Annotated in this window: 61 protein-coding genes and 7 tRNA genes (1 of these 68 cut by a window edge); 58 read left to right on the forward strand and 10 right to left on the reverse strand. The window is 47.4% G+C overall.

What is annotated here, in order from left to right; all coding sequences use genetic code 11:
* Positions 1 to 354, forward strand: partial view of an alpha/beta hydrolase family protein gene (locus HNQ47_RS07070; RefSeq protein ID WP_183328699.1) — the 3' portion only. 420 nt of this gene lie to the left of the window's left edge; the window shows 354 of its 774 coding nt (coding positions 421–774); the start codon falls outside the window, past its left edge; the stop codon is at positions 352 to 354.
* Positions 355 to 368: 14 nt separating this feature from the next.
* A complete protein-coding gene (nhaC, locus tag HNQ47_RS07075) occupies positions 369 to 1,778 on the forward strand; it encodes a Na+/H+ antiporter NhaC (RefSeq protein ID WP_183328700.1) in 1,410 nt (469 codons plus the stop codon).
* A 26-nt stretch (positions 1,779 to 1,804) separates the two neighbouring features.
* Here nhaC and HNQ47_RS07080 read toward each other — a convergent pair whose 3' ends face one another.
* The 3 genes from HNQ47_RS07080 to HNQ47_RS07090 are packed head-to-tail and all read right to left on the reverse strand — an operon-like array spanning position 1,805 to position 4,342.
* On the reverse strand, positions 1,805 to 2,689 hold the full coding sequence (locus HNQ47_RS07080; RefSeq protein ID WP_183328701.1) for a hypothetical protein: 885 nt from the start codon (positions 2,687 to 2,689) through the stop codon (positions 1,805 to 1,807).
* Positions 2,686 to 3,453: a purine nucleoside phosphorylase YfiH/LACC1 family protein gene (locus HNQ47_RS07085; RefSeq protein WP_246346109.1), complete on the reverse strand. Its 768-nt coding sequence runs from the start codon at positions 3,451 to 3,453 to the stop codon at positions 2,686 to 2,688. Before HNQ47_RS07085 ends, HNQ47_RS07080 begins: the two co-directional genes overlap by 4 nt.
* Positions 3,422 to 4,342, reverse strand: coding sequence for an alpha/beta fold hydrolase (locus HNQ47_RS07090; protein WP_183328703.1), 921 nt, complete (start codon positions 4,340 to 4,342; stop codon positions 3,422 to 3,424). Before HNQ47_RS07090 ends, HNQ47_RS07085 begins: the two co-directional genes overlap by 32 nt.
* A gap of 124 nt (positions 4,343 to 4,466) precedes the next feature.
* Here HNQ47_RS07090 and HNQ47_RS07095 point away from each other — a divergent pair, with 124 nt between their 5' ends.
* The 7 genes from HNQ47_RS07095 (at position 4,467) to metA (ending at position 11,285) form a co-directional block, all read left to right on the forward strand.
* Entirely contained in the window at positions 4,467 to 4,727 is a 261-nt protein-coding gene (locus HNQ47_RS07095; protein ID WP_183328704.1) for an autorepressor SdpR family transcription factor, read from the forward strand.
* Between the two features lie 10 nt (positions 4,728 to 4,737).
* The gene (locus tag HNQ47_RS07100; RefSeq protein WP_183328705.1) at positions 4,738 to 5,394 is read left to right on the forward strand and encodes an SdpI family protein; all 657 of its coding nucleotides are present in this window, start codon (positions 4,738 to 4,740) and stop codon (positions 5,392 to 5,394) included.
* Between the two features lie 143 nt (positions 5,395 to 5,537).
* Complete coding sequence (gene hrcA / locus HNQ47_RS07105; RefSeq protein ID WP_183328706.1) at positions 5,538 to 6,578, forward strand: heat-inducible transcriptional repressor HrcA; 1,041 nt, start codon at positions 5,538 to 5,540, stop codon at positions 6,576 to 6,578.
* Positions 6,556 to 7,194: a nucleotide exchange factor GrpE gene (gene grpE, locus HNQ47_RS07110; protein WP_246346111.1), complete on the forward strand. Its 639-nt coding sequence runs from the start codon at positions 6,556 to 6,558 to the stop codon at positions 7,192 to 7,194. Before hrcA ends, grpE begins: the two co-directional genes overlap by 23 nt.
* Before the next feature lie 18 nt (positions 7,195 to 7,212).
* On the forward strand, positions 7,213 to 9,027 hold the full coding sequence (gene dnaK / locus HNQ47_RS07115; protein WP_183328708.1) for a molecular chaperone DnaK: 1,815 nt from the start codon (positions 7,213 to 7,215) through the stop codon (positions 9,025 to 9,027).
* 64 nt (positions 9,028 to 9,091) lie between these two features.
* Positions 9,092 to 10,204: a molecular chaperone DnaJ gene (gene dnaJ, locus HNQ47_RS07120; protein WP_183328709.1), complete on the forward strand. Its 1,113-nt coding sequence runs from the start codon at positions 9,092 to 9,094 to the stop codon at positions 10,202 to 10,204.
* A 103-nt stretch (positions 10,205 to 10,307) separates the two neighbouring features.
* On the forward strand, positions 10,308 to 11,285 hold the full coding sequence (gene metA / locus HNQ47_RS07125; RefSeq protein ID WP_183328710.1) for a homoserine O-acetyltransferase MetA: 978 nt from the start codon (positions 10,308 to 10,310) through the stop codon (positions 11,283 to 11,285).
* A 7-nt stretch (positions 11,286 to 11,292) separates the two neighbouring features.
* Here metA and HNQ47_RS07130 read toward each other — a convergent pair whose 3' ends face one another.
* Positions 11,293 to 11,679, reverse strand: coding sequence for a PaaI family thioesterase (locus HNQ47_RS07130; protein ID WP_183328711.1), 387 nt, complete (start codon positions 11,677 to 11,679; stop codon positions 11,293 to 11,295).
* Positions 11,680 to 11,760: 81 nt separating this feature from the next.
* Between HNQ47_RS07130 and HNQ47_RS07135 the strand changes: the two genes are divergently transcribed.
* The 9 genes from HNQ47_RS07135 to HNQ47_RS07175 all read left to right on the forward strand — a co-directional run bounded on the left by HNQ47_RS07135 (position 11,761) and on the right by HNQ47_RS07175 (position 17,739).
* Positions 11,761 to 12,309, forward strand: a complete 549-nt coding sequence (locus tag HNQ47_RS07135) for a hypothetical protein (protein ID WP_183328712.1) — start codon at positions 11,761 to 11,763, stop codon at positions 12,307 to 12,309.
* Between the two features lie 103 nt (positions 12,310 to 12,412).
* Positions 12,413 to 12,958 carry a hypothetical protein gene (locus HNQ47_RS07140; protein ID WP_183328713.1) on the forward strand — a complete coding sequence of 182 codons (546 nt, stop codon included), beginning with the start codon at positions 12,413 to 12,415 and terminating at the stop codon, positions 12,956 to 12,958.
* A gap of 9 nt (positions 12,959 to 12,967) precedes the next feature.
* A complete protein-coding gene (locus tag HNQ47_RS07145) occupies positions 12,968 to 13,444 on the forward strand; it encodes a hypothetical protein (RefSeq protein ID WP_183328714.1) in 477 nt (158 codons plus the stop codon).
* A gap of 118 nt (positions 13,445 to 13,562) precedes the next feature.
* Positions 13,563 to 13,994 carry a PTS sugar transporter subunit IIA gene (locus tag HNQ47_RS07150; protein ID WP_183328715.1) on the forward strand — a complete coding sequence of 144 codons (432 nt, stop codon included), beginning with the start codon at positions 13,563 to 13,565 and terminating at the stop codon, positions 13,992 to 13,994.
* Positions 13,995 to 14,055: 61 nt separating this feature from the next.
* Positions 14,056 to 14,547 carry a PTS sugar transporter subunit IIB gene (locus HNQ47_RS07155; protein WP_183328716.1) on the forward strand — a complete coding sequence of 164 codons (492 nt, stop codon included), beginning with the start codon at positions 14,056 to 14,058 and terminating at the stop codon, positions 14,545 to 14,547.
* Between the two features lie 51 nt (positions 14,548 to 14,598).
* A complete protein-coding gene (locus HNQ47_RS07160) occupies positions 14,599 to 15,441 on the forward strand; it encodes a PTS sugar transporter subunit IIC (RefSeq protein ID WP_183328717.1) in 843 nt (280 codons plus the stop codon).
* A 2-nt stretch (positions 15,442 to 15,443) separates the two neighbouring features.
* On the forward strand, positions 15,444 to 16,274 hold the full coding sequence (locus tag HNQ47_RS07165) for a PTS system mannose/fructose/sorbose family transporter subunit IID (protein WP_183328718.1): 831 nt from the start codon (positions 15,444 to 15,446) through the stop codon (positions 16,272 to 16,274).
* A gap of 102 nt (positions 16,275 to 16,376) precedes the next feature.
* Entirely contained in the window at positions 16,377 to 16,706 is a 330-nt protein-coding gene (locus HNQ47_RS07170) for a hypothetical protein (protein ID WP_183328719.1), read from the forward strand.
* A 796-nt stretch (positions 16,707 to 17,502) separates the two neighbouring features.
* Positions 17,503 to 17,739, forward strand: a complete 237-nt coding sequence (locus tag HNQ47_RS07175; RefSeq protein WP_183328720.1) for a hypothetical protein — start codon at positions 17,503 to 17,505, stop codon at positions 17,737 to 17,739.
* A 54-nt stretch (positions 17,740 to 17,793) separates the two neighbouring features.
* On the opposite strand, the gene HNQ47_RS07180 is transcribed toward HNQ47_RS07175, so the two are convergent.
* Positions 17,794 to 18,273, reverse strand: coding sequence for a hypothetical protein (locus HNQ47_RS07180; protein WP_183328721.1), 480 nt, complete (start codon positions 18,271 to 18,273; stop codon positions 17,794 to 17,796).
* A 328-nt stretch (positions 18,274 to 18,601) separates the two neighbouring features.
* Between HNQ47_RS07180 and HNQ47_RS07185 the strand changes: the two genes are divergently transcribed.
* From HNQ47_RS07185 to HNQ47_RS07280, 20 genes are all read left to right on the forward strand, one after another.
* Entirely contained in the window at positions 18,602 to 19,690 is a 1,089-nt protein-coding gene (locus tag HNQ47_RS07185; protein WP_246346113.1) for a glycosyltransferase family 4 protein, read from the forward strand.
* A gap of 12 nt (positions 19,691 to 19,702) precedes the next feature.
* Positions 19,703 to 20,749 (forward strand): lysylphosphatidylglycerol synthase transmembrane domain-containing protein, encoded by a 1,047-nt coding sequence (locus HNQ47_RS07190; protein ID WP_183328722.1) that lies wholly within the window; start codon positions 19,703 to 19,705, stop codon positions 20,747 to 20,749.
* Entirely contained in the window at positions 20,746 to 22,725 is a 1,980-nt protein-coding gene (locus HNQ47_RS07195) for a RecX family transcriptional regulator (protein ID WP_183328723.1), read from the forward strand. Before HNQ47_RS07190 ends, HNQ47_RS07195 begins: the two co-directional genes overlap by 4 nt.
* The gene (locus HNQ47_RS07200) at positions 22,718 to 23,653 is read left to right on the forward strand and encodes a 3'-5' exoribonuclease YhaM family protein (protein WP_183328724.1); all 936 of its coding nucleotides are present in this window, start codon (positions 22,718 to 22,720) and stop codon (positions 23,651 to 23,653) included. The genes HNQ47_RS07195 and HNQ47_RS07200 overlap by 8 nt, the downstream gene beginning before the upstream one ends.
* Complete coding sequence (rimO, locus tag HNQ47_RS07205; protein ID WP_183328725.1) at positions 23,650 to 24,951, forward strand: 30S ribosomal protein S12 methylthiotransferase RimO; 1,302 nt, start codon at positions 23,650 to 23,652, stop codon at positions 24,949 to 24,951. Before HNQ47_RS07200 ends, rimO begins: the two co-directional genes overlap by 4 nt.
* Positions 24,936 to 25,400 (forward strand): DNA-deoxyinosine glycosylase, encoded by a 465-nt coding sequence (locus HNQ47_RS07210; RefSeq protein WP_183328726.1) that lies wholly within the window; start codon positions 24,936 to 24,938, stop codon positions 25,398 to 25,400. The genes rimO and HNQ47_RS07210 overlap by 16 nt, the downstream gene beginning before the upstream one ends.
* Positions 25,397 to 25,885 carry a dCTP deaminase/dUTPase family protein gene (locus tag HNQ47_RS07215; protein WP_183328727.1) on the forward strand — a complete coding sequence of 163 codons (489 nt, stop codon included), beginning with the start codon at positions 25,397 to 25,399 and terminating at the stop codon, positions 25,883 to 25,885. Before HNQ47_RS07210 ends, HNQ47_RS07215 begins: the two co-directional genes overlap by 4 nt.
* Before the next feature lie 163 nt (positions 25,886 to 26,048).
* Positions 26,049 to 27,188 carry a trans-sulfuration enzyme family protein gene (locus HNQ47_RS07220; RefSeq protein WP_183328728.1) on the forward strand — a complete coding sequence of 380 codons (1,140 nt, stop codon included), beginning with the start codon at positions 26,049 to 26,051 and terminating at the stop codon, positions 27,186 to 27,188.
* The gene (locus tag HNQ47_RS07225) at positions 27,185 to 27,988 is read left to right on the forward strand and encodes a transporter substrate-binding domain-containing protein (RefSeq protein ID WP_183328729.1); all 804 of its coding nucleotides are present in this window, start codon (positions 27,185 to 27,187) and stop codon (positions 27,986 to 27,988) included. The genes HNQ47_RS07220 and HNQ47_RS07225 overlap by 4 nt, the downstream gene beginning before the upstream one ends.
* On the forward strand, positions 27,989 to 28,660 hold the full coding sequence (locus HNQ47_RS07230) for an amino acid ABC transporter permease (protein WP_183328730.1): 672 nt from the start codon (positions 27,989 to 27,991) through the stop codon (positions 28,658 to 28,660).
* Entirely contained in the window at positions 28,657 to 29,394 is a 738-nt protein-coding gene (locus tag HNQ47_RS07235) for an amino acid ABC transporter ATP-binding protein (RefSeq protein ID WP_183328731.1), read from the forward strand. The genes HNQ47_RS07230 and HNQ47_RS07235 overlap by 4 nt, the downstream gene beginning before the upstream one ends.
* A 150-nt stretch (positions 29,395 to 29,544) precedes the next feature.
* A tRNA-Arg gene (locus HNQ47_RS07240) sits at positions 29,545 to 29,621 on the forward strand.
* Positions 29,622 to 29,642: 21 nt separating this feature from the next.
* A tRNA-Pro gene (locus HNQ47_RS07245) sits at positions 29,643 to 29,719 on the forward strand.
* 5 nt (positions 29,720 to 29,724) lie between these two features.
* A tRNA-Met gene (locus HNQ47_RS07250) sits at positions 29,725 to 29,801 on the forward strand.
* 9 nt (positions 29,802 to 29,810) lie between these two features.
* Positions 29,811 to 29,887: transfer RNA gene (locus tag HNQ47_RS07255), tRNA-Ile, on the forward strand.
* Between the two features lie 22 nt (positions 29,888 to 29,909).
* Positions 29,910 to 30,000: transfer RNA gene (locus tag HNQ47_RS07260), tRNA-Ser, on the forward strand.
* Positions 30,001 to 30,022: 22 nt separating this feature from the next.
* Positions 30,023 to 30,099: transfer RNA gene (locus HNQ47_RS07265), tRNA-Met, on the forward strand.
* Between the two features lie 3 nt (positions 30,100 to 30,102).
* Positions 30,103 to 30,178: transfer RNA gene (locus HNQ47_RS07270), tRNA-Phe, on the forward strand.
* Between the two features lie 50 nt (positions 30,179 to 30,228).
* A complete protein-coding gene (locus tag HNQ47_RS07275) occupies positions 30,229 to 31,635 on the forward strand; it encodes a glycoside hydrolase family 1 protein (protein WP_183328732.1) in 1,407 nt (468 codons plus the stop codon).
* A 49-nt stretch (positions 31,636 to 31,684) separates the two neighbouring features.
* Positions 31,685 to 32,371 carry an alpha/beta hydrolase gene (locus tag HNQ47_RS07280; protein ID WP_183328733.1) on the forward strand — a complete coding sequence of 229 codons (687 nt, stop codon included), beginning with the start codon at positions 31,685 to 31,687 and terminating at the stop codon, positions 32,369 to 32,371.
* Between the two features lie 9 nt (positions 32,372 to 32,380).
* Here the strand turns inward: HNQ47_RS07280 and HNQ47_RS07285 are convergent, their stop codons facing one another.
* Positions 32,381 to 32,860 carry a hypothetical protein gene (locus tag HNQ47_RS07285; protein ID WP_183328734.1) on the reverse strand — a complete coding sequence of 160 codons (480 nt, stop codon included), beginning with the start codon at positions 32,858 to 32,860 and terminating at the stop codon, positions 32,381 to 32,383.
* An 83-nt stretch (positions 32,861 to 32,943) separates the two neighbouring features.
* On the opposite strand from HNQ47_RS07285, the gene HNQ47_RS07290 reads away from it, so the two are divergent.
* The 4 genes from HNQ47_RS07290 to HNQ47_RS07305 all read left to right on the forward strand — a co-directional run bounded on the left by HNQ47_RS07290 (position 32,944) and on the right by HNQ47_RS07305 (position 36,316).
* A complete protein-coding gene (locus HNQ47_RS07290) occupies positions 32,944 to 33,828 on the forward strand; it encodes a YihY/virulence factor BrkB family protein (RefSeq protein WP_183328735.1) in 885 nt (294 codons plus the stop codon).
* Positions 33,812 to 34,699, forward strand: a complete 888-nt coding sequence (locus HNQ47_RS07295; RefSeq protein WP_183328736.1) for a fructosamine kinase family protein — start codon at positions 33,812 to 33,814, stop codon at positions 34,697 to 34,699. Before HNQ47_RS07290 ends, HNQ47_RS07295 begins: the two co-directional genes overlap by 17 nt.
* A 77-nt stretch (positions 34,700 to 34,776) precedes the next feature.
* Positions 34,777 to 35,457 carry a DUF975 family protein gene (locus tag HNQ47_RS07300; protein WP_183328737.1) on the forward strand — a complete coding sequence of 227 codons (681 nt, stop codon included), beginning with the start codon at positions 34,777 to 34,779 and terminating at the stop codon, positions 35,455 to 35,457.
* A complete protein-coding gene (locus HNQ47_RS07305) occupies positions 35,426 to 36,316 on the forward strand; it encodes a DNA/RNA non-specific endonuclease (protein ID WP_183328738.1) in 891 nt (296 codons plus the stop codon). Before HNQ47_RS07300 ends, HNQ47_RS07305 begins: the two co-directional genes overlap by 32 nt.
* A gap of 77 nt (positions 36,317 to 36,393) precedes the next feature.
* On the opposite strand, the gene HNQ47_RS07310 is transcribed toward HNQ47_RS07305, so the two are convergent.
* The gene (locus HNQ47_RS07310; protein WP_183328739.1) at positions 36,394 to 38,082 is read right to left on the reverse strand and encodes an ammonium transporter; all 1,689 of its coding nucleotides are present in this window, start codon (positions 38,080 to 38,082) and stop codon (positions 36,394 to 36,396) included.
* A 161-nt stretch (positions 38,083 to 38,243) separates the two neighbouring features.
* Entirely contained in the window at positions 38,244 to 38,855 is a 612-nt protein-coding gene (locus tag HNQ47_RS07315) for a hypothetical protein (protein ID WP_183328740.1), read from the reverse strand.
* 181 nt (positions 38,856 to 39,036) lie between these two features.
* On the opposite strand from HNQ47_RS07315, the gene HNQ47_RS07320 reads away from it, so the two are divergent.
* Genes HNQ47_RS07320 through HNQ47_RS07340 form a run of 5 tightly spaced genes read left to right on the forward strand, consistent with a single transcriptional unit; the run spans position 39,037 to position 43,227 of the window.
* Positions 39,037 to 40,065 carry an aconitase family protein gene (locus tag HNQ47_RS07320; protein ID WP_183328741.1) on the forward strand — a complete coding sequence of 343 codons (1,029 nt, stop codon included), beginning with the start codon at positions 39,037 to 39,039 and terminating at the stop codon, positions 40,063 to 40,065.
* Positions 40,062 to 40,448 (forward strand): 3-isopropylmalate dehydratase small subunit, encoded by a 387-nt coding sequence (locus HNQ47_RS07325; RefSeq protein ID WP_183328742.1) that lies wholly within the window; start codon positions 40,062 to 40,064, stop codon positions 40,446 to 40,448. The genes HNQ47_RS07320 and HNQ47_RS07325 overlap by 4 nt, the downstream gene beginning before the upstream one ends.
* A complete protein-coding gene (locus tag HNQ47_RS07330; RefSeq protein ID WP_183328743.1) occupies positions 40,441 to 41,493 on the forward strand; it encodes an aconitase family protein in 1,053 nt (350 codons plus the stop codon). Before HNQ47_RS07325 ends, HNQ47_RS07330 begins: the two co-directional genes overlap by 8 nt.
* Positions 41,486 to 42,058, forward strand: coding sequence for a GNAT family N-acetyltransferase (locus tag HNQ47_RS07335; protein WP_183328744.1), 573 nt, complete (start codon positions 41,486 to 41,488; stop codon positions 42,056 to 42,058). Before HNQ47_RS07330 ends, HNQ47_RS07335 begins: the two co-directional genes overlap by 8 nt.
* A complete protein-coding gene (locus HNQ47_RS07340) occupies positions 42,055 to 43,227 on the forward strand; it encodes a phosphopentomutase (RefSeq protein WP_183328745.1) in 1,173 nt (390 codons plus the stop codon). The genes HNQ47_RS07335 and HNQ47_RS07340 overlap by 4 nt, the downstream gene beginning before the upstream one ends.
* 34 nt (positions 43,228 to 43,261) lie before the next feature.
* On the opposite strand, the gene HNQ47_RS07345 is transcribed toward HNQ47_RS07340, so the two are convergent.
* Positions 43,262 to 44,446 carry an acetyl-CoA C-acetyltransferase gene (locus HNQ47_RS07345; RefSeq protein ID WP_183328746.1) on the reverse strand — a complete coding sequence of 395 codons (1,185 nt, stop codon included), beginning with the start codon at positions 44,444 to 44,446 and terminating at the stop codon, positions 43,262 to 43,264.
* A 125-nt stretch (positions 44,447 to 44,571) separates the two neighbouring features.
* Between HNQ47_RS07345 and HNQ47_RS07350 the strand changes: the two genes are divergently transcribed.
* A complete protein-coding gene (locus tag HNQ47_RS07350; RefSeq protein ID WP_183328747.1) occupies positions 44,572 to 46,191 on the forward strand; it encodes a putative manganese-dependent inorganic diphosphatase in 1,620 nt (539 codons plus the stop codon).
* A 15-nt stretch (positions 46,192 to 46,206) separates the two neighbouring features.
* On the opposite strand, the gene HNQ47_RS07355 is transcribed toward HNQ47_RS07350, so the two are convergent.
* Entirely contained in the window at positions 46,207 to 46,548 is a 342-nt protein-coding gene (locus HNQ47_RS07355; protein ID WP_183328748.1) for an SseB family protein, read from the reverse strand.
* A gap of 62 nt (positions 46,549 to 46,610) precedes the next feature.
* Between HNQ47_RS07355 and nudC the strand changes: the two genes are divergently transcribed.
* From nudC to HNQ47_RS07405, 10 genes are all read left to right on the forward strand, one after another.
* Entirely contained in the window at positions 46,611 to 47,417 is an 807-nt protein-coding gene (gene nudC, locus HNQ47_RS07360; protein ID WP_183328749.1) for an NAD(+) diphosphatase, read from the forward strand.
* Between the two features lie 12 nt (positions 47,418 to 47,429).
* Entirely contained in the window at positions 47,430 to 48,248 is an 819-nt protein-coding gene (locus HNQ47_RS07365; protein WP_183328750.1) for a hypothetical protein, read from the forward strand.
* Positions 48,249 to 48,327: 79 nt separating this feature from the next.
* Positions 48,328 to 48,792, forward strand: a complete 465-nt coding sequence (locus HNQ47_RS07370) for a helix-turn-helix transcriptional regulator (RefSeq protein WP_183328751.1) — start codon at positions 48,328 to 48,330, stop codon at positions 48,790 to 48,792.
* A 38-nt stretch (positions 48,793 to 48,830) separates the two neighbouring features.
* The gene (locus tag HNQ47_RS07375; protein WP_183328752.1) at positions 48,831 to 49,301 is read left to right on the forward strand and encodes a helix-turn-helix domain-containing protein; all 471 of its coding nucleotides are present in this window, start codon (positions 48,831 to 48,833) and stop codon (positions 49,299 to 49,301) included.
* Between the two features lie 91 nt (positions 49,302 to 49,392).
* Positions 49,393 to 50,211, forward strand: coding sequence for a transketolase (locus tag HNQ47_RS07380; RefSeq protein WP_183328753.1), 819 nt, complete (start codon positions 49,393 to 49,395; stop codon positions 50,209 to 50,211).
* Complete coding sequence (locus HNQ47_RS07385) at positions 50,211 to 51,131, forward strand: transketolase family protein (RefSeq protein WP_183328754.1); 921 nt, start codon at positions 50,211 to 50,213, stop codon at positions 51,129 to 51,131. The genes HNQ47_RS07380 and HNQ47_RS07385 overlap by 1 nt, the downstream gene beginning before the upstream one ends.
* A 73-nt stretch (positions 51,132 to 51,204) precedes the next feature.
* Positions 51,205 to 51,789: a histidine phosphatase family protein gene (locus HNQ47_RS07390; protein ID WP_183328755.1), complete on the forward strand. Its 585-nt coding sequence runs from the start codon at positions 51,205 to 51,207 to the stop codon at positions 51,787 to 51,789.
* A complete protein-coding gene (locus tag HNQ47_RS07395) occupies positions 51,789 to 52,367 on the forward strand; it encodes a histidine phosphatase family protein (RefSeq protein ID WP_183328756.1) in 579 nt (192 codons plus the stop codon). Before HNQ47_RS07390 ends, HNQ47_RS07395 begins: the two co-directional genes overlap by 1 nt.
* A gap of 27 nt (positions 52,368 to 52,394) precedes the next feature.
* A complete protein-coding gene (locus HNQ47_RS07400; protein ID WP_183328757.1) occupies positions 52,395 to 53,129 on the forward strand; it encodes an LD-carboxypeptidase in 735 nt (244 codons plus the stop codon).
* Complete coding sequence (locus HNQ47_RS07405) at positions 53,116 to 55,101, forward strand: ATP-dependent DNA helicase RecG (protein ID WP_183328758.1); 1,986 nt, start codon at positions 53,116 to 53,118, stop codon at positions 55,099 to 55,101. The genes HNQ47_RS07400 and HNQ47_RS07405 overlap by 14 nt, the downstream gene beginning before the upstream one ends.
* The last annotated feature ends 3 nt before the right edge of the window (positions 55,102 to 55,104 follow it).

Raw genomic sequence — 55,104 nt, forward strand, 5'->3', positions numbered from 1 at the left:
CTGATCACTAATCTGCAGGAACATCAGACCTTATGCGGATTGGATGTATCGGATATTGAAACGAAGGGCTATGCCGATGTGGAAGGTCTGCGTTTCAGTGTTGATTTCTATCATGATGCGCTGCAGCTGGATCCATATGGCGATGCAGCCAAGTTTGATAAACATGTGAATTTGGTGCATGGCGATCAGGATGCCACGGCTTCATGCGAAAATTCAAAAAAGCTGAAGGAAATCTATGGAACGCGGGCAAATTTGCTTATTGTCAAAGGAGCGGGCCATCGCTTTTTATCGATGCCGTTCCGGGAAGCGCGCGAGCGCAGTGCGCTGGAATTTTTAAAATCTGAATTGTGTTAGGGAGAGAAAAGATTATGGAGAACACAAAATCAAGAAAACAGCCGTCAACGGTTTTTGCGGTTGTTTCCTTTATCGCAATCGTAGCCGTGCTGATCATCATGATCAACTTAGGCGTGAATACGACACTGTCCGTTTTTGCCGGTGTGATCATGGCCGTGATCGTCACTGCTTTATTGGGAATTCCTTGGAAAGAAACCGAAAAGAATATTATTTCGGTCGCAGCTGACTGTATGCCGACGTTTTTGATCGTCATCATGGTCGGTATGTTGGTGGGCATCTGGATGGCCAGCGGTACAGTGCCGTCCTTGATGTATTACGGCATGCAGATCATCTCACCGAAGATCCTGGTACCGCTGGCTTTCGTCCTGTGCGGACTGACTTCAGAATTTACCGGTACGTCGTTTGGATCGGTGGCAACGATGGGTCTGGCGATGGTCGGCATCGCTTCGACGACCTCGATCCCAATTCCGCTGGTGGTCGGCGCTATCGTATCCGGAGCCTGGTTAGGGGATAAAATGTCACCATTGTCGGATACTACGAACCTGGCCAGCGGCGTTTCAAAAGTCGGCTTATATGACCACATTCATTCGATGATGTATACGACGCTGCCGGCCGGTATCGTAGCGCTGATCCTGTTTACGATTGCCGGACTGCATTACGGCGGCAACATGGATACAGCGCAGCAGCAGCTGATCATGAATACATTGGCGGATAATTTCCACATCAGTTTGATTTTGATCCTGCCGTGCATCCTGGTCATTTTGATTTCCGTATTCCGTCTGCCTTCTTTACTGGGCATGGGACTGGCTGTTGTCATCAGTACCATTTTCGGATTGGTCTTCCAGGGAGTCGGCTTCGTGCAGCTGATGGATTATGCGTTCAACGGATTCTCGATCAAGACCGGAGTGGCGATCGTCGATCCGATGCTCAACCGCGGCGGTGTGCTGTCGATGAGCGAACTGCTTGTGACCTTTATGATCGCCAGTGTCATGGGTGCGATCATCACGACCAGCGGCATTCTGGATGTACTGGCAAAGAATGTCCTGCTGAAGTTCATCAAAAACAAGTCCATCCTTGTGTTGGTCACATTGATCTACTGCTACATCGTCAATTTCCTGACGGCCGGCGGACAGACGGTTGCCATCATTGTTACGGAACAGACATTTGAGACCACTTATAAAGATATGAATATTTCGCGGCGGGTCCTGTCACGAACCTTGGAAGATGCCGGTACGTTGTCCGCGCCAATCGTTCCTTGGGGAGTTGCGACCATCTATGTCATGGGCGTGTTGGGCTGCTCCAATGCGTATATTCCATATGCGTGGTTCATCTTCATCGTACCGATCTTCTCGATGGTCTGCGCGATCACCGGCATCGGTATGTGGGACGCAGACGAAAAGCCGCTGCGTACGAAAAAGGCATAAAAATAAGCAGCCGTATGGCTGCTTTTTTATTGTGCGTCTTTTGGCGGCCAGCCCCAATAGGCCCATGAAGGCAAATAATCTGCCAGATCTTCGAATAAATCACCAAATATCATAAAACGGTAATCCGATAAATGCGCTCCGATTTCATCCAATTCATTCAGGATATGATCGGCAATTTCTTCCCGCGTCTCCAATCCGGTACGAAGCATATGTACGGTGCGGCGTGTCAGCTTTTCCGATTCTGAACGGCCGATGGACTGTTGATAGGCATCGGCTTCCTGCGGGGAATAAAAATCGGTATAGAGCTGCAGTTCTTTTTGTTCATCGGCGTTTAGATATAAAAAGTTGTTCAGGCGCCGGCCGCCGATTTGTTTGATTTGTTCCGGATCGATGCCGTTTGCCTGCAGGATTTCCGGGCTCGTGCGCAGCCGGTCCAGAAAGGTGTGGAATTCCAGTTCAGCCGGAATGCGGTGCAAAACCGAGCACTGCAGAAATTCTGTCGGTACATAAATGGAATAAGGACGACGCTGATCCGGCAGGGCAGATATATCCAGCGAATACCCATTGATGCCGATCAGTTCATGGTGCACGATGATCTGTGCTTCAGGACCTGTCGGCGCTTCCCGATAAAGTTCACTGGCCTGATAAATACGATATGGCATGTCTGCCATCCGGCGTGCTAAGCCGGCATAGGCACAAAGCTTGGCTTTAGATATCACAGGGAATCCCGGCTCATTGTGGTTGCGCAGGACTTTGTAGACTTCCCATAACTCATCCATATCGATCATGCCGTAGGTGTTGGCAGCGGCAGCCAGAAAAGCTGGGAAAAATTGCTTTTCGGTCTCACTGAAACCGGCTTTTTCGATGCGTCTGGCAATGGTCTGCGGCTGCAGCGGAGCAGGATAAGTCATAGTGCCTCCTTGATGTACGCAAAGGTAAAATGTTCACCGCCGCCGATGCCGTCCCGGCGATAACTGAAACACGTTTCATCGGTCTTGGTATCGAGCGAGCTTGGATGGATATCCGTGATGCCGTATTTTTTCAGCATCTTGATATTGATCCCCTGATTGTCGATATAAGCCTTGCCTTTTCCGGTGTATCGGATACAGCCTTCGGTATCGAGATGCTTCATCTGTTCCGGCACTTCCAATCCGACCTCAAGCGAATCATACTGCAGACTTGGGCTGAAATAGGCGGCGGTGTGCTGCGGGTGCAGCAGATGCAGTGCGGTCAGCTCTTTCAGACAGGCATCGGTGATGGCTTGTGCGGTGCCGCGCCAGCCGGAATGGATCACCGCAATACACGGGGTGGTCTCATCGATCAGGATCAATCCGATACAATCAGCGGTAAACACGCCGATCAGGATACCGGGTTCTGTCGTGTACAGGGCATCTGTATTCATGATGCTTGTATTGACATCGACGGTGCCCCGGCCGCGGTCATCTGCGGTCACACGGGCAATATTAGCAGTATGTTTCTGCCACGGCAAGGCCCAGCGGGCCATCGGAATGCCAAGCTCCTCGGCCAGGGCGCGCCGGTTGGCCAGAACAGCCTGCGGGTCCTTGCAGATGTGCAGGGCCGTGTTGTTGGATTCCGGGCGAAGCGGATCACGCATCGTGGTACCGGCCAGGATCCGGTCGTTTTTATACGTTACAATGTTTCTGCATCCATTCATATAAATCATTATACACTTGTATACGATTGGTTTCATTCAGCACTTCATGACGGTCGTTTTCATATAGGCGTAACTGTACGTCGCTGATGCCGGCGTCGATGAATTTATCGTAGACCGCTTTGACGCCGACACCGTTTTTGCCCACCGAATCATCGGCGCCGGAGATAAACAGGATCGGCAGACTTTTGCGGATGGAATAGATATGTTTATCCGCATATTCCAGACCTTCTGCCATATTGTAAAAGGCGTTGACCGTAAACATAAAGTTGTTCAGCGGATTGGCATTGTATGCATCGACGATGGCTTCATCTTTGGTCAGCCAGTCATTGCGGGTGCGGGCCGGTTCAAATTGTTTATTGTTGGAGCCCAGTGCGATCTTGGTCAGTGCCGGACTGCGGTACATCCAGCCGTATTTCTTGGCCAGCAGCGCACTGGCTGTCTTTAAAAATTCCAAAGCTGCCCGCGGCTGATCGGCGGTGCCCATGATGATCGCACCTTCCAGAGAGTCGCTGTACATGGAGATGAACTGACGCGCCAGAAAGGATCCCATACTGTGGCCTAAGAATATATAAGGCAGGCCGGGATATTTTTCGCGGGTCGAATATTGCAGCTTGCGCAGATCCTGGATCACGCAGTCATTGCCGTTTTCGGCAAAATAGCCCAGGTGTTCGTTGTCGATGACGGATCGGCCGTGGCCTAAATGATCGTTGCCGACGACCAGGATCCCGCGCTCAGCCAGCCAGCGGGCAAAATTATCATATCGGTCGATGAATTCGACCATGCCGTGGGCAATCTGTACGATGGCGCGCGGCTTTTCCGGGATCCACTCGACGGCATGGATTTGAGTGATGCCGTCCGCGGATAAATAGGTAAATTCTTGTTTTTTCATAAGGTCCTCTTTTCTGCTTCCATCATAGCATTATCCAGGAGATGAAACAAAGGCTATGATAGGTTGACAGACGATCCTATTTAGAATACTCTCTAATTAGAAAGATATCTAAATAGGAGGCGTCATGTCCTTTCAAAAAACGTTTAAAGCATTGTCGGATCCGGTGCGCCGGCAGATCCTGGATCTGCTGAAGAACGGACGGATGTCCGCGGGTGAAATTGCCGGTTCTTTTCAAATGACAGGAGCAACGATCTCTTATCATTTAAAGATCTTAAAACAAGCGGATCTGGTCACAGAAACACGGGAAAAGAATTTTATTTATTATGAACTGAATGCCAGCGTGCTGGAGGAAACGATTTTATGGCTGAAAGATCTGACGGCCTAGGGAGAACAAGATGAATAATTGGATCAAAGAAAACAAATGTATGGTCATTTTAAGTTATGTGGTGATCCTGGTCTGCATCGGTGTCGGGTTGATTTTATGGCCGCAGCTGCCGGAACAGATCCCTACGCATTTTGATGCATCCGGAACGCCGAATGGCTGGAGCGGACGCTTTATGGCAGTGATCGGTCTGCCGCTGATCCTGCTGGCGGTCCAGGCGCTGATGCTGTTTGTGACCAAGAAAGATCCGAAAAGCGAAAACCAACCCGCAAAAATGAACCGGATCCTGGTCATGATCATCCCGATCTTATGTGTGATCATTCAAAGCATCATGCTCAGTTATGGGTTAGGTCATACAGTCAAGGTGAATGTATTATTGACCCGGGCGATGGGGGTCCTGTTTCTGCTGATCGGCAATTATCTGCCGAAGGTCCGCAGCAACTATACAGTGGGGATCCGGCTGCCGTGGACACTGGCGGATGAAGGAAACTGGCATGCCACACATCGGGTCGGCGGATTTGCATTTGCGGCAGCCGGCATCCTGATGCTTCTGGCTTCGTTTCTGAAGCATGCAGATCGGATGAGCATTGTGATGCTTGCGGCCGTTCTGATCGCCGTTCTGGTGCCGTCCATTTATAGTTACTGGTATTCAACAAAACATCTATCTTAAAAAGAATCACTCGTGCAGTCAGCGGCTGCACGATTTTTTTCCTTGATATCACTAAAATATCTAGCACTTTATGCTTGACGGTGCTAATTATTATGGTATACTGTTAGCAGACATGGAATAAGAGTGCTAGAAAGGAGCCGAAAATGGAACTAACACAGCGACAAAAAGCAATCTTCCAAGCTATTGTTGAAGAATTTATCCGTTGTGCAGAACCGATCGGCTCGAAGACGTTGATGAAGCTCCTTGATTTCAACGTATCCAGTGCGACGATTCGCAATGAAATGGCGACGTTGGAAAAATATGGACTGATCGAAAAGACGCATACATCTAGCGGACGGGTTCCTAGTCGAAAGGGTTATCGGTATTATGCCGAACACATGATGATATCCGAACTGGATGAGTCGACGAAAGCTGCTTTGGGCACGATCTTCAATGAACGGCATATGTCGTTGGATGAAGCAGTGCGCAAGACCAGCGAGATCTTGAGCGATTTGACCAATTTGACCTCGATCGTACTGGGGCCGGATGAATCGACACAGACGCTGCAGAATGTTCAGTTGATTCCGATTAGCTCACAGAGTGCCGTGGCAATTATTGTCACGAACACGGGACATATTGAAAACAAAGTTTTTCAATTCGGAACCGATGTATCGTCAAAGGATCTGAAAACGTGCTGCGAGCTGATGAATAAAGAACTGACTGGCACACCGATCAATAAAGTCGTCGACCGAATGGAGGAAATCAAACCATTGATGTCCGCCAATTTGGTGCGTTCGGAAGTGCTGTTTGAATCATTCGTGACCGCGTTCATGCGGTTTGCGGAAGAAAAGGTCGCGGTTTCCGGCCGCAGCAACATGTTGGCACAACCCGATTTCAACAGTATTGAAAAATTGCGTCAGTTGATGAAAGTCCTTGAGGACGGCAAACTTTTCCAAGAGTGGACCGACCAAGAGGGAAATGTGGCGATCCAGATCGGCAGCCGCAACGAACTGATACAGATCGGAGACGTATCCGTGATCACCACGCGTGTTCATTATAAACAGGAAGAGGGACAGCTGATGGTCGTCGGGCCAAATCGGATGCAGTACTCAAGAGTCATCGCCTTGATGGACTATATGTCCGATGTCCTGGAGGACGTATTCGATGATAAAGGAGGTCAGGATGATGAGCGAAGAAACGAATAAAACAACGGAGACGGCTGGAACAGAAAAGCCGGCAGCTGAAGAAACGGCAAAGCAGGCATCTGAACCGAAGGAACCGATGCAGGAAGATAAATCAGCAAAGAAAGAAAAGAAAAAAGACAAAAAAGAGAAAAAAGAAAAGAAAGCCAAAAAAACAAAGGATGACAGTGCTGAAGTCATCCAGAAATTGCAGGAAGCGCTCAAACAAGCGCAGGATGATCGGGCCAGAGCCTATGCAGATGCGGAAAACATGAAAAAGCGTCTGCAGAAGGAAGCGGACAACGCAAAGAAGTACCGATTCCAGGATGCGGCGCTGAACCTGCTGCCCATTGTCGATTCCATGGGCATGGCATTGAATGTCCAGACCGACAATGAAGAAATTAAAAACTATGTGAAAGGCTTCGAGATGATCTACCGTCAGCTCCAGCAAGTTCTGGAGAATGAAGGGGTCAAGGAAATTGAAGCCGAGGGCAAAGCTTTTGACCACAATACGATGCAGGCGCTGATGCAGGAAAAGCAAGAAGGCGTTGAATCAGGTATGGTGATCGAAGTAATGCAGAAAGGATATATGTTGAAAGATCGTATTTTACGACCGGCCTTAGTCAAGGTCAGTGAATAATTAAGGGAGGAATACATTATGGCTAAAATTATCGGTATTGATTTAGGTACTACGAACAGCTGTGTTGCCGTTATGGAAGGTAAGGAAGCAAAGGTCATTCCAAACCCGGAAGGCAACCGTACAACACCAAGTGTTGTTGCATTTAAGAATGGCGAGCGCATCGTTGGTGATGCCGCAAAACGTCAGGCTGTAACGAATAAAAACACGATCAGTTCCATCAAACGGAAGATGGGATCTAATGAAAAAGTAACCGCAGAAGGCAAAGAGTACACGCCGCAGGAAATTTCCGCAATGATCCTGCAGTACATTAAGTCGTATGCAGAAGATTATTTAGGCGAAAAAGTGGAGCATGCCGTTATTACAGTACCGGCTTATTTCAATGACTCTCAGCGTCAGGCAACCAAAGATGCCGGCAAGATCGCCGGATTGGAAGTTGAGCGTATCATCAACGAGCCGACCGCAGCTGCACTGGCATATGGTATTGATAAAACAGATAAAGAACAGAAAGTATTGATCTATGACCTGGGCGGCGGAACATTTGATGTTTCCATCCTGGATCTGGCCGACGGTACATTCGAAGTATTGTCCACCAACGGTGATACGCACTTAGGCGGCGATGATTTCGATAACGTTTTGGTTGAATGGATGATCGATGAGTTCAAGAAAGAAAATGGTATCGATCTGTCGAAGGATCCGATGGCCATGCAGCGTTTGAAAGAGGCTGCCGAAAAAGCGAAGAAAGATCTGAGCGGTGTCATGCAGACACAAATCTCGCTGCCGTTCATTTCTGCCGGTCCGTCCGGCCCGCTGCACCTGGATATGACATTGACTCGTGCAAAATTCGATGAGATGACCCGTCATCTGGTAGAACGTACGATGGAACCGATCCACAACGCTTTGAATGATGCAAAACTGAGTGCATCGGATATCGATCAGGTTCTGTTGGTCGGCGGTTCGACCCGTATCCCGGCGGTACAGGAAGCCGTACAGAAAGAATTAGGCAAACAGCCGAACCATTCCGTTAACCCGGATGAAGCCGTAGCGATCGGTGCTGCGATCCAGGGCGGTGTCATTTCCGGTGATGTCAAAGATGTATTGTTACTGGATGTTACACCATTGTCTTTAGGTATCGAGACCATGGGCGGTGTCATGACGGTATTGATCCCGCGTAACACGACGATCCCGACCAGCAAGTCGCAGATCTTCTCGACCGCTGCTGATAACCAGCCGGCTGTTGATATCCGTGTCCTGCAGGGTGAGCGCCCGATGGCAAACGACAACAAGGAACTGGGCAACTTCCAGCTGACCGGTATTGCACCGGCACGCCGCGGTGTTCCGCAGATCGAAGTTACCTTTGATATCGATGCTAACGGTATCGTAAACGTCAGCGCCAAGGATAAAGGCACCGGCAAAGAGCAGGCGATCACCATTCAGAGCTCCAGCGGTTTGAGCGATGAGGAAATCGATCGTATGGTCCGTGAAGCCGAAGACAATAAAGAGGCCGATGAAAAGCGGAAAGAAGAAATCGATGTCCGCAACCGTGCTGAGGGTTTGATCGCACAAATCGATGCTACGCTGGAAGACAACAAGGATAAGATCGATCCAAAACAGGCGGAAGAAACTAAGAAAGTTCGTGATGAGCTGCAGAAGGCATTGGATGAAAACAACATGGATGAAGTACGCAGAAAGCTGGATGCTTTGGAGAAAGCGGCACAGGCTGCCGGCGCTTCCATGTATCAGAATGCGAACAACAACACGCAGTCAAATACGAACAGTTCAAATACCAATAACAACGATGATGTTGTGGATGGTGAATATACTGAAAAGAAGTAATCATTGTAAGAAGTTCCGGGCACGGAACTTCTTGTGTCTGTTTTTCCAGAAAGGATGATGTCTCATGGCGGACCAAAAACGAGATTATTATGAAGTGCTGGGAGTATCACGAGACGCTTCGGAAGATGAGATCAAGAAGGCTTACCGTAAGCTGGCGATGAAATATCATCCCGATGTGAACAAGGACCCCGGTGCAGAGGATAAATTTAAAGAGATCAATGAAGCGTATGAAGTTTTAAAAGATCCGGAAAAACGGCGTCAGTATGACCAGTTCGGCCATGCCGGTGTGGACGGCCAGTTCGGTCAGGGCGGTGCCGGATTTACGGATTTCGGCGATTTGAATGATTTGTTCGGCTCCTTCTTCGGCGGCGGTTTCGGCGGCTTCGGCGGTTCTCAGCGGGCGCAGTCCAGAAGACCGCGTCAGGGAAACGACCGGATCATGCAGATGCGCATCGATTTCATGGATGCGGTCTTCGGCAAAACAGAGACCATCAGCCTGGATGTCGATGAGCAGTGTGATCATTGTCACGGTTCCGGTGCTGAATCACCCAGCGATGTGCAGACGTGTCCGACCTGCCATGGCAGCGGTTACGTGATGAGCCAGCAGCGTACGGCATTCGGCGTGATCCAGCAGCAGACGGTTTGTCCGGACTGCCACGGTACGGGCAAAAAGATCACCCGGGCGTGCCATGTCTGCCACGGCAAAGGTTACGAGCATAAACATGTAAAACTGGATATCAAGATCCCGCAGGGAATCCAGTCCGGTCAGCAGATCCGTATTGCCGGTAAGGGCGAGCGCGGCATCAACGGCGGACCGAATGGCGACTTATACATCGAAATTACGGTACGGCCGCATTCCGTATTCAGCCGTCAGGGCGATGATATCTACATCAAGGTGCCGATCAGCGCCATCGATGCGACCATCGGTACATCCATTCAGGTGCCGACCGTATATGGGGATGTAGAGCTGAAAATTCCGGAAGGCACGCAGCCGAATACGAAGTTCCGTTTAAAGGGCAAAGGTGTTAAATCAAGACGCGGTCAGGGCGATGAGTACGTGGAAGTCAATGTGGAAATTCCGCGCAAGGTCAGCCGGAAGGATCGCGAGATGTACGAAAAACTGCGCAGCAGTCAGAACGACTCGCCGTTTGAACGGTTTAAAAAAGCGTTTAAATAAAGCAAAAACCTGTGAGAGTTCACAGGTTTTTCCATGCGTTTTCGTCATTTTGTCCGTTTACTCATAATCGTAAACGTGTATAATTCACGTAAGAGGTGATGATATGCCGATTAATATCCCGAATGAATTACCGGCAAAAGATATATTAGAAAGTGAAAAGATCTTCGCAATCGAGGATGCCAGTGCCGAACGGCAGCACATCCGTCCGCTGCGGATCGTGATCCTGAATCTGATGCCGAAAAAAATCGAGACAGAAACACAGATCCTGCGGCTGATCAGTAAATCTCCGCTGCAGGTCGATATCGATTTCATGAAGACAGAGTCACATGAATCGAAGAATACAAGCAAGGATCATTTGGTCAAATTTTATACAAATTTTGCGGAATTAGCCGACAATTACTATGATGGAATGATCATCACCGGGGCACCGGTGGAATTGATGGAATTCGAAGAAGTGGACTATTGGGATGAATTATGTAAGATCATGGAATGGTCCAAGACCCATGTGATGTCGACGATGCATATCTGCTGGGGCGCACAGGCCGGTCTGTATTATCATTACGGCATTCAGAAAGAGACGCTGCCGGAAAAATTATTTGGTATCTTTCCGCAGGAACTGGTCGATGAATACGATTTTCTGACCAATGGCTTTGATGAAATACACTATACGCCGCATTCCCGGCACACAAAGATCGATGAAAAAGCGCTGGCGGCAGAAAAACGCTTGGTGGTCCTCAGCCGTTCGGAAAAGACCGGCAGCAATATTATCGTCACCAAGGGATATCGTCAGATATTTGTGATGGGCCATTTTGAATATGGTGTGGATACGCTGGCACAGGAATATTTCCGTGATGTGAAGGCCGGCAAACCGATCCATATTCCTGAAAATTATTTCCCGGATGACGATCCGAAGCAGAGGCCGATCTTAAAATGGCGTTCACATGCAAATTTATTGTACCGTAACTGGCTGAACTATGTTTATCAGGTCACGCCGTTTGAGATCGAAAAAATCAAAGATATGGAATTGTACCATGGCAATAAAGACCAACATGGCTATGCCAGGGCATTTAAAAAAGACTAGTTTAAAACTAGTCTTTTTTTACGACCGTATGCATGGTGAAGGTGGCAATGCATAAGATCTTGCCGTCTTCATCCGTTACTTCGGTTCGGTAGACACCAATGGTCCTGCCGCTTGTCATCTCGTGTGCTTCGCAAATGAGATTGCCGTGGATGCCGGGGCGCAGAAAATTGATGTCTCCGCTCATGGTGACGACAGATTTTCCGGTTGCCTGGGCACAGGCACCGGCTACAGTGTCCGCCAGAGCAAACAGTGCACCGCCGTGCACAAAGCCGTGCGCATTCAGAATTTCTGGCTGTATATCAAGTCTTCCTTTTGCATAGCCCCGGCGCACTTCCGTGACGCGGATCACGCTTTTGTTAAGCATATCCAAACGATAATAGTCTTTTGTATCCATAGGGGCATTATATCATAAATCTGTGCAATTTCATTTTGAGATTGTGGTATAATATTGGGCATTAAGAAAAGAGGATTTATCATGAGTGAAAACCCGGTTGTGCAGATGATTTTTGTCGTTATCATTGTTTTAGTATTCGGCTATTATACAGTGCGTTCGCTTCAGCAGTATCATCAGTTTCGGATCGCGTCCAAGGAATTTCTGGCATCGCATACAGATACTGAACCATATAGAAGTTCGAAAGCTTGGTTCGTTTGGATCGCGCTCGGCTGTGCGTTAAGTTTGTTTTTTGCGATATTAGGAACGATGGATCAGTCAATGGATTTAAGTTCGACCATTTCATTCTATGCATTGGCAGTTGCATTTGTCGGACTGTATGCCGAAGGATATACGCGACGGAATGTATGGTACACGGACGATGGTTTCTTTTTTATTGATACGTATTATCGATTCCGATCGATTCGTGGCTTTGAGGAAAAAGGTAAATTTGCCAAAAGCATGGAAATCACTTTGACGAATCAAGAATATTTGGATCTGCCGATGGGTCTAGGTACGGATATTCGAAATCGATATGAGCAGTGGAAAGTGAATAAAAAGAAAAACAAACGTCATGGCAGCCGTAAAAAATAATGTGTAAATTATGTGAATTTTGCGGAAAATCAGTTCCCATTTTATAATAAATACGTTATAATACCTCGGTAGGACAGGAGTTAATATGAGTATTTTCGGAGGAATGAATAATCAAGCGATTTTTCTTCTGGTCGCAATTATTTGTATCGGCTTTACCGGTTATACGTTTGTGAAAAGTATTCAAACATTCAGAAGATTTTTAACGCAGTCAAAGGAACTGCAAAGCAAAGAATATACAGTTGTAAATAATTCGACCGCATCGGTTTTAATTTCTATCGCGGCGGCTGTTGTGTGCGTGGTTTTAGGTTATATGACTTATGCGGGACAGATGCCGGTAGCGGCAGATCAGCTGCCGTATTATCTATTGGCATATTTAGTACTGGCAATTGTCTTTTTTGGCCAATCATTTGAAATTTATGCGCATCGCAATATTTTATTTGCGAATGACCGATTTTGGTATAATGAGAAATTTTATCGTTACCGGATGATTTCCGGTTATGAAGTGAAACGGAATCCGACCCGTGCCGTGAAGGTGAAGTTTGCGAATAATGAAGAAATCACCTTATCACGTAAAATGGCGCTGGAAGTCGAACATCGCGAGCAGGCTTGGAAGGCGGCCAAAAAAGCGCGGAAAGCAAAGAGAAAGTAGGAATCCACGATGGCGGATGCAAGAGAACGGAACAAAGAAGTATTAAAAAAGACATCGGAAGTCAATGAAGAACTTTCGGAACTGGAAGAAATCAAAAAAGATCAGGCAGATCTTGATCAGGCAATCTTGAATGAGCAGGAAAAAAAGAAGAAAAAAAGCGGGGAAGCAACCGCGACACGTTTGATCGTCGATGTGTTTAAGGACCATCATGCGAATAATGCCAAACGTGCCATCCCGATCGCGGCATTCAAGGATCTGAAGTTATCCAATACCACAATTTCATATACAATGGCTAACTTGATTTCTCAGGAAGTGGTCATTCAGACAAATGATCAGCGCTATTGGTTCAATGAAGAAAAATGGAATGAATTAAGCAAAGGGGTGCTTCGCGGATACATGATGATCATCGTTGTTCCGCTGGTCGTTGCACTGATTTGTATCCTTTTGATCAGCCTTCACAACGGTACTTTCAGCATTTTCCGATAAATTGATATTTAAGTGATTCAATTGTGTGAAATATGTGTGAGACAGCTTGAAAACGTTTTCTTTATTCGCTATAATGAAACTGTTCAAGTACGTATAGTACAAATACGGAGGGCATAATATGAAATACGTTGTATTAGTAAGCCATGGTGAATTTGCACCAGGGCTGCATTCAGCTGTCAAAATGATGACCGGAGACCGTGAAGATGTTTTATCGACTAGCCTGAAAGATGGTATGGGTGCCGATCAGTTTGCAGAAAACTTTAAAGAGTTGGTAAAAGACATTAAGACAGATGACCAGATCATTTTATTAGCAGATATTCTGAGCGGTTCGCCGTTTACGAATGCGCTGAATGTACTGTCAGAAAAAGGCATGCTGCCGAACACATTGGTCATTGCCGGTATGAATATGCCGTTGGCTTTGACAGCTGTATTGATGAAAGATAATTTTGATAATTTGGATGAGTTCGCAGAGGCTCTGCTGAACGAAGGCCGCTCGGGTGTTACACGCTTTGATGTAAGCGAAGATGACGACGAGGACGAAGACTTATAAGATTTGGCTGTAATGTTGTCATACATTTAAGCATAGGACTAATTAAGAGGAGGAAGACAAAATGATTAGTTTCGTACGTGTTGATGACCGAATCATTCACGGACAAGTTGTTACAAGATGGTCGAAAGAGTTCCCTTGTGACGGAATCATTGCTGTTAACGATAAAGCAGCAACTACGCCGGTTTTGGCAAAATCTTTCAAAGCAAGTACAGATAAGAAAGTATTTATTTGGACGATGGAGCACTTCCTGGAAAAACAGGATTCTGTTCGTAAATCGGCTCGTAACTATTTCTTGATCACGAAGAACCCGATTGATATGAAGAAGATCCTGGTTGATAATAAGTTCGTTCCGGATAATGTTAAGACTGTTATCATCGGACCGTGCAACGATCGTCCGGGTGCAACGAAATTAGGAAACAACCAGAGTATTACACAGGAAGAAGCAGATGCGATCGAAGCGATTTCTCAGGCAGGTTATACGGTAGAATTCGCATTGGTTCGTGAAACGTCCATCGGTACTTGGGACAAATTCAGATCTAAATTCGGATACTAAGAGGCAGAGGTATTCGATTAGATAAATAAAAATTAAAGGAGAGAAGAATTTATGACTTGGTTACAAGCAATTATTATTGGTATTTTAAGTTGTTTGGCCGCTTCTGTTCCTGCAATGGGTGGTACGACGTTCGGTAACTATACGTTGAACCGTCCATTAATTGCCGGCTTTGTATTGGGATTGGTATTTGGTGACATCCAAGGATGTATCCTGTTATCGATCCCGATGCAGACGATGTGGATTGCCATAGTTACTCCGGGCGGAACTGTCCCGGCTGACTTACGTGCCGTTTCTTACATCGGTTTGCCATTGGCATATGTAGGTGCACGAGCTGCTGGTATGGACTTTGCAGGTAAAGATGCACAAGGTTTGGCTGCTAGTATTTCTGCCATGACTGGTGTCATCGGTGTTACGTTATTCTACGGAACTTCCATGATGAACCTGATTTGGCAGCACTGGGGCTGGGCACAAATCGAAAAGGGTAATATCGAATGTGTCGGTTTAGTTGATGCTGTTCTGCCTTGGATCACTAACTTGATCATTTCCTTCTTACCAGTAATGTTATTATGTAAATTTGGTGCTGACGCCGTTGAAGACTTGTTCAAGAAGATGAATACGGATGTTTGGTACATTAAAGCAATCTTGACTGTCGGTTCTGTATTGCCGGCTGTAGGTATCTCGATCCTGTTGAAGGCCGTTGTCACAAAGACTTCTGACCTGATCTACTTCTTGGCAGGATTCTCGATGGCTGCATCCATGGGCTTGACGCTGTTGGCTGCTACGACTGTCGGCGGTGTATTCGCTCTGTTGGACTACAAGATGGCTATGAACAAATTGGAACTGCAGAATGCCGGAGGCGCTGCTGGATTTGATGATGATGAGGAGGATATCTAATTATGGCTGAAGAAAAGAAACTCTCCCAGAAAACATTAAATACAACATTCTGGCGTTGGTGGTATGGTAACTTAACTTGCTTCTCTCACGAGCACATGCAGACATTTGGTTACATGTGGGCAATGTTGGCAGTTATCAAAGAATTGTACCCTGATGATCATAAGAAACAGGAAAAGATCATGGAAACGTATCATCCGTTCTTCAATACCGAGCCGGAAATCGGTGGTATCGTAGTCGGAATTACCTGTGGTCTGGAAGAAGCACGTGCAAACGGTGCTGAAGGTATCGATGATGAAATGATCAATGGTATCCGTGCCGGTCTGATGGGACCTTTGGCAGGTATCGGTGATTCCCTGATCGTCGGAACTTACATTCCTATTCTGTTAGGTATCGCTATCGGTTTAGCTGAAGGCGGCTCTCCGATCGGCCCTATCTTCTATATCTTAGTTTGGAATATTACTGAAATCTTATTCGAGAAATGGGTCTTCAAGAAAGGCTACGAACTCGGTGGTACTGCTGTCGATGTATTGGTCGGTGACCAAGCAACCGCATTCCGTGACGCTGTCATGGTATTAGGTCAGGTTATCGTCGGTGCAATGGCTGCATCCTGGGTAAGTATTTCTTCCCCGATCGTTATCGCTCAGGACTCTACTGGTGCTGATGTAACGTTAATTTCTCGTTTGGATGGTGCATTCCCAGGCTTGTTAACTTGCGCATTCGTAATCTTTGCTTGGTGGCTGCAGGCTCATAAGAACATGTCGGCCGTTAAGGTATTGTTACTGTACGTAGTTATCGGTTTCGTAGGATCCGTTATCGGATTGTTGGGAAGCTAGTAAGACGATTAAGCGAAGGTTTATCCTTCGCTTTTTTTATTGTATTTATGCATAAAAGCCGATATAATAATTGCAATGTTTTTATGCTGAGGAGGAAGAAGAATGGCATTATCCAGAAAGGAACGTGAACAGCTGGCACTGGCCATTGAACAGGAAAATGTGATGCTGAAACGCGTAAAACGAGTGATCCGGACAGAAATCATTCTGTTTGCGTTATTTGTCGTTTTCTTTGTGTGGGGATGGTATGACAGAAATGATAAAATGCTGCCGCATGTCAGTGACGGTGCTTTGGATGTGATCAAATGGATCGGAACCATCGGCGGGGCCGTGATGGGAATCATTCTGATTTTATCGTTTATTTCTTATTCAAACGGCCGGAAGAGCCTTTTGGCAAAGATAAACTTGTATGACGAAGGAAAAGGCAAGAAATAAAAACGTTTTCACAAACTTTCACATTTTTTGCACGTATCTATCAGATTATTTCTTAGTAGATTGTAAGTGAGCTGAAGATGTGGCTCACTTCATAATCAAATTCCCTTTCTTAAAACTTTCTTGAAGACGTCGTAGGTATAAATGCTGTACTTACGGCGTTTTCATTTGCCTGCGGAAGCCTGAATTTTTGTGAAAGCCACAAAAAGGCCCCACAACTTAAGGCACTTGAATACAATTGACTGCACCAAAAGGACCTAAGGTTTGAGTTGGATATTAAGTTTAATAGATAAATCAAAATGTAGGGTATAAGGATCTAAAATGTTTTGCTTCATTTAGTATATTTCTCTTTGTGTAAAGAAAATCTTAGAATATAATATGCATGTAAAAGGTTAATCTTTTTTTAAATCATTGTAATTATTCATCATAGAAAATATGGAACCAACGTACGTCATTTCAGGATCCGCATCATTCTATCTGCTATGACGGACTAACATTTTGTGACGGTTTTATGTTTTTATTTCCTGCTAACTATATTGCAAGGCATTTATACCAAAAGGTAATCCATTTTCACATACGAAAGCTTCCGAAAAATATTAAAAAAGCTAGAGACATGAAAAAATCTTTTATGCTTGAAAGAGGTATTATCAAAAGATTTGAAATTGCTGCAAAAAAGAAAATGTAAGTAAACATCTGTTATAAGGGAATTTATTGAGGAACACTCGAACTATACGATTCATGAGTGGAAATCTTCTATATCATTCAAATCTAAACAATAAATTGGAACAATGGAGAAAGTATGACAAAAAAAGAAGAAAAAGAAAAAGTAAAACAGTTTGCCAAACAACATGGATATGATTTTGCATCATTCCTAAGTGAATGGAATGGATACCGATGCTATGAACCGGAATTTGAGGGAGATGGCATGAATTTTGTTGGATTGCCGCTGATCATACTGGTTTCTGCAGATGGGAACATAAGAATGTCGACAGCGGATGAGGCAATGCAGTTTCTGCGTGAGGCAGACATAGATTAATTTTGCTTGATGATACTCATAAACAGACCCCGATGCGGCTGCACCGGGGCTTTTTTAGTCGTCTACTTCGTAGTCATCGTCTTCGTCGTCTTCTTTCTCAACTTGATGCATTTTCTTCGTTGTTGTAACGCCGGAGACGGAAAGTTTAAATTTGAGCTGACCATTTTTGTAGGTGAATTTCTTTGTTGATTGTTGGGAGGCAAGCAGGGCATTTTCCATTTGATCTGTATCGCCTTTGCTGGTCCAAGAATATGTCGTGACATGTTTCTTTGGTGCCTTATACGTGCCGATCCAGTACAAAGCTTCCGTCTCTTCTTGGTCGGCTGTTTCTTCCTGTTCAAAATAAACCGTGATCGTGCCGTCCTCGATTTCGGCTTCCATATATGAACCATCGTCATCCATTTCAGTCTGCCATGTACCAGTCAAGTCTGTTGGCTTTTTGACTGACGCTGAATGAGTCGAGCTGTTGGTCCCGCAGGCCGCCAAGCCAATGACAAGTGCAAAGCTCATCACAAATTTCAAGAATTTCTTCATCGATCGTCCCTCCATTTCCAACGCTTTTTATTGATAACGAATCAATAAAATCAGCGGTATCAACACATTAACATGTTATTTTTCCCTGAACAACCATATTGCTTTCATCACATACAGGTTACATGTCATGGGAACAATTTAAAAAATATTTATTTTATTTTTATTGAATGGAAATATATGTATGATATAAAACAGTAAAAGCTCAAAAGTAAAGCACTCCCATAAAAGAAACATAATAATAGTTTATAATAGCTATATTCGTTGAAACCGTTCGTTTCTAGACGATATATCAAGATATTGATATAATATTTCAGAAAGAAGAGATAGTATGAAAGATAAAAAACTGCGGATCATCATGTATTCCAGTGCAGATAAAGTGGCCGGTCAGGGAGTCGGCAGCGCATACGAAGAACAAGTGCGTCTGATCAAGGAAGGCGCTTCCGATCTATTTGATGTGGAGATCAATAACTGGACCAAGAAACCGGATATCCAGCATTTCCATACCGTTGATCCTACTTTCTATGCGAAGATGCAGGATAAAAAAGCCTGCAATATTGCCTATTGCCATTTTCTGCCTGACACACTGGAAGGCAGCATCAATATTCCGAATTATGCGATGAAAGTCTTTAGCTCTTATGTCGTCAGTTTCTATAAAAGTGCAGACCGTCTGGTCGTCGTAAATCCGAGCTTTATCGATGATTTGGTGGATTTCGGCATTCCGCGGGAACGGATCTACTATATCCCGAACTATGTATCCAAAGACGAGTTCTATAAGAAAAGCCGGCAGGCACGAAAACAGCTGCGCGAACATTTTGGCTTCAAAGAAAATGATTTTATTGTCTTTGATGCCGGCCAGGTACAGACCCGTAAAGGTGTCCTGGATTTTGTGGAAGTTGCCGAACAGCTGCCGGACATTCAATTTGTCTGGGCAGGCGGCTTCTCGTTCGGTAAGATCACCGATGGGTATGAGGAATTGAAAAGAGTACAGGAAAATCCGCCGAAGAATGTCCATTTTTTAGGCATCGTGCCGCGGGAACAGATGAATGATCTCTATAATATTGCCGATGTGCTCTTTATGCCAAGCTACAATGAATTATTCCCGATGACGATCCTGGAAGCCGTGAACTTACACGTGCCGCTGGTTCTGCGTGATTTGGATCTTTACAAGGATATTCTGTTCGATCATTATCTCAAAGGAGATAACAATACAGAATTCAAAGAAAAAATTGAGTCCCTGTATAAGGATAAAGAACTGTATGCACAATATCAGAATGAATCCAAAGCCATCAGTGACTTCTATTCGAAAGAACATGTACTTTCGATGTGGCGTGAATTTTATTTGAGTGCCTACAAAGAAAAGCAAGATGCTTTGCTTGCCAAAAAGAAAAATAAAAAGAAAAAGAAGAAAAACAAATAAAAAGGACCATCTATGAAAAAACAGAAATATCTCCTGAACGTCCTGTTGATCTTAGCACTGACCTTGGTCGTGCTGTGGTACACGTTGAAGGACAACTACAAAGAAGTGATAGGAGCCATCAGACAAATGAATCCAGCCAGTCTGCTTCTAGTTTTACTTTGGGGAGCTCTTTTTACTGTGGTTTGGGGAATGGCGTATGTAATCTTAGGCAGGAAATATGTGCCGGGGTATAAGATCCGCAGCGGCATTGCGGTCGCATTTATCGGCGCCTTTTTCTCGGGAATTACGCCCAGCAGCACTGGCGGACAGTTCGGTCAAGTATATGTGATGAAAAAACAAGGCATCGCGATCAAAGACAGTGTCAGCCTGCTTTGGGCCGATTTTATCGTTTATCAGACGACGATGATGGTTTATGTAACGATCCTGTTTCTGCTGAAATACGCGTATTACAGTGCGCAGTCAGCCTGGTTCAATATCATCCTGCTCGGTTATCTGATCAATCTGCTGGTTATATTGGCACTTTATACCGTGGCGCTGTTTCCGAAAGCTTATATCAAATTTACCAATTGGCTGGCAAAATTTTTAAGCCGGTTCAAATTCATCAAAGATCCGGAAAAAACCGTGCAGTCCTGGACCCTGCAGATGACGCAGTTCACCAGTGAGGTGAAGCAGTTATCCAAAGATAAGAAACGCATCGCATTCTGCACGCTGGTCAACATTGTCCGTTTGACCCTGCTGTATACCTTGCCGTATGTGATCGCGGTCAGTCTGCATATTCCGATACGCACGGATCAAATCGTTGATGTCATGGCACTGTCCAGCTTTGTGCTGATCGCCAACAGTTTTATTCCGATCCCCGGCGCCAGCGGCGGAACGGAAATTGTTTTTTCGCTGCTGTTCGGCGGTTTGATGGGAAAATTGACAGGTGCAGTCATGGTCCTGTGGCGTTTTTCCACGTTCCATGTCGTACTGCTGATCGGTGCGATCATCTTTGCGTTTGTCAAAAATAAATATGACCGCAAGAAAGATCTGCCGCAAATGGAGGAGGAATCATCATGAGGATCGGTATGTTTTCCGATGCTTATTTACCGGATATCAATGGTGTCGTTTCCAGCATCGCTACGCTGAAAGCAGCACTCGAAAAACTAGGCCATACGGTTTTTGTCATTTCCAACCATAAAGGGGTGGCAGCCGAATACGATGAAGAAAATCATATTCTGCGTCTGCCGGGCATCGAGTGGAAAAAAATGTACGGTTATAAGATGTCCAGCCCCATTCAGATCGCGGGCGAGGAATACGTGCGGAAAATGGACTTAGATGTCATTCACGTACACACGGAAGTCGGGATCGGCGTTTTTGCGCGTCAGACAGCCAAAAAACTGCATATCCCTGTCGTGTATACGTACCATACACTGTATGAAGACTACATGCACTATGTGAATCCGCGTCATATACCGACGATCGATAAATATGGCAAGAAGGCCATCCGCTTTTTTTCCAGACAAGCAGGCAACGGCCCGCAGGCCGTCATTGCTCCAAGCAATAAAACCAAAAAAGCATTGGAGCGCTATGGCGTGATCACACCCATATATATCGTTCCGACTGGTATTGATTTAAGCGAATTTAAACGGGAAAACCTGGATGCGGATCGTATCCGTGCCACACGTGCTGCCTGCGGCATGCGCGAAGAAGACCATGTGGTCGTCTTTGTCGGCCGGATCGCGAAGGAAAAATGCATTGAAATGCCGATCGAATCGTTAAAATATACGCAGGATCGATCCATCAAATTGGTCATTGTCGGCGGCGGTACGGACATGAAATTTTATCAGGATTTGGTGAAATCTTATGGACTAGAAGATCGTATACACTTTACCGGCCGCATAGATAAGCAGGATATTGCCTACTATTATTCTGCCTTTGATGCATTTGTCTCTGCTTCATTGAGCGAGACCCAGGGCATGACTTATCTGGAAGCACTGGCCAGCGAAGTGCCGGTCTTCGGCCGCCGTGACGAAGTGCTCGACGGACTGGTAGAAGAAGATGTGACCGGCTATTATTTTGATGACGCTCATGAATTGGCGGAAAAATTTGACCGGTTCTTTGCGAAAAGCGAGGCTGAACGCGAAGCGATGCGCCCGGCATGTCTGGAAAAAACCAAACCGTACGATACAGAACTGTTTGCCAATAAGGTCCTGGCTGTTTATAAACAAGCCATCGATGACTATAACATGGCTTATATTGTAGATAAAATGCATTTTCTTGATGATTTTGTCCAACTGACCGTACGTCGCAAACGAAGCAATGCTGAACCAATGAACATCCTGGTGCCGGAGGAAGATGTCTATGCGATGAAGATCTCCGTCAACACGATGCTCGACAGCTATTACATTGAAAACTATCTGGCGATGCAGGAATTCTACAAAGCGTTCCGCATCGAAAAGCGTCGTGTCGCAGCCCAGGATTACACGTGCTATGAAATCAAACGTCACTGTATGATGTATCTGAATCTAGAAGAAGATCTGGCTGATGCCATCGTGGCGACGTTGAGCGAGCGAAATCTGCTGGATGACCGCAGGTATGCCGAAAACAAAGCAGAAGTCTGGCAGGCTTACGGCATGAGCAAGAAAAAGATCCGGATGCGCCTGCGGAAAAAAGGTGTGCCGGAAGAATACATCGATCTGGCTGTTGATACGCTGCCGGATGATATTGAGGAAGAAAATGCCAGAAATATGGCCAAATCATTGGTCCGTACGATCCATGCGCAGTCGCAGCGAAACGGCCGGCAGAGCCTGATCCGAAAGCTGGTCAATAAAGGATATACGTATGATATAGCTAAAAAAGCCGGCGAAAGCGTAACATTGGACCTGGATGAAAAGGAAGCGCTGCAGGAAGCGATCGAAAAAGCAAAACGCCTGTATGCCAGCTATGAGGACGAGTCAAAACGCCTTCAGAAAATTCGTTTATATTGTATGAGAAAGGGATTTACTTCTTCGCAGATCGAAGAAGAATTGGAGAGTGAAGCTACGAATGATTAAAGATATTCATGAGGAAGGAAAAATCAAAATAAACGCATTGATCACGAAATGCGATGTGGGAAAGACAGCCAAAGGCAACCCGTATTTATCCATGACTCTGCAGGATGCCAGCGGCATTCTGGATACGAAGTATTGGAATCTGACCGAAGAGCAGATCAAGACTTTGCATGTCGGTATGGTCGTGGAAGCCGTTGGTGATGTGATTTTCTACCGCAATGCCTTTCAGCTGCGTGTTCATAAAATGCATGAACTGCCGGATGAAAAGATCACGGACTATGTCCGCCGGGCTCCGGAAAGCGATGTCCAGCTGCATCAGGATGTTGCAGATCTGCTGAATCAGATGAATGATGAAACGTTGTACATGATTACTTCAACGATATTGGAACGTTATGAGGAAACGTTCTATACCTATCCGGCCGCAACCAAGAATCATCATAACTATGTCGGCGGCCTGGCTTTTCATTCCGTGACCATGGCAAAGGAAGCCCTGGAGATCTGCGGCCATTATCCATGGCTGAACCAGGATCTGCTGATTGCCGGATGCCTGCTGCACGATGTGGGCAAGACCATCGAATTGTCGGATCCTGTCCTGCCGGAATATACGATTAAAGGCAACTTGATCGGCCACATCAGTCTGGTCTACAACATCATTCACGATACAGCGAAAGAACTGCACGTAGATGAACAGGAAAACGTCATGCTTCTGGAGCATATGATCCTGTCTCATCATGGCAAGCATGAATTCGGTTCGCCGGTGCTGCCGATGATCCCGGAAGCGGAAGTGCTGACCTTATTGGACAATTTAGATTCACGTATGTTCATGATGAAACAGAGCCTGGATGCGACCAAGCCGGGAGAGATCGGACCGCGGGTCTTTGCGCTGGAAAACCGTATGATCTATCATGCCGGCAAGGAGGAAGACCAATGAAAGTAGGCTTTGTTTCTTTGGGATGCTGCAAAAACCTCGTCGATTCGGAACAGATCCTGGCGATGTTAAAAAGCGAAGGCCATGAGATCGTCGGCGATCCGAAACAAGCCGAAGCGATCCTGATCAATACCTGCGGCTTTATTGTGCCGGCAAAAGAAGAATCGCTGAAGACGATCTTTGAAATGGCGCAGTATAAGAAAAAGAACTTGAAACGTCTGATCGTCTGCGGTTGTCTGGCCCAGCGTTACCAGCACGAGCTGGAAAAGGAAATTCCGGAAATCGATGCGGTGATCCCGATCCGCGATTACGACCATTTAGCACAGCGGCTGAAACCGCTGCTGGGGGAAGGCGACCAATCGCTGATGGCAAAAAGCGAACGTGTACTTTCGGGCAATCCTTGGCAGGCCTACATCAAAATCAGCGACGGTTGTTCGAATCACTGTGCGTATTGTGCCATTCCATTGATCCGCGGGGAGCAGAAAAGCCGTCCGATCGAAGATATTCTGAAAGAAGCGGAATTTCTGCAGTCGATCGGTGTCAAAGAACTGACATTGATCGCGCAGGATACGACGAAATATGGTTTAGACAACTATGGCGATTATAAATTGGGCGAACTGATCCGCCGGATCGATGCGCTTGATTTCCACTGGATCCGCATCCTATACATGTATCCGGATGAAATCGTAGATGATGTCCTGGAGGCAATGAAAAACAGCCGCCACGTCCTGCCGTATTTTGACATCCCCATGCAGCATGCCAATGACCGTCTGCTGAAAGCGATGAACCGGCGCGGCACCAAAGCCGATGCGCTTGCCCGCATCAAACAGATCCGTTCGATGTTCCCGGACGCAACGCTGCGTACAACGATGATCGTCGGATTCCCTGGTGAAAGCGAAGCCGACTTTGAAGAACTGATGGACTTCGTGAAAGAAGTCCGCTGGGATCGTTTCGGCGCGTTCATATTCTCGAAAGAAGAAGATACACCGGCCTATGACATGATGCCGGAAGTGCCGGCAGAGATTGCTCAGGAACGCCTGGATCGGCTGATGGCGCTGCAGAAAGAAATCTCGCATGAAAAAAATCAGGAAAAGATCGGCCGTCTGATCGAAGTACTTGTGGAAGAAAAAGATGCGCTGCACAATACGTATCATGGCCGCAGCCGCGCAGATGCGCCGGACGGTGTAGACGGACAGGTCATTTTCACAAGTGATCATGATATTGAACCAGGCACATTTGTCATGGTTGAAGTGACCGAAGCACGGGATTACGATTTGGTGGGAATATGCAGAGAATCGTAGGACTGGATCCGATCGTGCATGATCAGGACCGCATCTTGATCCTGGGATCGATGCCCAGTGAAGAAAGTCTGCGGCAGCAGGAATATTATGCCAATCCGACGAACCGTTTCTGGAAAGTGCTGGGAACGATTTATCAGATGCCGATCGAAGATTATGATCAGAAAAAGCAGATCCTGACCGCTGCGAAGATCTCCCTTTGGGATATTTGTCATTCCTGCACCCGCTATAAAAGCGCGGATGCGACGATCAAAAATGTAGAACCGAATGAAATTCCCGTACTGGCAGGAGATAAAAAGATCATCTGCAACGGGAAAACGAGTTATAATACGTTAAAAAAATATTTTCCGGAACTGGCAGAACGCGCGGCTGTCTGTCCTTCGACATCGGCTGCCAATGCCCGCTTCCGGCTGAATGATTTAATTGAAATCTATCGAAAGGAGCTGCGATGAAGACACTTTATTGGGCAAAAATAAAACCAGATGCCATTGTGCCGCAAAAACGCCGCGAAGACGCCGGCTATGATTTGTATCCATGTTTTGAAGAACCATATATGGAAATCAAACCGCATGAAACGAAAATGGTTCCGTTAGGCGTAGCCAGTGCGTTTGATGCGGATTACGTGATGATCTTGAAAGAACGCGGATCCACGGGAACCAAAGGCATGGCGCAGCGTGCCGGTGTCATCGATTCCGGATATCGCGGTGAATACATTGCGCCGGTGACAAATGTGAATGATGTACCGTTACGCATCGTAAAGAAAGAATATATGCCGCAGATGCCGGAAGGCATGATCCTCTATCCGTATGAAAAAGCCATCTGCCAGGGAGTGCTGTTGAAAATGCCGCATCCCGAATGCAAAGAAATCTCCTATGAAGAACTGCAGCAGATGACCTCCAAACGAATGAAAGGCAAGCTGGGCAGTTCGGGAAAATAAATGTAAAGCGACTTCTCCTAGAGAAGTCGTTTTTTTATGATCAATCGGCTGTTTGGGAAAATCTTATAAGGGGTCTTTAATTTATCTATAACGAAGAGATTGACTTTTATCTGTATTATAGTGTATAAATCCTATATAAATAGTATGAATTAGGAGGGATTGTATGAAATACGCAACATTAGCAATACACGGCGGAGTACGGGCACAGCAGGATGTCAAAGGGGTCAATGTCCCCATTGAATTATCTACGACATTTGCCCAGCCGTCTTTATCACAGCCGCAAAAATTTGAATACGCCCGCGGCAACAACCCGACCCGGGCGTATGTGGAGTCCTTGATGGCAGAGCTGGAGCATGCAAAATACGGTGTGGCTGTCTCCAGCGGCATGGCCGCTACAACATTGGCATTCGGTATCCTAGAACAGGGCGATACTGTCTTACTGAACTCGAATGTGTACGGCGGTACGTATCGATATGTTTCGAACTTATTCAAGAGGCATGGCATTGCTTATCATATGGTGCGCGATTTTAACTCTTTGCGCAAAGAAGATCTAAAAGATGTACGGGCGCTCTTTATCGAAACGCCGAGCAATCCATTGCTTGAAGTATATGACATTGCACATTTGGCCGAATTGGCCCATCAGACAGATACCTTGTTGATCGTGGACAATACGTTCATGACTTCCTATTTTCAGCGTCCGCTGGAACTGGGTGCCGATGTGGTCGTTTATTCGGCAACCAAGTATTATGGCGGCCACTCGGATGTGATCGCCGGCTTTGTCTTGACCAACAATGACGCATTGAATGAGCAATTTCGCTTTTTACAGAATACCTACGGCGGGATCTTATCCCCGTTTGATTCGTATTTGATCGCACGGGGAATCAAAACGATGCCGCTGCGGCTGGAAGCATCCCAAAACAATGCGTTGGCGCTGGCAAAAATGTTAGAAAAAAGCGATGCCGTCGATGCGATCCATTATCCTGGCCTGGCAAGCCATCCCCAACATGAACTGCAGACAAAACAAGCCTCTGGATATGGCGCCGTCTTTTCGATCCTTTTATCCGAAAAATATGATTTGGATTCATTCTTGGACCATCTGCAGATTTTTGATCTTGCGGTCAGCCTGGGCGGTGTGGAATCGCTGGTCTGCCGGCCGGCAACGATGACGCATGAATCATATGATCCGGCCCTGCAGAAAGAGATCGGTATTGATCAGCGTTTGATTCGTTTTGCGGTCGGCGTGGAGGATATAGAAGATTTAAAGGCAGATATTACACAAGCCTTGGAGGAGAGCAGAAAATGAAAAATTTACGGAGATTGATCGCTGTCATCACTGCGGTAGTGCTCGTTCTGCCGCTGGCAGCCAGCGGCGTACAAGCCAAAACCACAAACCAATGGACAGCGATAAAAAAAGAAGGAAAACTCGTTGTGGGAACAGAAAGCGCCTATTCGCCGTTTGCTTATTATGATGATGACAACAAATTAACGGGATTTGATGTCGAAGTCGCAAAAGCCATCGGCGATGAGCTCGGCCTGGATGTCGAATTTGTCACCAGCGATTGGGATGGTTTGATCGCCGGCTTGGATGCAAATAAATATGATGTGGTCATGGACCAGATTTCCATCACCAGCGCGCGCAAGAAGAAATATGCGTTCAGTACGCCCTACACCTATTCGTATGGTGCACTGATCGTTTCGGAGGATAATGATGATATTGATTCTTTCGATGACTTGGACGGTTTGACGACCGCACAGACAACGACATCCAACTGGGGAAAAATGGCAAAAAAGAATGGTGCTACAATCAAAGAAGTATCCGGCTTCAGCGAAGCCATTCAGCTGGTCGAACAAGGCCGGGCGGATGCAACCATCAACGATAACGTCACCTATTTGGATTATAAAAACCAGCAGCCAGATGCGAAGGTAAAAGTGGCCGCATTGAGCACAGATGTCAGCCGCAGTGCTGTGATGATCCGTAAATCTGGTTCATCAACTTTGCGTAAAAAAATCAATGCAGCCCTCAAAAATTTACAAGAAGACGGAACATTATCGGAAATTTCCAATAAGTATTTTGGCTCAGATGTCACCCAGGCGGACAGCTAAATGAATACAGAAGTTTTGCAGCTTTGGAAAGAATCATTCTGGACCATCCTGCAGCCAGGCCTGCAGTATACAATTCCTTTAACGTTGGTGTCTTTTGGCCTGGGGCTGCTGATCGCCATTCTTTCCGCCTTATGCCAGGTCGGCAATGTGAAAGTCTTCAAGCAGATCTTTCAGCTTTATGTATGGATCTTCCGCGGTACGCCGCTGTTGGTGCAGCTGTTTATCGTGTTTTACGGACTGCCGAACATCGGCATTATGTTGGAGGCGATTCCTTCCGCGATCCTGACATTTTCCTTAAATGTCGGTGCCTATGCTTCCGAGACGATCCGAGGTTCTATTTTAGCGGTTGATACGGGGCAGAAGGAAGCGGCCTATGCCTGCGGCTTCACATATGCGCAGACAATGTACCATATTGTTTTGCCGCAGGCGATCAAAAATAGTATCCCGGCTTTGTTTAATACTTTTATTGGTCTGGTAAAAGACACATCATTAGCAGCGAATATTACCGTCGCTGAGATGTTCCAAGTTACCCAGAATATCGTGGCGCGGACCTATGAGCCTTTGTGGTTATATATCGAGGTGGCATTTATCTATTTGATTTTCTGTACAGTATTAACACGAGTACAAAAATACATCGAGGCACGTTGGAACTTGAAAGAAGGTGCAGTATGATCCAGCTGAAGCAAATTACGAAATCTTTTGGGTCACATAGGATCTTAAAAGGCATCGATCTGCAGGTGGAAGACGGCCAGACGCTGGCGATCATCGGTCCTTCCGGCTCGGGCAAAAGCACTTTGCTGCGCTGCCTGAATCTCTTGGAAAAACCAGACGGCGGTATCGTGCAGATCGGCGCCCATCGTTATGACTCTTCCCATATTACCAAAGAAGAAATGTTGGAATTTCGGCGGGCAACGGCCATGGTATTTCAGGGATTCAATCTTTTTGCGAATCAATCTGTGATCAATAACATCATTTTACCTCTGCGTGTGCGTAAAAAATGCGATAAAGAAAAAGGCCGTGAAATTGCCTTACGTCTGTTAAAACAAGTAGGGCTTGCCGATAAGGCAGATGCTTATCCCAGCCAATTATCCGGCGGTCAGCAGCAGCGGGTCGCCATTGCCCGCGCTCTGGCCCTGCAGCCGGAAGTGATCTTGTTTGATGAACCGACCAGTGCACTGGATCCGGAATTGGTCAATGGAGTCCTTGATGTGATCCGTTCGATCCGGTCAGAAACGATGATAAAAATTATCGTCACGCATGAGATGTCCTTTGCCCGGGATGCTGCGGATGCCGTTATCTTTTTAGAAGACGGACAAATCATCGAACAGGGAAGTGCGCATGAGGTATTTGATCATCCCAAGCAGGAACGCACAAAAAAATTTTTACAGAATTTTCAGCGCGCATAGCGCTTTTTTTATGTTTAATCGATCGAAAATAATTCTCAAATCATATCGAAAAGCGAAAAATTGGTTTTGAAAAAAGTGCAGAAATATTACTTAAAATGTTTGCATTTGTTTTGTGACTGTGCTATATTTAAAAAGCACTGAATGTGAAATGCGCCCATAGCTCAATTGGATAGAGCGTTTGACTACGGATCAAAAGGTTGCGGGTTCGACTCCTACTGGGCGCGCCATTTATTTTTTTTGAAAATAAGCGGGACGTAGCACAGCTTGGTAGTGCACCTGATTTGGGATCAGGGGGTCACAGGTTCAAATCCTGCCGTCCCGACCATCTACGGCTGGATAGCTTAGTTGGCTAGAGCATCCGGTTCATACCCGGAAGGTCGTGAGTTCGAGTCTCACTCCAGCCACCAACTGGTTTTGGACCCTTAGCTCAGTTGGTCAGAGCATCCGGCTCATAACCGGCGGGTCGTAGGTTCGAGTCCTACAGGGTCCACCAATATATATAAACTTCCTTACTTGGAGAAGTACCCAAGTGGTTGAAGGGTCCGGTCTTGAAAACCGGTAGGTCGTTCGCGCGGCGCCTGGGTTCGAATCCCAGCTTCTCCGCCATTTATAAAATTTATATTCACATCGCGGGATAGAGCAGTCTGGTAGCTCGTCGGGCTCATAACCCGGAGGTCGTTGGTTCAAATCCTTCTCCCGCAACCAAGTGGTCTCATAGCTCAGTTGGTAGAGCAAGGGACTGAAAATCCCTGTGTCGTTGGTTCAATTCCGACTGAGACCACCACCTGACGTTAACCTTTGTATTCACAAAGGTTTTTTTTGTATAATGAAATTATGTTAAAGAAATTCTATTTAGGCGGGGCATCCGCCGCAAATCAATGTGAAGGCGCCTATCGCATCGAAGGCGGCGGGGATTCCGTTGCCGATCATGTCACAGACGGAACGAAAGATCGTCCGCGTCTGTTTACACGCGCACTGGCGCCGGGCCTGCATTATCCTTCCCATCATGGGATCGATTTTTATCATCATTTCCGTTCGGATATCGACTTGCTTGCAGACGCCGGCATCAATATGTTCCGCTTCAGCATCACCTGGGCACGGATCTTTCCGGACGGCAGGACGCTCAATCAAGCGGGTCTGGACCATTACACGGCGATCATCGATGAATTGCTCCGACATCAGATCGAACCGCTGGTGACGATCAGCCATTGTGACGTGCCGTATGTCCTGGCCGAAAAGGGCGGCTGGGCCAACCGGGAGATGATCGATCGTTATTTAAATTACTGTTCTGTTTTGATGCATGAATGGAAAGGCAAAGTACATTATTGGCTGCCTTTCAGTGAGATCAACATTCTTGAAAACGGCACCGGCGACATCCTTTCCGGCGGTCTGCTGCCAAAGAAAGATCAGCCGGCATTTGCGCCCTCCGCGTCTTTATCCCGTCGTTTCCAGGCGTTGCATCACCAGTTTCTGGCCTCGGCGCAGGCGGTCATGCTTGCCCATACCATCGATCCGGAGAATCGGGTCGGATGCATGGTGGCGGCCTCAGTCATGTATCCGCTGACTTGTGCGCCGGCAGATGTGATGAAAACGCAGCAGATGATGATGCGTTCGAACTATTTCTGCGGTGATGTGCTTTGCCGCGGCGCGTATCCATCTTTTGCCAAGCGCATGTTTCAAGAACAAGACATCACCATTCAAACGGATCCATACGATGATGTGATCCTGCAGAACGGCACAGCGGACTTTTTCAGCTGCTCTTATTATATGAGTTCTTGTGTGACTACTGAACAAGGGCATGCCAAAGCCATCGGCAATATGGCCCAAGGCGTTGCCAATCCGTATATTCAAGCCTCGGACTGGGGCTGGCAAAGCGATCCGATCGGTCTGCGCTATTATTTGAATGAAATCTATCAGCACTACCAAATTCCGATCTTGGTTGCCGAGTGCGGTGTCGGTCTGCCTGATAAAGTCGAGAATGGTACGATCCATGATGCGGGCCGCATGCGCGCTATGGACGAACATCTGGCAGCTGTGCGTGAAGCCGCTGCGGACGGGGTCGATGTGTTTGGATTTCTTTTCTGGGGCTTGATCGATTTGATCTCTTTGAGCACCGGACAGATGAGCAAGCGCTACGGCATTATTTATGTCGATGAAGCGGATGACGGTTCGGGTTCGTTCCGGCGGATCAAAAAAGATTCGTTTGATCATTTCCGGGAAATCACGGAGAGTCTGCGTTGACTTTCGGTCGGGATTCGGTATGATGGAATGAAAGGATGGGGTGATCGCAATGGCAGAAAAAAATAAATTGATGATCAACGGACAGTCGGTGACCATTTATCCATGTGCACAAGCAGACCGGCCTGTCATTTATTTAAATGAATTTCAGGGGGACGGACAAGGAGTGTATGAGCGTCTGAAGAAAGACGGCGATCTGCCTTGTTCATTGATCGTGATCTGTTCCGACGACTGGAACCGGGACATGTCACCGTGGGAAATTCCTCCGGTCATGAAAAACGATGCTCCGTATACCGGCGGTGCCGATGCGTACATTCGGTTTCTGTTCGATCAAGTCATGCAGGCAGCGGAACAATACGTTCCCGGACATGCGTGCTGGCGCGGTCTGGCAGGTTATTCGCTGGCTGGACTGTTTGCGGTCTATTCCTTATACCGGGTCGATGTATTTGACCGGATCGCTTCGGTCTCCGGGTCCTTGTGGTATCCGGGATTTCAAGAATATGTGCAGACGCATGACCGGAAAGGAGAGCCGGAAGCGGTGTACTTTTCTTTGGGCGATACCGAAAAGAAAACGCGCAATCCATATATGAAAACGGTACAGGACTGCACGCAGGCAATTTATGAAGAATTTAAGAAACAAAAGATCCATACGACCTTTGAACTGAATCCGGGCAATCATTTTCAAGATCCCGACGGGCGGCTGGTCAAAGGTATCCAATGGTTATTAACCGGTCATTGACCGGTTTTTTTAATAACCGAGATTTTCGATTGTTTTCATGGCTTTATTTTTATTTTTCTTATATGTGCCGCAGTAGATCAATGTATCGTCAATGCGGGACACATACATGTACAAATTATTAACAGTCAAGGAAAAATGGGCCGAATTCTGGGCGCTGACCGAATTCTTTTTCTTGTTTTTGCCGGACGGATACTGATCCTCGATTTTGGAGACCATACGATCGTAGACATCGATGCAGGCATCGGAAGATTCAAATTGATAATATTCGATTTGGTAATCTTTATTTGAATTCGCTGCCACCAAAACACTGATCGCATGGGCTTGTGTCGTTGTTTCTTCGGTTTTATCGGTAATGCTGTAATCTTCCTTTTCCATGGCTTTGCGGAATTCAGACGGCGAAAGAGCTGTTTTCTTCGAACAGCCGGCTGTTCCGAGTGCCATGAACAGACAGATCGTCCACACAGCCAAAGATCTCAGTTTTATTTTCATAGGCCTCTCCTCACAATATTCATTTTTGATTATATCACAGTCGTTTCAAACTTTGGTATACTGTAAGAAAGCAGGAGAGAATTATGAGTGTCTGGCGCTATGTGATCAAAGATATCATCGAAAAATTCAATCAGCGTTCCATTGGAACGTATGCCTCTAGTACTGCGTTCTTTCTGCTGCTGTCGATCGTACCGCTGCTGATCTTATTTTCCAGTGCTTTTACCGCAGCAGGACTGACCAAGTCGCTGATCATGGATCTGCTGTCATATATTCCGCCGCTGGAATCGAATGAGCTGGTCGAACGAATCATCAACGAAGCCTTTCAGATCTCGTCCAACACCTTGCTGCCGGCTACGGTCGTTGTTCTGATCTGGTCCTGTTCACGCAGCATGCTGGCGCTGATTTATGGTTTGAATATGATCTACGGCATCAAAGAGACAAAGAACTATTTTTACTTGCGCTTTCTGGCCACGCTGTATACGTTCCTGCTGATCTTGTTGTTTATAGCCATGTTCGTGCTGATGGTCTTTGGTAATCTGATCATCGACCTGATGTCTGAGAACTTATCCAAGCTGCGCTTTGGTTTCATGATCGCTTATCAATTCCGTTACCTGATCATCATGATCGCCGGTATTCTGATCGTTACGCTGATCTATAAGCTGGTTCCCAATGAACGGCATGATTACTTGCTTCAGGTACCAGGTGCGGTCTTTACGATGATCGCGTGGATCATTTTGACCGCGTTTTTTTCCTTGTTCGTGGATGCCACGACCTACAGCGCTTATTACGGCAGTCTGGCCGTGACGATCATTGGAATGATGTGGATCTATTGGTGTATTTATCTGATGTTGGTCGGGGCATTCATCAATTACTATTTTGAAGATATATTTTACTACGGGTTGTTTAACTTAAAACGAAAACTATTCCGCAATCGCAGGGGAGTGAGAAGAAATGGCCGAGAGATATGATTCATTGGCAGCCGCGCTTCAGGCTGTTCATCCGGCCTCGCCGCTGTCTTCACAAAGCCGGGTCGGCGGCGGCGATATCAATGAAGCGTATGTTCTGCATTTTGAAGACGGTACATCCTTATTTATGAAACAAAACCGGAAGTCCTGCCTGCCGTTTTTTGAAACGGAGATCCGCGGGCTGGAAGCCATGCGGCAGACCCATACGATCCAGATCCCGAAACTATTCGGATATGGAACGGACGGCATTCATGCTTTTTTGTTGATGGAATGTCTGGACGGCGCAAGGCGGATCCCGGGTTTTTGGGATGTATTTGCCCGTGAACTGGCCGATATGCACAAGGCGCCGACGGAAGCATTGATTACCGGGTTTGGTTTTCCAACGGATAATTTTATTGGTTCAACACCGCAGGTCAATCAGCCTTGTGATTCATGGATCGAATTTTTCCGCTCACAGCGTCTGCTGCCGATGATCGAACGGACAAAGGATTATTTTGACGAAAAAGAACTGCGCCAGTTGTATGAACTGGCCGGCCGGGTGTCAGAATTTCTCGTAGAGCCAATCAAACCTTCGCTGCTGCATGGTGATCTTTGGGCCGGCAATTTCATGACCGGACCGGACGGCAAGGCCTGGCTGATCGATCCGGCGACATATGTCGGTCATGCCGAGGCGGATATTGCGATGACAGAGCTGTTCGGCGGGTTTCCAAGCGAGTTTTATCGGGCCTACCGAAAATACGGGCTCATGCAGGAAGGGTATGAAAAACGCCGGAATTTGTATAATTTATATCATCTGCTCAATCATGTTCATTTGTTTGGGTATGGTTATGTACCGCAAGTAAATAGAATTGTACATCAATATTTAAAAAGTTAAGTATTTGTTAAATGAATTGTATTTGAAATCGAGTTTCGATATAATTTAATTAAGAAATGCGTTTAAGGAGGGAAATTATGCATACTCGCGAAGAAATGAAATCCAAAGCGAAGGCAAATTTCAAACGAAATTACTGGCCGGCGGTATTGGCCAGTCTGGTTGTACTGCTGACGGATACGATTTATCTGTTTACAGACAATGCCAGCTACAGTTTAAACGGGACCGACATTACAGAGGACATTCAGATCCTGCAGATCCCGACGGCTGTAGCGTTTATTGCTGGAGTTTTATTGTTAAGACCGCTGTTGGTCGGCGGCAAGAAGTTCTATTTGGAAAACCGGGAAAAGAATGCGCGGGTCAATTTGATCGTGATGGCATTCAAGACCGACTATTGGAACATCGTCTGGACGATGCTGCTGCGAACGATCTTTACATTCCTGTGGTGCCTGCTGCTGGTCGTACCAGGCCTGATCAAAATGTATGCATACCGGATGGTGCCGTACATTTTAGCTGAAAATCCGCATATCTATGCACATGATGCCTTGAAAATGTCGGAGGACATGATGAAAGACAATAAAGGACGCCTGTTCATGCTGGATCTGAGCTTTATTGGCTGGCTTTTGCTGGAACTCATTACCGGCGGCATAGTCGGAATTTTCTATGCGAACCCGTATATGGATTCAACTTATACAGAATTTTATCTAGCGGTGAAGGAAGAAAAAGGAATTGATCCGGCAACTGCACCGATTGCGGTTTAAACAATTCGGCGCTGTTCTATTTGCTGTTGTTTGTATATTCGGCTGCCTCAGGCAGCCGATTTATGCGTATAATGAACAGCCCGAAGGTATTCCGGCCTATACCGGCAGTGCTTCCGTTGAAGTGGATAATAATGTTCCTTCTTTTAAAAAAAGTGAACTGAAAAAGTCGTCCTATAAAAAATTTAAACCGCTGGATGAAGAAGGACGCTGCCAGGCCGCTTTAGCCGATATTGGACTGGACTTAATGCCCACAGCCAAGCGCAAAAGCATCGGTATGATCAAGCCATCCGGCTGGCACCTGGTCAAGTATGACAATATTGATGGGAAATATTTGTACAACCGCTGTCATTTGATCGGCTACCAGCTGTGCGGCGAGAATGCCAATGCCCGCAATTTGATCACCGGCACACGTTATATGAATGTCGATGGAATGCTGCCGTTTGAAAACCAGATCGCTGACTTTGTGGAAGCCACGGAGCAGCATGTGGCCTATCGGGTGACCCCGATCTTTATTGGTGACAACCTGGTCGCCAGCGGCGTGGAAATGGAGGCCCAGTCCGTAGAAGACCATGGTTCCGGTCTGCAGTTTGATGTCTATTGCTACAATGTGCAGCCAGGCATCGATATCGATTATGCGACGGGCGACAGCCAGGCACAAGCACAGGAAACAGCTGCTGCACCGGATGCGGACCAGGATAAGACCTATGCGTATATTTTAAATAAAAATACCGGCGTCTTTCATCGCCCGGAATGCCGGAGCGTTTCGTTGATGTCGGAAAAGAATAAAGAATATTATAACGGTACACGGGCGGATGCCATTGCGCAAGGCTACCGTCCGTGTCAAAACTGCGATCCATAAGAAAAGGCGTCCTTGTTCAGGGCGCCTTTTCACGAGGAATCATTAAGATAACTGAATATGGAGTTTTTTATGAACAATTATTTTGCTTCATTATATTTCAAAGCATCACTTCCTTGGTCACCGGAAGAAATACGAACGACATTCTGTACATCGTAAACGAAGACTTTACCATCGCCCATATGTCCGGTATATAAAGCCTTACGAGCCGTGTTCACAACCAGTTCAACTGGTACATCGTGGACAACGATCTCTGCTTTTAACTTAGGTAATAAGTTCATCATGACCTTAGCACCACGATAGTAGGTTGTCTGTCCTTTCTGGACACCGCAGCCCATGACTTGTGTAACCGTCATACCCATGATGCCAATGCGGTCCATGGCAGCCTTTAAAGCATCGAGCTTTTCAGGCTTCGTAATAATAACAACTTTGGAAATACCTGTATGCGTGCTTTCGTCCTTTGTCGGAACGGCTTTTTCCATTGAAACTTCCGGAGCCGTGTCGACCATGACGCCCGTATCGGCACCAGTATACGATTCGTTGAATGCGAATCCTGCGTAAGCCGATTCCAAACCATGTTCGGTACGATCCAAACCAACCAGTTCAGCTTCTGGATCAACACGTAATCCAACGGTTTTATCGATCAATTTAAATGAGATAAACATTGTTACTGCAGTCCATGCACCGATGCAAAGCAGACCAATGATCTGGACACCTAACAAGTGTGCACCGCCGCCGTAGAACAGACCTTGCGCTTGCGGCATCGTATCGGTTCCGCAGGCAAACAATCCAACACAGAGCGTACCCAGGATACCATTGCACATATGAACGGCAACCGCACCGACTGGATCGTCGACTTTCAGCTTGTAATCCAGCAGCCATACACCAAATACGACTGTGAAGCCAGCTAAGATACCGATAATAAAGGCACCAAGCATATCGACCGCATCACAGCCAGCGGTGATCGCAACCAAACCAGCCAGCGAACCATTCAGGCACATACCAACATCTGGTTTACCATATTTGATCCAAGTAATGATCATGACCGTAACAGTTGCGACTGCCGGGGCAACGGTCGTTGTTCCGAAGATCGTCGATAACTGTGTGCTGTTCACTGCTGCGGCACCGTTGAATCCGTACCAACCGAACCATAAGATGAAACAGCCTAAGGCACCAGCTGTCAAGTTATGTCCTGGAATACCATTTGGAGATCCATCTTTATTGAATTTGCCGATCCGCGGACCTTCCATCCATGCACCGATCAATGCGGTCAAGCCGCCGACGTAGTGGATGCAGGCCGATCCGGCAAAGTCATGAAATCCCATCTGCGACAGGAAGCCGCCGCCCCAGACCCAGTGGGCCTCGATCGGATAAACAACCAAACTGATCACAAAACTGTAAATACAGTAAGATAAGAATTTTGTACGCTCGGCCATCGCACCGGAGACAATCGTTGCAGCGGTAGCACAGAAGACCAAGTTGAATACAAAGGATGACCAATCGGTTCCGGCAAAGTTGAACAATGGGTTTTCGCCCCATCCAATCAATCCGCCGACATCCTGGCCCATTAAGAAACTATAGCCGACGATCAAGAAAGCGACTGTTCCCAAACAGAAATCCATCAGGTTTTTCATTAAGATATTACCAGTGTTTTTTGCACGGGTAAATCCAGCTTCGACCATGGCAAATCCGGCTTGCATAAAGAAGACCAATGCGGCACCGATCAAATACCAGATCCCGAAGACTTGAGATAAAATCTCAGCTTGCATACATATTTCCCTTCCTTTCAGATGAAACATCAAAAAAGGCGCTTTCATCTCAATGAAAGCACCTTTGCTTGAATGTTTATGGCCTCATTATAGGGCGCGGATGAAACAATGTCAAATATTTTCTGAAAGATAATGAAAATGAATTATTTATTTTCAGAAAACTACTCCTTTTGGATTACATTTACAAGATTCAGAAGTCCTTTTTTCGCAAAAAGTTCTTCTTTGATCGCCTGCAGCTCCTCATAGGATACCGAATCATGCTCCGCCCGGTTGAGCAAAATATACAATTGCCGCAGTAAATTCACTTCCGCCGCCAGATCCTGCGGCGCAGCTGTTCCGGCATCTGCCAAGGCATGGATCTTCTCGTCCGTCAGCGCATTCAGATAGGTCAGCAGCGTGGTGGTCTGCACCGGGGCTGAAATAGCGAGCGCATCATATTGATAGGTGCGCAGAAGGTTCAGGACAGCTTTGGCATAAAACAGGACGGAGGCAGAAAAATCCAGATCGGTTGTCTCTTCATAAAAGGTCTCAAAATCAACGGCTGCTTCGATTTCATCCAGAATGTTTCCGGGCAGATCGGCGTACTCTGTTTCATCGATCTGCAGAAAATCATAAAAATCGGTTTCTTCTTCGGGCTCCGTTTCAGCATTTTGTTTATTCTGATAGTCCTGCATCATAGAATCTGCCATTTGGTTCAGTGACTCTTTTTCTTCGTCGCTCATATTGTTCATCATTTCAGACAGGGCATTAAAATCAATATCGGAAAATTTCATTTTTATCTCTTCTTTCTGTCTTATTAATATAAACAAATCTCACAGAAAAATCCACGGTATTTTTTCATTAAGCATGCTTATTATTTAGGCAGTGCTGAACACCATCGATTATGTTACAGAAACGGCATTTTTTTGCGTTTAGAACTAAATCACGTTATCATGAAACCAAGGAGCGAATAAAATGAACGAATTAACTTTTACCGTTGATGCCGGTATTCTGAACGATACCGAAGCATGCGCTTCCCTGATCGATACGACGGCGGTTTTTCCGCTTCATATCATCATCGACCAACATGTACCGGCATCGGACGAAACGATACAAACGATACAGGAACGACTGAAAAAAGTACCAACTGAACACTATACATACGGCCAGGGCAAGACGGCTCATATCCTGCGGGAACAAAAGCTTTCTTCCGGATCTGTGGTCATCAGCTGTGATCCGGAAATCGGTCAGATCGGCGGTTTTGGCTGTATGGGGCTGACCGTCAGCCCGGAACAATTCCGCCAGTCGGCCGCATCTGGAACGATCGAATTTCCGGATGCGCAGATCCAGGAGATCCACTTTGTGAACGAACTGCCGGAATTTGTCAGCGCTAAAGATCTGGCCTTGTGCATCATAGCGAAAATGGGGGATCTGGATTTTTCACATTCTATTTTGTTTCTGCGCGGCAAGAGCCTTTCCGTACTGACAGAAGAAGATAAAATGGAATTGTGCGGCATGCTTTCGCATATTGCGCTGAGTGCCGTCATCACCAAGGATAAGGTCGTTAAGAAAGAATTGGGCTACGATGTATCGGATACGATTTCAATGGCTGTGACGCCGTCATTAAAAGAAGTGTATGCGATGAAAAAGCAGGATGTCGATCTTGTCTACATCGGCGGAACATACGGCGGCACGCTGACGGATCTTGAGCTGGCTGCCAAGAACATGCGCGGCCTGAAAGTATCGCTGCATACGCAGCTGTATGTGGCACCGGCCAGTCAGACGATTTATGAGCAAGCAGCACAGGCTGGCTATCTGGCTGTTCTGGAACAAGCCGGTGCGACGATCCTGCCGCCATGTTATGATTTTGAACAAATTCCGCATCAGGACACGATGCGGTGTATCGTATCCAATGATATTCAGGATCGCCGCAATGTGATCTTGGCATCTACGCAGATTGCGATATTCTGTGCTTTGCGAGGTTGTATAGGAGAGAAAGAATGAAATCAGGAATCATCCAAATCATGCAGAACAATATTCTGCCGGCCGCCATTCGGCCGCATGCCATCTTAACGACGGATCACTTTGGGATCGAAAAAGAAGAAGATCTGACCTGGCTGTATGATCAAGGCGTTCGCTATATTCTGGCCGCCGGATTCAGTGCCGGAGCTTTCCGAAATTGTGTTGATCTGGGGATCTTTCCGATTGAACTGCGTCAGGCCGTAACGTTTCAGGATGGACAGAATGCAGAGCTGGAAATCAATGATAAGATCAAAGTCAATGACCGGACCTATTCATTGCCGAAATGGCCGGATTGGATGTGCGCTTTGATCGCAGACGGCGGTCTGATCGGTCATGCCCGAAAGGCAGGCGATGGTCATGCGTGAGAACGTTGGCGGATCGTTGTTCCGCAGTCATACGGGAAAGCCGGTGCGGGTCGGCAGTTTCACGATGATCCAGCCGTCATTGTGTATTTTCTGCGGCCGTGATTTTTCGCAGATCGAACCATTCTTAAAAGCGATGAACTGCAAGTATTTATTTGATGCCGATCGTGTACTAGTCTATGACGACCCATGGGAAGCGGCAAATTTGGATGCTCTGCGCCCTTATCATATTTCGCATATCTATCAAGGGCCGTTAGATCCCCATCTGCAGATCAAGCCGGGCATGGTCGCGGTGATGTGTGACGCGCATGCACCGATGTACGATGTGCCAGGTGCGTTTGTGATGCCGGTGACGCCGCGGGAAATGGCCTATGTCCTGACAGCCGGCGAGCTGTGGATCCGGCTGCCGCAGACGATCGGCGTAGAACTGCCTGAACCGCTTCCCAAACAAATCGGCCCATGGGATGCAGCCGAGGCGATCGCATCGCATTTAACAGAAAATCAAAGCGTGGAAATTTTTGGAGACGGCGCCGATGCGCTCAATGCGGATCAGCGCAGGGAATTGGCCTACCGGCTGAGCGAATATAAAATACATTCGTGTTTTTTTACGGATGGACATAGCCGCGGGCGAATGACCGCAGTTGATGCGATCGAACCTGTACTGTATAAAAACGGTGTTCGGACCGAATTTGAAAAAGAAATGAATACACCGATCGATCGTGTCCAGATCGGATCTATTGGTTTGGCGGACGAGGAAGACTTTCGTACTGCGGCTGAAGCATTTGCCGGACGATCGGTCCATCCGCAGGTGAAATGTTTTATCACGCCGGTTTCCCGTGCGGTCTATCGACAGGCGCTGCAGAACGGCGACGTGCAGAAGTTAGTCAAGGCCGGCGTGCTGATCCTGCCGCCGACGGAACGAAAGCTTCCGACGGGAACAGAAACCGTGCTTTCGACTTCCTGGTCTGAAACAGGATATACGGCTTCGGTCTATACAGCGGTCGAAAGTGCCGCAGCCGGCGTATTAAAGGAGGCAGAACATGACTAGACTTGATCCAAGTGTGGAATATCGGCCGTTGATCATGATCATCCCGCGCCGGCATTTGACCGAACGGCAGCTGCCGGAAGGTTATCATTATCAGTCCTATGATCCAACGCTGGAAAAAGCATGGATCGATCTGCAGTGCAGCGTCGGCCTATTTAAAGATCCAGCCGATGCCTGGGCCGCCTGGCAGACTTTTGTGCCGTCGATCGAGCGGTTTCTATTCGTAGCCGATACGCAGGGAAATCTCGTGGGATCGGCCGGACTTTGGCCGGGAACACATTTTGGACCGGAACGTCTGCGTCTGCATGATGTTGCCGTGCGGGAAGATCACCAGCACAAAGGAATCGCGCAGGCGATGATCTGTAAGTTATCGGTCAGATACGATGAAGCACCAGGCAAATATCCGCTATATGTGGTGACACAGACCAATAGTTACGGTGCCGTCGCATTATATTCAAGGCTGGGCTTTACGCCGTACCTCGGCGCGTATCAAGGCTGCACCGAAGAGCAGAATCACGCCAACTGGGAGATCGCCACGAAGATATTACGAGAGAAGGTCCCCGCATGAGATACCGCCGTATTTTTACGATCGTCGTGGATTCATTCGGGATCGGACAGGACCCAGAAGCAGAACGGTTCAAAGATGCAGGCGCCAACACGTTCCTGCACATTTATCAAAGCCAGCAGGGGCTGGATGTGCCGACGCTCTATGCGCTGGGACTGGGACAATTGGATCATGTGGACCGCACACAGACCATGGGATACGCCTGCCGTCTGCAGGAAGCAAGCAACGCCAAAGATACATTGACCGGTCATTGGGAGATCATGGGCCTGCTGACGACGCAGGCACCGATCACATTTACGGAACATGGTTTCCCGCCGGAACTGATCCATGAATTGGAAAAACAAACTGGCCGTAAGGTCATCGGTAATAAGGCGGCCAGCGGAACGGCTATCCTCGATGAACTCGGGGAAGAAGAGATTGCGACTGGTCACATGATCGTCTACACTTCGGCGGACAGTGTGCTGCAGATTTGCGGCAATGAAGATACCTTTGGATTGGATGAATTGTATCGGTGCTGCGAAATCGCACGGCAGATCACGATGAAGCCGGAATGGCGCGTCGGCCGCGTGATCGCTCGGCCGTATGTCGGCAAGAAAAGAGGAGAATTCGTACGTACGGCCAATCGCCGGGATTATGCACTGCAGCCGCCGCAGGATACCGTGCTGGATGCTTTGAAAGAGGATCATTATGATGTGATCGGCATCGGCAAGATCCATGATATTTTTTCCGGCAGAGGTCTGACTCAGACGCTGCATTCGGAAAGCAGTGTCCATGGAATGGAACAGACCACATCGTTTTTGGATATAGATTTTACTGGGCTGTGCTTTACCAACCTGGTGGATTTCGATGCCAAATGGGGACATCGCAGAAATCCGGCAGGCTATAAAAATGAGCTGGAGACATTTGACAAAAAGCTGAAGCAATTTATCGAAGGCATGCGAAACGATGATCTGCTGATTGTTTGTGCGGATCATGGCAACGACCCGACCTACAGCGGGACCGACCATACACGGGAACTGGTGCCGTGTCTGATGTATAGTCCGGATATGAAAAAATCCGGCGTGCTGCCGGACGGAAGATCCTTTGCGGATATCGGGCAGACGATCGCCGAAAACTTTGGTATCGCTGACCGCCATTGGCTTGGCCGCTCAAGATTATCCGAATTGATATAAAAAAACGGACGTTGAAACGTCCGTTTTCATTTGTTTATCCTTCGTATTTTTCAACGATCGTAGCGCATCCCATACCGCCGCCGATGCACAGCGTAGCCAAACCACGTTTGGAATCACGCTTCTGCATTTCATGCAGCAAGGTTACCAGGATACGGCAGCCGCTGGCACCAACCGGGTGACCCAGAGCGATGGCACCGCCGTTGACGTTCAGCTTGCTTTCATCGAAGCCCAGTTCTTTACGAACAGCGACCGACTGAGCGGCAAATGCTTCGTTGGCTTCATACAGATCGAAATCATCAATCGTGAATCCTGTTTTTGCCATGACTTTGCGCGTTGCAGCAACCGGACCGACACCCATGATGGCTGGATCTACACCGGCCAAAGCACCGGAGATCCAGGTTGCCATCGGCTTAACGCCTAATTCTTTGGCTTTTTCTTCGCTCATGACGACAACTGCTGCAGCGCCGTCGTTGATACCGGAAGCATTGCCGGCCGTTGTAACACCATCCGCATTGATCGTACGCAGACGTGCCAAACCTTCCATATTTGTGCCTGGACGCGGACCTTCATCCGTATCGACAACTTCTGTTGATTTCCGTTTCTTAACAGTGACCGGAACGATTTCGTCTTTAAATTTTCCTGCTTCCATGGCAGCCGCTGCTTTTGCCTGAGATTTTACAGAGAACTCATCCAGTTCTTCACGCGTCAGGCCCCATTTTTTCGCTACATTATCAGCTGTACGGATCATGTGATAATCGTTGAACGCATCCCACAATGCATCTTTGATCATGGTATCAACGAATACACCGTTGTTCATCCGATAACCGAAACGTGCGTTCATCGCAGCATACGGTGCCATCGACATATTTTCGGTACCGCCGGCGACAACGATATCGGCATCACCGGCAATGATCATGTCGGCAGCCATGTTGACGCAGTTCAAACCAGAACCGCAGACAACGTTGATGGTAACAGCCGGAACTTCAACCGGCAAACCAGCTTTGATGGAAGCCTGACGTGCGACGTTCTGGCCCTGACCGGCCTGGATAACGCAGCCCATCAATACTTCGCTGACCTTGTCGGCAGGAACGCCGGCGCGGTTCAATGCTTCTTTGATAACGATCGATCCTAATTCGGCAGCTGGAACGGTACTCAGTTCTCCGCCCATTTTACCGATAGCGGTACGGCAAGCGCCCGCCAAAACTACTTTTTTTGCCATTTTTTTCTAGTCTCCTTCAGTGATCTCCACTCACTTGTGAAAATTATAACATGTTTATAGGAAAAATAAAGAACAAAAGAGAAATTTTTTTGTATAATGATTAAATAGAAGAAAAGGATGAATATATGAATAAGACAATATATGTAACCGGACACCGGCATCCGGACACGGATTCCATCGCCGCTGCGATCAGTTATTCCTATTTGAAACAGCAGACCGGCAGCGACTGCGTTGCCTGCCGCTTGGGCGAACTGAATGCCGAATCAGCCTATTTATTGAAACGTTTCGATTTCGTTCCGCCGTATCATCTGAAAGATGCGCGGATCACACTGGCAGATATCGAGTTGGATGATCCGATCCACATTTCGCCGAATACTACGATCTACGAAGCTCTGCATATCATGGAAGAAAGCGAGCACGCCTACATCGGTGTCACAGATGAAAACGGCAAGCTCGAAGGTATGGTCACGGTCCAGGATCTGACCTCGGTCGGCGTAGGCGATACCAGTTTGAGCATCGACCTTTTGAAAGAAACAACGGCGGCCGCCATCAGTAAAACCATTGACGGCACGCTGGTTTATGATGATCCCGATTATCATATCAACGGTAAAGTCAGCATCATTGCGCTGACCAAATCCAAACTGGAACATTATGAGATCCATGACCGCATCGTGATCGTCGGCGATGACAGCGAGGCACAGATCGAATTGATCAAAAAAGGTGCCGGGATCCTGATCGTCGTCTGGACCCAAAGCATTGCGCCGGAAGTGATCGAAGCGGCAAAGAAATACCACTGTCCGTTGATCATTTCCGGACATGGCAGTATGAATACGTCCCGTTATTTGTATTTTGCTCCGTCGGTCCGTCTGGTCATGAAAAAGAAAATTGTTTCTTTCCATTATTGGGAACTGGCGGAAGATGTCTCCAAAGCCATGGCGAAGACACGATACCGCACCTATCCGGTCCTGGACGAAAACGAATGCCTGGTCGGTTATGTCAGCCGCTACCATATCATGAACAGCCGGAACAAGAACATTATTTTAGTCGATCACAACGAATTTTCACAATCGGTGCGCGCCATCGAGAAAGCTGAACTGATGGAAGTGATCGATCACCACCGCATCAGCGATTTTTCCACGACCCGTCCGGTTTCGTTCCGCAATGAAATTGTCGGCAGTACATGCACGATCATTGCGGGCATGTTCCAGGAAAAACAAATCGTGATCCCGAAACGGATCGCCGGCTTGATGTTAGGGGCGATCTTATCCGATACGTTGAAGTTCCGTTCACCGACGACCACGCAGAAAGATATTTTCATGGCCAATGTACTGGCCCAGATCGCCGGCTTGAATATCGATGAATTTGCCAAAGAGATGTTCAGTGTCAGCACCGATATTTCGGATAAAAACATGATGGATCTGCTGCGCTCGGATCTGAAGATTTATGAGATCGAGGATCTGCATGTGGGCATCAGTCAGATCATTGTATATGAATTCGATGCGATGAAAGGCAAAGGCGATGAAATCAGGGAAGCCTGCGACCGGACCTTTGAACGATCTAATTTTGATTTATTTGTCGCTGCATTTACGAGCATCACCGACGGCGGCTCTAAATTCTTCATCCGCGGCAAACACAAAGACTGGGCCGAGGAGATTTATCCGGAAGGCGAGATCGTTTCTGGTGTCCTGTCCCGTAAAAATCAAATCGTACCAGGCCTGACCGATGTCTTCGCGCGGCATATTTAAAAAGACGATGTGGATTCACATCGTCTTTATTTGTTCCCGCAGACCACGGATCAATTCTTCGGGCAGCCGAACATTTTCAGTAAATGGATTGACCACGACCGCATCCACAGTTTCGATGTTTTCCAGACGATCCAGCACATCCGGAAACGGCAGTTCTTCCCACTGGACATCGACATATTCATCCTGGGCTTCTTCAATTTGCGTAAAGACCGGGTAGAAACGTTCGCCGTCCATATCGGCCAGAATATCCGGTTTGCCGTCCTTAAAAACCGGAATAAAGACCGTATGCGAAAGCAAGGTTTCCAAAAAATTCACAACCGATTCTTCATCTTGTTTTTCGATGAAGATCCCTAACATTTCTTAGATTGGATCCATAAATTTCTCCTTTACGTTCCTATTATACGGTGTATCATAAAATTATGATACAAGATATTCAACCACATCGTTTTCATAACGAATTCAAGATCAAAGAACCAAAAGATACGGATGTCATTTTTCTGTTTGACGGGCGCAGGATCATGGCATCGCAGACACCTGCTTTTCATGTCCCGTTTTATTCCATGGTCAAAGGACCGGCCCGTTATTTATTTCAGATCGACGGCACGAATTTCTTTTTAGGTCAAACGCAGGAAGTCGCCGGTTTTGAATGGATCGATATCCATGTTCTGCGCCAGGCAGATCCCAAACCGCTGTGCTTTGCGGCAATTACTGCCTATCATTTATATACATGGTATTCAAAGAACCGATACTGCGGATGCTGCGGCGAAAAAATGGAACACTCGAAGATCGAACGTGCCATGGTCTGTCCATCTTGCGGCAATATTGTCTATCCGACGATCGCACCGGCGGTCATTGTGGGTGTGATCCATCATGACGCGATCCTGATGACGCGGTATGCGGGCCGTCGCTATAAAGGCCATGCGCTGATTGCCGGGTTCTGTGAGATCGGTGAGACAGCGGAAGATACCGTTCGTCGGGAAGTCATGGAAGAAGTCGGATTAAAAGTGAAGAACATCCGTTACTACAAGTCACAGCCATGGGGCTTTGATTCTAATATCCTGATGGGATATTTTGCGGATTTAGACGGCGGTACGAATATCACATTGGAAGAAGACGAACTGGCTAAAGCTCGTTTTATTCCGCGCAGCGAAATCGATGATGCACCGGATCATCTGAGCCTGACCAGAGAAATGATCCTGGCCTTTAAGAACGGTCAGGAGATATGATAAAATAAAACCATGAAACCATTTCAAGATGTATCCTCGCAAATTAAGATCGTCATCGATCCAAAGGATGAGCATTTTGTGCGCCGCTACTGGATCTTTCTGCAGATCCTGCGCCTGTTCGCACTGGCAGTGCTGATCGTTTATTTTTATTCCGTCATCCAGCATCCTGCTTTCCGTCTGGATATTCTTGTGGTGTTCTTTGTGGCCTTAGCCGTATACTTTATCATCCGCACAGCAGTGAATGAACGGATCGAACGTGTCCTGACACAGAAATGTGAGCCGGCGCGTGCGCTTTCACTTTATGCCGCAATTTGTAATATTGCGTCGTTTCACCGTTGGAGCCCGTACTTATATAATGTAGCCTCTGCTTTGTATTATGACGGCCGGTTCGAAGAAGTAAAAACCGTGATCCAGATCATGCGAAAATACGAACGTACGGATTTTGACCGCGCTTTGGCAGAGATCCTGTCTTGTAAGATCGCTCATCATGAACGGGACCGTCAGGCAATGTCCGAACATATTGCGATCCTTCGTCCCCTGGGAGACCAGACTCATTTATACGGACGCTGGCAGCATTTGTATTATGAGATCCTCGAATACTGGGATCTGATGAATCTGGAAGCGGAACACAGTTATAAAAAGCTGTATTCAAAATATATGCGCAGTGAGTCTTATTCCGGCACGATGCTCAATGAAGTGAAACGAAATTATCACTTGGCTTTGATCGCACATGATATGAATGATTCAGTCAAAGCGGAAAAACATCGTGCGTTTGTGCTGAAAAACGGCGGGACCCTCTGGTATAAACGACAGTTGGAAAAAGGATTTTAGAGCGCTATGAAGCGCTCTGTTTTTTTATCGGCAGAAATAGTATTATAATGTGTATACACAATATACCCGGAGGAAAATTATGAGCAATACTTACCTCACGAATGAAGAACTGACTGCCATGATCCCCGATCCGGCTGCGAGGATAAAGGTGATCCGCTGGTTCATGAATACCAAGAAAATCACCATCGAACAAATTTCCGAAGCCAGCGGCCTTCATTATCAGACGATCGTGAATGTCCTGCAAAGAAAACGCAAAGGGACGGCGCAGACTTGGGATAAAATAATGGCGGTCCTGCAGCTTGGTTATGTCGAGCGCTGTATGATCGAACACGATCGAATCGTTGAGCGGCTCAATGCGGACATCAAGAAACAAGGGCCGTCCGTCCCGGTATCGGTATTATGTCAGCCATATGGTGCCTTTCTTTATGCGTGTGATTATCGTCTGGACGGCACCTTTGATCAGCAGGGCATGATCCTGCATATGGATCTGCAGGAAGCGAAACAGCTTTTCGAGTTGGAACATCCTTTACCGGTTTCTCAATAAGAGTGTATAATATATGCATTCAGTATGAGGAGCAGGATATGGAACTTGAAAGTATCGATCGTATGATTCAGCAGTGGAATGTTTATTATGGAGCGATCAACCGACTGGATGTTCTGCGCTGGCTGATGCACGGCCGGGACATGAGCTGGCGGGATGTTTCCCGTGCCAGCGGTCTTCATTATCAAACATTGATGAAAATAGCCGGCGGACAGCGAGGCGGCTCGGATGCGACGTGGCAGGCGTTGTTTGATGCGATGCAGATCACGGATCAGGAGCAGATCATTTTAGGCTATCCGACGTTGTATGAACGTCTCAAAGGTTCCCGTCCGTCTGCCGAAGTTTATGTTCTTTATACCATATTTGACGGATTTCCGTTTTTCTATGATTTTACCGATCAAAAGCCTGAAACAGAGCTTTCTTTGCATTTGAAATGGGAAGAAGCAGAGGCTTTGTTCCGGAAACAAAATCCAGAAAGAATCATCAAAAATGGGAAAAATTTCACACCATAGGAAAAGTTTTGCAAAATAGGGAGCGTATATTTACCTGCCTTTGAAAGTGATGTATGATACTCATAGCTGAGACTGGAAAAGGAGACAAAATATGAACGTAGAAGAGCTGAAAAAACATGCGAATCACGTACGTCAGAATGCGATTCGCGCCGTATATTCGGCACAAAGTGGACATCCGGGCGGAAGCCTTTCGTCTGCCGATATATTGACTTATCTTTACTTTGAAGTCATGGACATCAACGCAGAAAATGTCGGAAGCATCGACCGCGACCGTTTTGTTTTAAGTAAAGGCCATATCACACCGGGCTATTACAGTGTGCTGGCCGAAAAGGGATTTATCCCGCAGGAAGATATCACGACGTTCCGTAAATTCGGAAGCAAGCTGCAGGGGCATCCGAACATGAACTACATCGAAGCTGTTGATATGTCGACGGGTTCTCTGGGACAGGGCGTATCCACGGCAGTGGGTATGGCGATGGCCAATAAATTGGACGGCAACAAGCATCATATCTTCACATTGTTGGGCGACGGCGAATGCCAGGAAGGCGAAGTTTGGGAAGCTGCTATGGCCGCCAGCCACTATAAACTGGACAACATTACTTTCATGGTCGACTGCAACCATCTGCAGATCGATGGTGAAGTGGAAAAAGTCATGAATGTATATCCATTGGATAAAAAATTCGAAGGATTCGGATTTGAAGTCGTCAAAGCGAATGGACACGATTTCGAAGCAATCAAGAATGCCTTTGATTACGCCCTGAGCGTTAAGCGTAAACCGGCTGTCATTTTATGGAACACGGTAAAGGGCAAAGGCGTCAGCTTTATGGAAGACCAGGCCGGATGGCATGGCAAAGCTCCGAATGAAGAGCAGTTCAAACAAGCAATGAAAGATTTGGGAGGCGACGAATAATGGCAAAAGAAGCAACCAGAGCCGCATACGGAAAAGCATTGGCCGAGCTGGTACAGGAAAACGAAAACGTAGTTGTGCTGGACGCTGACCTGGCCGGCAGTACAAAAACCGCTGAAGCGAAGAAAGTATGCCCGGAGCGTCACTTTGACATGGGAATCGCCGAAGGAAACATGATGGCCGTTGCCGCTGGTATGGCAGCCAGCCATAAGATCCCGTATGCATCGGCCTTTGCGGTATTCGCAACTGGCCGTGCTTACGATCAGATCCGCAACAGTATCTGCTATCCGAATTTAAACGTAAAAGTCTGCGCAACGCATGCCGGACTGACCGTCGGCGAAGACGGTGCCAGCCACCAAAGTCTGGAAGACATCGCCCTGATGCGTGCGCTGCCGAATATGAAAGTATTCCAGCCGTGCGACGGTGTCGAAGCCAGAGCAATCGTTAAGGCCGTAGCCGACATCGACGGACCGTGCTATGTCCGTTTAGGACGTCTGGCCGTTGACACGGTAAACGATCCGGATACATATAAGTATGAATTCGGCAAAGGAATCGTTATGAAGAAAGGTGCCAAAGTTGCGATCATCGCAACTGGCATGATGGTCCAGGAAGCATTGAAGGCCGCTGAACAGTTGGATTTCGATCCGACCGTCATCAACATCAATACGATCAAACCAATTGATAAAGACTTGATCATCGAAACAGCCAAGACCCATGATGCGATCGTGACAGTGGAAGAACACAATGTGATCGGCGGACTGGGCGGAGCCGTTGCGGAAGTCCTGGCCGATCAGAAAGAACGCTGCCCGCAGTACATGATGGGTGTCAAAGATGAGTTCGGTCAAAGCGGCACACCGGCAGCCTTGTTGGATGCATATGGACTGGATGCTGCGCATATTGCAGAATTCATTCAGAAGTTATAATGACAAGAAAGCGTAAATCTGCGGATTTACGCTTTTTTTTGACAATAGATAACGGTTTGAGTATAAAGAGAGTATGAGAACACAATTCTATATCATCCGGCATGGCCGGACATTGTTTAATGATAAAAAACTTATCCAAGGTTCCAGCGATTCGCCGCTGACAAAAGAAGGAGTGATCCAGGCCGGACATCTGCGTGATCATCTGCGCACGATTCCGTTTAAGCTGGGTGCCTCTTCGACCAGCGAACGCGCGATGGATACGTTGGAAATCATTGCGGATCATCGCTTTCCTACCGAGTATCTCAAAGGTCTGAAGGAAGTAAGCTTCGGGACCTTGGAAGGTGATCCGCTGATCAAAGCGTTTCCGGAAGGAAAACTGCTGCGGGAAGGATATGAAGCCTACGGCGGAGAGACTCCCAAAACGGCCGAACGGCGCTTTGAAAAAACGCTGCGGCAGATCGCAGTCGATGGAAATATCCTGATCGTCAGCCACGGCGCGGTCATACTGGAATTCTTACGGACCTTGAGCACGGAGCTGCGGGAAAGCGAGGAGTTTCCCGGCGTTCTGGTGCCGAACTGTTCCGTCACCAAAGTATTGTACGAACAGAATACCTTTACATTAGAAACGATGCCGGATGCATCGATGCGGGAGGCGTAATGCATACTACATTCTATTTGGTCCGCCACGGCCGGACATTATTCAATGAAAAACATTTATTTCAAGGCTGGTGTGATTCACCGCTGACGGAACAAGGCATCGCTTATGCTAAAGCGCTGCATAACGGACTGAAAGATATTCCGTTTGCGTTTGCGGCCAGTTCGACCAGTGAACGTGCCATGGATACGCTCCATTATATCCGTCCGGATCTGACGCCCCACTACTACAAAGGTCTGCGGGAATTGTATTTTGGGGATCTGGAAGGAGATCCGTCTGACTTGGAGACCAAAAAGGAACACGACTGGATCGGCTATGCCTATTGTAACGGGGAGGACCGCACCCAAGCACGGATCCGCTTCATGGAAACGTTGAAACAAATTGCGGTTGAAGGCAACGTATTGGTCGTCAGTCATGGCTCGGTGATCTGCCGGACGATCCAATATCTGGATCCGACTTTCCAGCGCGGACCAAGCCCGGATATCCTCATTCCGAACTGCAGCGTGACGCTCTTAGATCTGGATGACGGCACGTTTCATCTGCGCGCATTACCATCGACAAAATACAGGGAACATGACTAGTTCTCTGTTTTTTTGTATACTGTAACTATGAAAAGCATTGGATTGATCGGTCTGTCCGACCCTTGCCAAAACCGACCGCGCATCATTGAAACCAAAACATTTCTGGAAAGTTTGGGTCATACGGTGTCGGTATCTCCGCTTTTATACAAGCAGACGGCCGGACGGGAACGGGCAAAACTGTGGAATGAATGGATGGGGAAATATGATTTTCTATTTGACGTATCCGGCGGCGATCTGGCCAATGAGACCATTCCGTATTTATATTTCGATCGGTATGCGTCATCGCAGACGATCTTCTGCGGCTACAGCGATCTGACTTGCGTTCTGAATGTGCTTGGGCCCATGCGGCCGTGTCTGTTGTTTCAGATCGTCGGCAATGCGAATCGCCGGGCATTGGCACGAGCGTTGAACGGCGATTGGTCCGAATTGGTGATCGGACAAGGATATGGCGGCAATATTCGCTGCTTTCTGAAATTAGCCGGAACTCCTTATATGCCGGACCTGACCGGCTCGCCGTTGTATTTGGAAAGCCGTTCCGGTGATGCCTTCCGGATCCGCAGTTATTTTGCCCAGCTGGCCATGATGGGCATCTTTGAACGGATCTCCGGACTGTATCTGGGAACATTTACGGAATTGAATGATGAAGACTGCCTGCGGAAAATTGCCGGGCAGTATACTCATGTGACGGCATCCGGACTGCCGTTCGGTCATGAAAATCGTTCGAAAGCCGTCTGGATCGGAGGCAGCTATGGATCTTGGTAAAATAAAGATCACGCCGCGTCGTGCAGGCCTGTTGGCTAAAATGGGCATCACCAGCGTGGAAGATCTGCTGCGGACATTTCCGCTTCGTTATGAAACAGTGGAGCGGATGCCTTTTGAACAATGGCAGATGAACAGTCATGTCTGCTTTGAGGCTACGATCATCAACCGGGCGTATGTGGTGCGTTTTGGCGGCAAACGAAGCAAGACGTCGTTCAAAGTCCGTCTTACCGATGAACCGGTTGAATTATCCATTACTTTATTCAACCGGCCATGGACGAATATGTTTGCTTCCGGCAAAAGGATCACGATCTTCGGGGAATATATGGGCGGCGATCGGGTCACGGCTGCGAATTTCAATTTTAAACCGCTCAGCGAACAGCTGGGCATGAATCCGGTGTATCCGCTGACACAGGGACTGCGTCAGTACGAAATGCGCGATATGATCAAAAAAGCTTTGCCGTATGTTTATGAGATCCCGACTTATGTGCCGGAGCGCTATCGGCAGAAATACCGTTTGGATGATGTGCCCAATGCGATCCGCCGGCTGCATCAGCCGCGAAGCAAGGCCGACTTGATCCAGGCAGCCCGCTCTCTGAAATATGAAGAGTTCCTCATCTATCAATGCGTGATGCAGAGCACGCAAAGCGATCTGAATGATTTGAAAAAACCGCCGAAGCATTTCGATGCTCAGCAGCTGGAGACATGGATCAGTCAGCTTGCCTATCCGCTGACGCCCGATCAGAAAACGGCCGTCGATGAGATCAAGAACGATCTGCGTTCGGAGCGAGTGATGTTCCGTTTGGTGCAGGGAGATGTCGGCTGCGGCAAAACAGTGGTGGCAGCCGCGGCTCTTTATATGTGCATGCTTTCCGGCCATCAGGGCGCTTTTCTGGCGCCGACTGAGATCCTGGCTCGTCAGCACGTTGAGAATCTGCAGCAGATGAACCTGCCGGCTTGTCTGTATGTCTCGGCCATGTCAGCCAAAGAGAAAAAAGCGGTCCTGGAAGGACTGGCTGAAGGTTCGATCCAGATCGTAGTCGGCACGCATGCGCTTTTTCAGGAGAACGTACAATTTCATGATTTGGGGCTGGTCGTTGCCGATGAGCAGCAGCGGTTCGGCGTCCGGCAGCGCCGCGCCTTGTTGGAAAAAGGCCGGCTGGTCGACTTTCTCATGATGAGCGCCACTCCGATCCCGCGTACGTATGCCCATTTTATCTACGGGAACATGAACATTTCCAGCATCAAGACCATGCCGCCGGGCCGTCAGCCGGTCCAGACCAAATACTATGCCGGCACAAGCATGAAGCCGTTTATCAAAGAACTGCTGGCAGACATTCAAACTGGCCGGCAGTGCTATGTGGTCTGTGCGGCGATCGAAGAAGATAACGACATGGGGGTGCGCAGTGTGCTTTCTGTATATAAGGGTATGCAGCAGACATTGAAAAATCTGCGCATTGGTCTGATCCATGGAAAGATGTCCGGTGAAGAAAAAGAAGCCGTGATGAGCCGTTTCGCTGCCCATGAATTGGACATCCTGGTCAGCACGACGGTCATCGAGGTCGGCATCGATGTGAAGAATGCAACGTTGATGGTCATTTATGATGCGCATCATTTTGGCCTGAGCACGCTGCATCAGCTGCGCGGCCGCACGGCCCGCGGCAGTGTGCAGGGTAAATGCTTTCTGCTGAGCAGTTCCAAAGATCCGGCAGCGATCAGCCGTCTGAAAAAGCTTGAAACATTAACGGACGGATTTGCGGTTTCGGAATACGATCTGAAGACTCGCGGCCCGGGCGATCTGTTAGGTACACGGCAAAGCGGCATACCAAGCTTTGCGCTGGGCGATCCGGTGAAAGACCGGAACATGATGGCAGCCTGTGTACAGGATGCGCAGGAGATCCTCACCGATCGTGTGGATGAAGAACTGCTGACGTATGTCCGCAAGGAAGCAGAAAAATCCGAATTCTTTGATTGAGAA

This window comes from Catenisphaera adipataccumulans (assembly GCF_014202755.1).
Taxonomy (GTDB): Bacteria; Bacillota_I; Bacilli_A; order Erysipelotrichales; family Erysipelotrichaceae; genus Catenisphaera; species Catenisphaera adipataccumulans.

Excerpts from the sequence above, each read along its gene's own strand:
- nhaC (WP_183328700.1), top strand. The coding sequence starts at position 369 with ATGGAGAACACAAAATCAAGAAAACAGCCGTCAACGGTTTTTGCGGTT.
- HNQ47_RS07080 (WP_183328701.1), bottom strand. The coding sequence starts at position 2,689 with ATGACTTATCCTGCTCCGCTGCAGCCGCAGACCATTGCCAGACGCATC.
- HNQ47_RS07085 (WP_246346109.1), bottom strand. The coding sequence starts at position 3,453 with ATGAATGGATGCAGAAACATTGTAACGTATAAAAACGACCGGATCCTG.
- HNQ47_RS07090 (WP_183328703.1), bottom strand. The coding sequence starts at position 4,342 with ATGAAAAAACAAGAATTTACCTATTTATCCGCGGACGGCATCACTCAA.
- HNQ47_RS07095 (WP_183328704.1), top strand. The coding sequence starts at position 4,467 with ATGTCCTTTCAAAAAACGTTTAAAGCATTGTCGGATCCGGTGCGCCGG.
- HNQ47_RS07100 (WP_183328705.1), top strand. The coding sequence starts at position 4,738 with ATGAATAATTGGATCAAAGAAAACAAATGTATGGTCATTTTAAGTTAT.
- hrcA (WP_183328706.1), top strand. The coding sequence starts at position 5,538 with ATGGAACTAACACAGCGACAAAAAGCAATCTTCCAAGCTATTGTTGAA.
- grpE (WP_246346111.1), top strand. The coding sequence starts at position 6,556 with ATGATGAGCGAAGAAACGAATAAAACAACGGAGACGGCTGGAACAGAA.
- dnaK (WP_183328708.1), top strand. The coding sequence starts at position 7,213 with ATGGCTAAAATTATCGGTATTGATTTAGGTACTACGAACAGCTGTGTT.
- dnaJ (WP_183328709.1), top strand. The coding sequence starts at position 9,092 with ATGGCGGACCAAAAACGAGATTATTATGAAGTGCTGGGAGTATCACGA.
- metA (WP_183328710.1), top strand. The coding sequence starts at position 10,308 with ATGCCGATTAATATCCCGAATGAATTACCGGCAAAAGATATATTAGAA.
- HNQ47_RS07130 (WP_183328711.1), bottom strand. The coding sequence starts at position 11,679 with ATGGATACAAAAGACTATTATCGTTTGGATATGCTTAACAAAAGCGTG.
- HNQ47_RS07135 (WP_183328712.1), top strand. The coding sequence starts at position 11,761 with ATGAGTGAAAACCCGGTTGTGCAGATGATTTTTGTCGTTATCATTGTT.
- HNQ47_RS07140 (WP_183328713.1), top strand. The coding sequence starts at position 12,413 with ATGAATAATCAAGCGATTTTTCTTCTGGTCGCAATTATTTGTATCGGC.
- HNQ47_RS07145 (WP_183328714.1), top strand. The coding sequence starts at position 12,968 with ATGGCGGATGCAAGAGAACGGAACAAAGAAGTATTAAAAAAGACATCG.
- HNQ47_RS07150 (WP_183328715.1), top strand. The coding sequence starts at position 13,563 with ATGAAATACGTTGTATTAGTAAGCCATGGTGAATTTGCACCAGGGCTG.
- HNQ47_RS07155 (WP_183328716.1), top strand. The coding sequence starts at position 14,056 with ATGATTAGTTTCGTACGTGTTGATGACCGAATCATTCACGGACAAGTT.
- HNQ47_RS07160 (WP_183328717.1), top strand. The coding sequence starts at position 14,599 with ATGACTTGGTTACAAGCAATTATTATTGGTATTTTAAGTTGTTTGGCC.
- HNQ47_RS07165 (WP_183328718.1), top strand. The coding sequence starts at position 15,444 with ATGGCTGAAGAAAAGAAACTCTCCCAGAAAACATTAAATACAACATTC.
- HNQ47_RS07170 (WP_183328719.1), top strand. The coding sequence starts at position 16,377 with ATGGCATTATCCAGAAAGGAACGTGAACAGCTGGCACTGGCCATTGAA.
- HNQ47_RS07175 (WP_183328720.1), top strand. The coding sequence starts at position 17,503 with ATGACAAAAAAAGAAGAAAAAGAAAAAGTAAAACAGTTTGCCAAACAA.
- HNQ47_RS07180 (WP_183328721.1), bottom strand. The coding sequence starts at position 18,273 with ATGAAGAAATTCTTGAAATTTGTGATGAGCTTTGCACTTGTCATTGGC.
- HNQ47_RS07185 (WP_246346113.1), top strand. The coding sequence starts at position 18,602 with ATGAAAGATAAAAAACTGCGGATCATCATGTATTCCAGTGCAGATAAA.
- HNQ47_RS07190 (WP_183328722.1), top strand. The coding sequence starts at position 19,703 with ATGAAAAAACAGAAATATCTCCTGAACGTCCTGTTGATCTTAGCACTG.
- HNQ47_RS07195 (WP_183328723.1), top strand. The coding sequence starts at position 20,746 with ATGAGGATCGGTATGTTTTCCGATGCTTATTTACCGGATATCAATGGT.
- HNQ47_RS07200 (WP_183328724.1), top strand. The coding sequence starts at position 22,718 with ATGATTAAAGATATTCATGAGGAAGGAAAAATCAAAATAAACGCATTG.
- rimO (WP_183328725.1), top strand. The coding sequence starts at position 23,650 with ATGAAAGTAGGCTTTGTTTCTTTGGGATGCTGCAAAAACCTCGTCGAT.
- HNQ47_RS07210 (WP_183328726.1), top strand. The coding sequence starts at position 24,936 with ATGCAGAGAATCGTAGGACTGGATCCGATCGTGCATGATCAGGACCGC.
- HNQ47_RS07215 (WP_183328727.1), top strand. The coding sequence starts at position 25,397 with ATGAAGACACTTTATTGGGCAAAAATAAAACCAGATGCCATTGTGCCG.
- HNQ47_RS07220 (WP_183328728.1), top strand. The coding sequence starts at position 26,049 with ATGAAATACGCAACATTAGCAATACACGGCGGAGTACGGGCACAGCAG.
- HNQ47_RS07225 (WP_183328729.1), top strand. The coding sequence starts at position 27,185 with ATGAAAAATTTACGGAGATTGATCGCTGTCATCACTGCGGTAGTGCTC.
- HNQ47_RS07230 (WP_183328730.1), top strand. The coding sequence starts at position 27,989 with ATGAATACAGAAGTTTTGCAGCTTTGGAAAGAATCATTCTGGACCATC.
- HNQ47_RS07235 (WP_183328731.1), top strand. The coding sequence starts at position 28,657 with ATGATCCAGCTGAAGCAAATTACGAAATCTTTTGGGTCACATAGGATC.
- HNQ47_RS07275 (WP_183328732.1), top strand. The coding sequence starts at position 30,229 with ATGTTAAAGAAATTCTATTTAGGCGGGGCATCCGCCGCAAATCAATGT.
- HNQ47_RS07280 (WP_183328733.1), top strand. The coding sequence starts at position 31,685 with ATGGCAGAAAAAAATAAATTGATGATCAACGGACAGTCGGTGACCATT.
- HNQ47_RS07285 (WP_183328734.1), bottom strand. The coding sequence starts at position 32,860 with ATGAAAATAAAACTGAGATCTTTGGCTGTGTGGACGATCTGTCTGTTC.
- HNQ47_RS07290 (WP_183328735.1), top strand. The coding sequence starts at position 32,944 with ATGAGTGTCTGGCGCTATGTGATCAAAGATATCATCGAAAAATTCAAT.
- HNQ47_RS07295 (WP_183328736.1), top strand. The coding sequence starts at position 33,812 with ATGGCCGAGAGATATGATTCATTGGCAGCCGCGCTTCAGGCTGTTCAT.
- HNQ47_RS07300 (WP_183328737.1), top strand. The coding sequence starts at position 34,777 with ATGCATACTCGCGAAGAAATGAAATCCAAAGCGAAGGCAAATTTCAAA.
- HNQ47_RS07310 (WP_183328739.1), bottom strand. The coding sequence starts at position 38,082 with ATGCAAGCTGAGATTTTATCTCAAGTCTTCGGGATCTGGTATTTGATC.
- HNQ47_RS07315 (WP_183328740.1), bottom strand. The coding sequence starts at position 38,855 with ATGAAATTTTCCGATATTGATTTTAATGCCCTGTCTGAAATGATGAAC.
- HNQ47_RS07320 (WP_183328741.1), top strand. The coding sequence starts at position 39,037 with ATGAACGAATTAACTTTTACCGTTGATGCCGGTATTCTGAACGATACC.
- HNQ47_RS07325 (WP_183328742.1), top strand. The coding sequence starts at position 40,062 with ATGAAATCAGGAATCATCCAAATCATGCAGAACAATATTCTGCCGGCC.
- HNQ47_RS07330 (WP_183328743.1), top strand. The coding sequence starts at position 40,441 with ATGCGTGAGAACGTTGGCGGATCGTTGTTCCGCAGTCATACGGGAAAG.
- HNQ47_RS07335 (WP_183328744.1), top strand. The coding sequence starts at position 41,486 with ATGACTAGACTTGATCCAAGTGTGGAATATCGGCCGTTGATCATGATC.
- HNQ47_RS07340 (WP_183328745.1), top strand. The coding sequence starts at position 42,055 with ATGAGATACCGCCGTATTTTTACGATCGTCGTGGATTCATTCGGGATC.
- HNQ47_RS07345 (WP_183328746.1), bottom strand. The coding sequence starts at position 44,446 with ATGGCAAAAAAAGTAGTTTTGGCGGGCGCTTGCCGTACCGCTATCGGT.
- HNQ47_RS07350 (WP_183328747.1), top strand. The coding sequence starts at position 44,572 with ATGAATAAGACAATATATGTAACCGGACACCGGCATCCGGACACGGAT.
- HNQ47_RS07355 (WP_183328748.1), bottom strand. The coding sequence starts at position 46,548 with ATGTTAGGGATCTTCATCGAAAAACAAGATGAAGAATCGGTTGTGAAT.
- nudC (WP_183328749.1), top strand. The coding sequence starts at position 46,611 with ATGATACAAGATATTCAACCACATCGTTTTCATAACGAATTCAAGATC.
- HNQ47_RS07365 (WP_183328750.1), top strand. The coding sequence starts at position 47,430 with ATGAAACCATTTCAAGATGTATCCTCGCAAATTAAGATCGTCATCGAT.
- HNQ47_RS07370 (WP_183328751.1), top strand. The coding sequence starts at position 48,328 with ATGAGCAATACTTACCTCACGAATGAAGAACTGACTGCCATGATCCCC.
- HNQ47_RS07375 (WP_183328752.1), top strand. The coding sequence starts at position 48,831 with ATGGAACTTGAAAGTATCGATCGTATGATTCAGCAGTGGAATGTTTAT.
- HNQ47_RS07380 (WP_183328753.1), top strand. The coding sequence starts at position 49,393 with ATGAACGTAGAAGAGCTGAAAAAACATGCGAATCACGTACGTCAGAAT.
- HNQ47_RS07385 (WP_183328754.1), top strand. The coding sequence starts at position 50,211 with ATGGCAAAAGAAGCAACCAGAGCCGCATACGGAAAAGCATTGGCCGAG.
- HNQ47_RS07390 (WP_183328755.1), top strand. The coding sequence starts at position 51,205 with ATGAGAACACAATTCTATATCATCCGGCATGGCCGGACATTGTTTAAT.
- HNQ47_RS07395 (WP_183328756.1), top strand. The coding sequence starts at position 51,789 with ATGCATACTACATTCTATTTGGTCCGCCACGGCCGGACATTATTCAAT.
- HNQ47_RS07400 (WP_183328757.1), top strand. The coding sequence starts at position 52,395 with ATGAAAAGCATTGGATTGATCGGTCTGTCCGACCCTTGCCAAAACCGA.
- HNQ47_RS07405 (WP_183328758.1), top strand. The coding sequence starts at position 53,116 with ATGGATCTTGGTAAAATAAAGATCACGCCGCGTCGTGCAGGCCTGTTG.